General features: G+C 29.5%; 52 protein-coding genes (2 of these 52 cut by a window edge). 42 read left to right on the top strand and 10 right to left on the bottom strand.

Going from position 1 to position 57,671, the window contains the following annotated elements; genetic code table 11:
- The 3 genes from QML81_RS00575 to QML81_RS00565 form a co-directional block, all read right to left on the bottom strand.
- Nucleotides 1-453: the 5' portion of a ketopantoate reductase family protein gene (locus tag QML81_RS00575; RefSeq protein ID WP_281951250.1), read on the bottom strand. It extends 387 nt beyond the left edge of the window; 453 of the gene's 840 nt are visible here — the first part of the coding sequence; the start codon lies at nt 451-453; its stop codon lies beyond the left edge, outside the window.
- Between the two features lie 185 nt (nt 454-638).
- The gene (locus tag QML81_RS00570) at nt 639-2,195 is read right to left on the bottom strand and encodes a fatty acid--CoA ligase (RefSeq protein ID WP_281951249.1); all 1,557 of its coding nucleotides are present in this window, start codon (nt 2,193-2,195) and stop codon (nt 639-641) included.
- 2 nt (nt 2,196-2,197) lie between these two features.
- Complete coding sequence (locus QML81_RS00565) at nt 2,198-3,475, bottom strand: OmpP1/FadL family transporter (protein ID WP_281951248.1); 1,278 nt, start codon at nt 3,473-3,475, stop codon at nt 2,198-2,200.
- A 111-nt stretch (nt 3,476-3,586) separates the two neighbouring features.
- On the opposite strand from QML81_RS00565, the gene QML81_RS00560 reads away from it, so the two are divergent.
- The 10 genes from QML81_RS00560 to QML81_RS00515 all read left to right on the top strand — a co-directional run bounded on the left by QML81_RS00560 (nt 3,587) and on the right by QML81_RS00515 (nt 15,890).
- The gene (locus tag QML81_RS00560) at nt 3,587-4,102 is read left to right on the top strand and encodes a peptidylprolyl isomerase (protein WP_281951247.1); all 516 of its coding nucleotides are present in this window, start codon (nt 3,587-3,589) and stop codon (nt 4,100-4,102) included.
- A gap of 1 nt (nt 4,103) precedes the next feature.
- Nucleotides 4,104-6,020: an NAD(+) synthase gene (locus QML81_RS00555; RefSeq protein ID WP_345741179.1), complete on the top strand. Its 1,917-nt coding sequence runs from the start codon at nt 4,104-4,106 to the stop codon at nt 6,018-6,020.
- Complete coding sequence (locus QML81_RS00550; protein WP_281951245.1) at nt 6,014-7,096, top strand: epoxyqueuosine reductase QueH; 1,083 nt, start codon at nt 6,014-6,016, stop codon at nt 7,094-7,096. Before QML81_RS00555 ends, QML81_RS00550 begins: the two co-directional genes overlap by 7 nt.
- A 128-nt stretch (nt 7,097-7,224) precedes the next feature.
- On the top strand, nt 7,225-7,671 hold the full coding sequence (gene fabZ / locus QML81_RS00545; protein WP_281951244.1) for a 3-hydroxyacyl-ACP dehydratase FabZ: 447 nt from the start codon (nt 7,225-7,227) through the stop codon (nt 7,669-7,671).
- A 213-nt stretch (nt 7,672-7,884) separates the two neighbouring features.
- A complete protein-coding gene (gene lpxA, locus QML81_RS00540) occupies nt 7,885-8,652 on the top strand; it encodes an acyl-ACP--UDP-N-acetylglucosamine O-acyltransferase (RefSeq protein ID WP_281951243.1) in 768 nt (255 codons plus the stop codon).
- Between the two features lie 196 nt (nt 8,653-8,848).
- Nucleotides 8,849-10,075, top strand: a complete 1,227-nt coding sequence (gene clpX / locus QML81_RS00535) for an ATP-dependent Clp protease ATP-binding subunit ClpX (protein ID WP_281951242.1) — start codon at nt 8,849-8,851, stop codon at nt 10,073-10,075.
- Between the two features lie 9 nt (nt 10,076-10,084).
- Nucleotides 10,085-11,119, top strand: a complete 1,035-nt coding sequence (locus tag QML81_RS00530; RefSeq protein ID WP_281951241.1) for a rod shape-determining protein — start codon at nt 10,085-10,087, stop codon at nt 11,117-11,119.
- Nucleotides 11,112-11,864 carry a rod shape-determining protein MreC gene (gene mreC / locus QML81_RS00525; protein WP_281951240.1) on the top strand — a complete coding sequence of 251 codons (753 nt, stop codon included), beginning with the start codon at nt 11,112-11,114 and terminating at the stop codon, nt 11,862-11,864. Before QML81_RS00530 ends, mreC begins: the two co-directional genes overlap by 8 nt.
- A gap of 231 nt (nt 11,865-12,095) precedes the next feature.
- Nucleotides 12,096-15,368, top strand: a complete 3,273-nt coding sequence (gene carB, locus QML81_RS00520) for a carbamoyl-phosphate synthase large subunit (RefSeq protein WP_281951239.1) — start codon at nt 12,096-12,098, stop codon at nt 15,366-15,368.
- 96 nt (nt 15,369-15,464) lie between these two features.
- On the top strand, nt 15,465-15,890 hold the full coding sequence (locus QML81_RS00515; RefSeq protein WP_345741178.1) for a Sua5/YciO/YrdC/YwlC family protein: 426 nt from the start codon (nt 15,465-15,467) through the stop codon (nt 15,888-15,890).
- A gap of 248 nt (nt 15,891-16,138) precedes the next feature.
- Here the strand turns inward: QML81_RS00515 and QML81_RS00510 are convergent, their stop codons facing one another.
- The 3 genes from QML81_RS00510 to atpD are packed head-to-tail and all read right to left on the bottom strand — an operon-like array spanning nt 16,139 to nt 18,150.
- Nucleotides 16,139-16,411, bottom strand: a complete 273-nt coding sequence (locus QML81_RS00510) for an AtpZ/AtpI family protein (RefSeq protein ID WP_281951237.1) — start codon at nt 16,409-16,411, stop codon at nt 16,139-16,141.
- Nucleotides 16,404-16,805 (bottom strand): F0F1 ATP synthase subunit delta/epsilon, encoded by a 402-nt coding sequence (locus tag QML81_RS00505; protein ID WP_281951236.1) that lies wholly within the window; start codon nt 16,803-16,805, stop codon nt 16,404-16,406. Before QML81_RS00505 ends, QML81_RS00510 begins: the two co-directional genes overlap by 8 nt.
- Complete coding sequence (gene atpD / locus QML81_RS00500) at nt 16,789-18,150, bottom strand: F0F1 ATP synthase subunit beta (RefSeq protein WP_281951235.1); 1,362 nt, start codon at nt 18,148-18,150, stop codon at nt 16,789-16,791. The genes QML81_RS00505 and atpD overlap by 17 nt, the downstream gene beginning before the upstream one ends.
- A gap of 77 nt (nt 18,151-18,227) precedes the next feature.
- Here atpD and QML81_RS00495 point away from each other — a divergent pair, with 77 nt between their 5' ends.
- The 5 genes from QML81_RS00495 to QML81_RS00475 are packed head-to-tail and all read left to right on the top strand — an operon-like array spanning nt 18,228 to nt 22,314.
- Nucleotides 18,228-18,923, top strand: a complete 696-nt coding sequence (locus QML81_RS00495; protein ID WP_281951234.1) for a F0F1 ATP synthase subunit A — start codon at nt 18,228-18,230, stop codon at nt 18,921-18,923.
- Entirely contained in the window at nt 18,924-19,190 is a 267-nt protein-coding gene (gene atpE, locus QML81_RS00490; RefSeq protein ID WP_281951233.1) for an ATP synthase F0 subunit C, read from the top strand.
- Nucleotides 19,191-19,192: 2 nt separating this feature from the next.
- A complete protein-coding gene (locus QML81_RS00485; protein WP_281951232.1) occupies nt 19,193-19,933 on the top strand; it encodes a F0F1 ATP synthase subunit delta in 741 nt (246 codons plus the stop codon).
- Nucleotides 19,917-21,473, top strand: coding sequence for a F0F1 ATP synthase subunit alpha (locus QML81_RS00480; protein ID WP_425596321.1), 1,557 nt, complete (start codon nt 19,917-19,919; stop codon nt 21,471-21,473). Before QML81_RS00485 ends, QML81_RS00480 begins: the two co-directional genes overlap by 17 nt.
- Nucleotides 21,466-22,314 (top strand): F0F1 ATP synthase subunit gamma, encoded by an 849-nt coding sequence (locus QML81_RS00475; protein ID WP_281951230.1) that lies wholly within the window; start codon nt 21,466-21,468, stop codon nt 22,312-22,314. The genes QML81_RS00480 and QML81_RS00475 overlap by 8 nt, the downstream gene beginning before the upstream one ends.
- 4 nt (nt 22,315-22,318) lie before the next feature.
- Here QML81_RS00475 and QML81_RS00470 read toward each other — a convergent pair whose 3' ends face one another.
- Nucleotides 22,319-22,774 (bottom strand): PAS domain-containing protein, encoded by a 456-nt coding sequence (locus tag QML81_RS00470; RefSeq protein ID WP_281951229.1) that lies wholly within the window; start codon nt 22,772-22,774, stop codon nt 22,319-22,321.
- Between the two features lie 90 nt (nt 22,775-22,864).
- Between QML81_RS00470 and metH the strand changes: the two genes are divergently transcribed.
- The 7 genes from metH (at nt 22,865) to QML81_RS00435 (ending at nt 32,459) form a co-directional block, all read left to right on the top strand.
- On the top strand, nt 22,865-26,311 hold the full coding sequence (metH, locus tag QML81_RS00465) for a methionine synthase (RefSeq protein WP_281951228.1): 3,447 nt from the start codon (nt 22,865-22,867) through the stop codon (nt 26,309-26,311).
- Nucleotides 26,312-26,499: 188 nt separating this feature from the next.
- Complete coding sequence (locus QML81_RS00460; protein ID WP_281951227.1) at nt 26,500-27,003, top strand: cob(I)yrinic acid a,c-diamide adenosyltransferase; 504 nt, start codon at nt 26,500-26,502, stop codon at nt 27,001-27,003.
- Between the two features lie 65 nt (nt 27,004-27,068).
- Nucleotides 27,069-29,096, top strand: coding sequence for a TonB-dependent receptor plug domain-containing protein (locus tag QML81_RS00455; protein WP_281951226.1), 2,028 nt, complete (start codon nt 27,069-27,071; stop codon nt 29,094-29,096).
- Nucleotides 29,093-29,656 carry a hypothetical protein gene (locus tag QML81_RS00450; protein ID WP_281951225.1) on the top strand — a complete coding sequence of 188 codons (564 nt, stop codon included), beginning with the start codon at nt 29,093-29,095 and terminating at the stop codon, nt 29,654-29,656. The genes QML81_RS00455 and QML81_RS00450 overlap by 4 nt, the downstream gene beginning before the upstream one ends.
- A complete protein-coding gene (gene galU, locus QML81_RS00445) occupies nt 29,653-30,477 on the top strand; it encodes a UTP--glucose-1-phosphate uridylyltransferase GalU (RefSeq protein WP_281951224.1) in 825 nt (274 codons plus the stop codon). The genes QML81_RS00450 and galU overlap by 4 nt, the downstream gene beginning before the upstream one ends.
- A gap of 37 nt (nt 30,478-30,514) precedes the next feature.
- Entirely contained in the window at nt 30,515-31,015 is a 501-nt protein-coding gene (locus QML81_RS00440) for a host attachment protein (RefSeq protein ID WP_281951223.1), read from the top strand.
- A gap of 172 nt (nt 31,016-31,187) precedes the next feature.
- Nucleotides 31,188-32,459 carry a M20/M25/M40 family metallo-hydrolase gene (locus QML81_RS00435; RefSeq protein ID WP_281951222.1) on the top strand — a complete coding sequence of 424 codons (1,272 nt, stop codon included), beginning with the start codon at nt 31,188-31,190 and terminating at the stop codon, nt 32,457-32,459.
- On the opposite strand, the gene nth is transcribed toward QML81_RS00435, so the two are convergent.
- Nucleotides 32,446-33,096 carry an endonuclease III gene (nth, locus tag QML81_RS00430; protein WP_281951221.1) on the bottom strand — a complete coding sequence of 217 codons (651 nt, stop codon included), beginning with the start codon at nt 33,094-33,096 and terminating at the stop codon, nt 32,446-32,448. The genes QML81_RS00435 and nth overlap by 14 nt on opposite strands.
- Before the next feature lie 83 nt (nt 33,097-33,179).
- Here nth and QML81_RS00425 point away from each other — a divergent pair, with 83 nt between their 5' ends.
- From QML81_RS00425 to QML81_RS00375, 11 genes are all read left to right on the top strand, one after another.
- Nucleotides 33,180-33,893, top strand: coding sequence for a YebC/PmpR family DNA-binding transcriptional regulator (locus QML81_RS00425; protein ID WP_281951220.1), 714 nt, complete (start codon nt 33,180-33,182; stop codon nt 33,891-33,893).
- 46 nt (nt 33,894-33,939) lie between these two features.
- Nucleotides 33,940-34,758, top strand: a complete 819-nt coding sequence (locus QML81_RS00420) for a peptidylprolyl isomerase (RefSeq protein ID WP_281951219.1) — start codon at nt 33,940-33,942, stop codon at nt 34,756-34,758.
- Between the two features lie 12 nt (nt 34,759-34,770).
- Nucleotides 34,771-35,847, top strand: coding sequence for a class II fructose-bisphosphate aldolase (fbaA, locus tag QML81_RS00415; protein WP_281951218.1), 1,077 nt, complete (start codon nt 34,771-34,773; stop codon nt 35,845-35,847).
- A 20-nt stretch (nt 35,848-35,867) separates the two neighbouring features.
- Nucleotides 35,868-36,791 (top strand): 1-aminocyclopropane-1-carboxylate deaminase/D-cysteine desulfhydrase, encoded by a 924-nt coding sequence (locus QML81_RS00410; RefSeq protein WP_281951217.1) that lies wholly within the window; start codon nt 35,868-35,870, stop codon nt 36,789-36,791.
- A 15-nt stretch (nt 36,792-36,806) separates the two neighbouring features.
- Entirely contained in the window at nt 36,807-38,105 is a 1,299-nt protein-coding gene (gene hisD, locus QML81_RS00405; protein WP_281951216.1) for a histidinol dehydrogenase, read from the top strand.
- 78 nt (nt 38,106-38,183) lie between these two features.
- Nucleotides 38,184-39,815 carry an inorganic phosphate transporter gene (locus QML81_RS00400; RefSeq protein WP_281951215.1) on the top strand — a complete coding sequence of 544 codons (1,632 nt, stop codon included), beginning with the start codon at nt 38,184-38,186 and terminating at the stop codon, nt 39,813-39,815.
- A complete protein-coding gene (locus QML81_RS00395) occupies nt 39,812-41,038 on the top strand; it encodes an SPL family radical SAM protein (RefSeq protein WP_281951214.1) in 1,227 nt (408 codons plus the stop codon). The genes QML81_RS00400 and QML81_RS00395 overlap by 4 nt, the downstream gene beginning before the upstream one ends.
- 116 nt (nt 41,039-41,154) lie before the next feature.
- Nucleotides 41,155-42,831, top strand: coding sequence for a GGDEF domain-containing response regulator (locus QML81_RS00390; protein WP_281951213.1), 1,677 nt, complete (start codon nt 41,155-41,157; stop codon nt 42,829-42,831).
- 11 nt (nt 42,832-42,842) lie between these two features.
- Nucleotides 42,843-44,552: a PAS domain S-box protein gene (locus QML81_RS00385; protein ID WP_281951212.1), complete on the top strand. Its 1,710-nt coding sequence runs from the start codon at nt 42,843-42,845 to the stop codon at nt 44,550-44,552.
- Between the two features lie 38 nt (nt 44,553-44,590).
- The gene (locus QML81_RS00380; protein WP_281951211.1) at nt 44,591-45,373 is read left to right on the top strand and encodes an eIF2B alpha/beta/delta subunit family protein; all 783 of its coding nucleotides are present in this window, start codon (nt 44,591-44,593) and stop codon (nt 45,371-45,373) included.
- Nucleotides 45,374-45,429: 56 nt separating this feature from the next.
- A complete protein-coding gene (locus QML81_RS00375) occupies nt 45,430-46,014 on the top strand; it encodes a thermonuclease family protein (RefSeq protein WP_281951210.1) in 585 nt (194 codons plus the stop codon).
- 46 nt (nt 46,015-46,060) lie between these two features.
- Here QML81_RS00375 and QML81_RS00370 read toward each other — a convergent pair whose 3' ends face one another.
- Nucleotides 46,061-47,266: a porin family protein gene (locus QML81_RS00370; RefSeq protein ID WP_281951209.1), complete on the bottom strand. Its 1,206-nt coding sequence runs from the start codon at nt 47,264-47,266 to the stop codon at nt 46,061-46,063.
- A 139-nt stretch (nt 47,267-47,405) separates the two neighbouring features.
- Here QML81_RS00370 and QML81_RS00365 point away from each other — a divergent pair, with 139 nt between their 5' ends.
- The 5 genes from QML81_RS00365 to QML81_RS00345 all read left to right on the top strand — a co-directional run bounded on the left by QML81_RS00365 (nt 47,406) and on the right by QML81_RS00345 (nt 54,609).
- On the top strand, nt 47,406-48,083 hold the full coding sequence (locus tag QML81_RS00365) for a response regulator transcription factor (protein ID WP_281951208.1): 678 nt from the start codon (nt 47,406-47,408) through the stop codon (nt 48,081-48,083).
- A complete protein-coding gene (locus QML81_RS00360) occupies nt 48,077-49,441 on the top strand; it encodes a sensor histidine kinase (RefSeq protein WP_281951207.1) in 1,365 nt (454 codons plus the stop codon). The genes QML81_RS00365 and QML81_RS00360 overlap by 7 nt, the downstream gene beginning before the upstream one ends.
- Before the next feature lie 303 nt (nt 49,442-49,744).
- Nucleotides 49,745-50,389 carry a 4Fe-4S dicluster domain-containing protein gene (locus QML81_RS00355; RefSeq protein WP_281951206.1) on the top strand — a complete coding sequence of 215 codons (645 nt, stop codon included), beginning with the start codon at nt 49,745-49,747 and terminating at the stop codon, nt 50,387-50,389.
- Nucleotides 50,389-51,312, top strand: coding sequence for an NrfD/PsrC family molybdoenzyme membrane anchor subunit (gene nrfD, locus QML81_RS00350; protein WP_281951205.1), 924 nt, complete (start codon nt 50,389-50,391; stop codon nt 51,310-51,312). The genes QML81_RS00355 and nrfD overlap by 1 nt, the downstream gene beginning before the upstream one ends.
- A 9-nt stretch (nt 51,313-51,321) precedes the next feature.
- Nucleotides 51,322-54,609 (top strand): molybdopterin-dependent oxidoreductase, encoded by a 3,288-nt coding sequence (locus QML81_RS00345; RefSeq protein ID WP_281951204.1) that lies wholly within the window; start codon nt 51,322-51,324, stop codon nt 54,607-54,609.
- A gap of 33 nt (nt 54,610-54,642) precedes the next feature.
- Here QML81_RS00345 and QML81_RS00340 read toward each other — a convergent pair whose 3' ends face one another.
- Nucleotides 54,643-54,999, bottom strand: coding sequence for a c-type cytochrome (locus QML81_RS00340; protein WP_281951203.1), 357 nt, complete (start codon nt 54,997-54,999; stop codon nt 54,643-54,645).
- A gap of 79 nt (nt 55,000-55,078) precedes the next feature.
- On the opposite strand from QML81_RS00340, the gene QML81_RS00335 reads away from it, so the two are divergent.
- From QML81_RS00335 to QML81_RS00320, 4 genes are all read left to right on the top strand, one after another.
- A complete protein-coding gene (locus QML81_RS00335) occupies nt 55,079-55,684 on the top strand; it encodes a TorD/DmsD family molecular chaperone (RefSeq protein WP_281951202.1) in 606 nt (201 codons plus the stop codon).
- A 19-nt stretch (nt 55,685-55,703) separates the two neighbouring features.
- Nucleotides 55,704-56,771 (top strand): 4Fe-4S dicluster domain-containing protein, encoded by a 1,068-nt coding sequence (locus QML81_RS00330; RefSeq protein WP_281951201.1) that lies wholly within the window; start codon nt 55,704-55,706, stop codon nt 56,769-56,771.
- A gap of 48 nt (nt 56,772-56,819) precedes the next feature.
- Nucleotides 56,820-57,176, top strand: coding sequence for a hypothetical protein (locus tag QML81_RS00325; RefSeq protein ID WP_281951200.1), 357 nt, complete (start codon nt 56,820-56,822; stop codon nt 57,174-57,176).
- A 180-nt stretch (nt 57,177-57,356) separates the two neighbouring features.
- A protein-coding gene (locus QML81_RS00320; protein WP_281951199.1) for a hypothetical protein crosses the window boundary here: on the top strand, nt 57,357-57,671 show its 5' portion. The gene runs 138 nt beyond the window's last position; 315 of the gene's 453 nt are visible here — the first part of the coding sequence; it begins with the start codon at nt 57,357-57,359; its stop codon lies off the right edge, out of view.

The following is a 57,671-nucleotide window of genomic DNA, read 5'->3' as shown; positions in this document are numbered from 1 at the left end:
AAGCTCTTTTAATTTTTTTGTTTTATCATTAATATCTTCAAAAACAACAAGGGCACCTTTCCCTTTTACTTTTATTGTATCTGTTGATATTTTATTTGATATGATATAGATTGCACCTTTTATAACTTTAGAGTTTTTAAATATCTCTTTTAAAATATAATATGGCTTTATTCCATTTAAGAGAGGTAAAATTATGGTATTTTCATTGACATTTTTTTCTAACTCTTTTGCATGTTTTTCTAAAACATAGCTTTTTGTTGCAAAAATAACAATATCATACAACTTCGAAGTCGGACTTCGAACAATATTTGGATGATAGATTTTTTCTTGATTGTTTTCTATTATTTTTAATTGATGAAGAGATTTAGATATAAGATCAACATCTGCAACTTCACTTAGTTTTGCTGCAATATATCCTCCAACTCCGCCACCGCCAATAACTGCAATTTTCATATTTTTCCTTTATTTCTAAAGCCTGTCGGCTTTATAAAATGACCAAAAATCACGAACTATTTTACAGTTGTGATTTTTTTCAATGTCTACCAGATACTCATATGTTCATCACGAAAAACCTTGTTTTTCGGACTCACATATATTCATATCTTTCGGCTTGGCACGAAAACAAAGCAGTTTGTTTTCTAAAGCCTGTTGGCTTTGCCAAGCCTCTCTTTTAAGACTCTTTTTAATACTTTTCCCGTTGCATTTTTTGGAAGTTCATCCACAATATATATCTCTTTTGGAATTTTAAAATTTGCCAAATTTTCTTTTAAATATTTTTTTATTTCACTCTCTTTTATATTGCTTCCCTCTTCAAGTTCAATATATGCAACAGGTATCTCTCCACTTTTTTCATCTTTTTTCCCTATTACTGCAGCAGCTTTGATAAAAGGGTTGTTAAGTAAAATCTCTTCAATTTCTCTTGGATAGATATTAATTCCTTTTGAAATTATCAAATCTTTTTTTCTATCTACTATGTAAATAAATCCATCTTCATCCATATAGCCAAGGTCACCAGTTTTTAGCCAACCATTTACAATAGTTTGAGCTGTAGCTTCTGGGCGGTTAAGATAACCTTGCATTACATTATCACCTTTTACAATAATCTCTCCTATTTCACCATAAGGCAATTCAACCATATCTTCATCAACAATTTTTACTTCAACTCCTGGAATTGCAGGCCCTACAGATTTTGGTTTTTGCAAGTTTGGAAGGTTAACTGAAACTACAGGTGAACATTCACTAAGCCCATATCCTTCAAGAAGTTTTCCTTTTTTAAATTTTTGATTAAATTTTTTCAAAGTATCCTCTGGAAGTGCAGCAGCTCCACTTACATAAAATTTTACTTTATTAAATAGATGAAAATACCAAGGAAGTTTAGCTTTTGCAAGAGCTTTGTAAACATCTGGAACTCCAGTAAAAATTGTTACCCTTTTTAATAGTACCTGTTTTATTATATTTGAAAATGGCAATATTGACCTTATTATAACTATTGGGCTTGCAAAATATAGAGGCATTAATACTGTTACAGTTAATGTAAAAGAGTGAAACATTGGCAGATATACAATAAATCTATCTTTTGGAGTTATTTTTAAAAGTTTTTCAACACCTAAAATATTTGAGAATATATTTCTATAGCTAAGGAGTGCACCTTTTGGTTTTCCAGTGGTACCAGAAGTATATATAATTGTTGCAATATAATCAATATTTGGTTTAAAATCTATTTTTTCGTGAGATTCAAGATTTGATAATATCTCTTTAAAACTAATATTATTTTCATCTAAATCTTTATAATCACCTTCCCATATTATTTTTTGGATTTTTGTTTTTGAGAATAGATTTTTTGTCTCTTTTGCAAATTTTGCTGAGCTTATTAAAACTTTTGCATCGCAATCATTTAATATAAAAGCAATTTCATCCTCTTTTAAAAATGTATTAATAGGAACAGGAATAGCTCCTAATTTTTGTATAGCTAAGAATGAGACAATAAATTCAGTTGAATTTACAAGAACTAAACCTACTTTATCATTTTCTTTTATATTTATAAATTCTAAAAATCTTGCAAAAGTATCAACTTTGAGTTTTAACCTTTTGTATGTTATTTTTCTGTTTTCATCAAATAGAGCTATACTGTTTCCTCTTTTTTTCGCATGCCCATTTAATATTTCATAAAAACTGTTATATCTGTATTCAAACATGTTTAAAACCTATAATTAAAAGATAGGTTCAAAAGATGTGCTCCACCTTTGCTAAATTCTCCTACAATTCCATTGATATTTTGATCACTTAAGTTTATCTCTCTTTTAAATTTATAATCATACAGATATGCAATTCCTAATGATATATTTTCTTTATATTTATAAAGTGCTCCTAATGATAAAATTAAAGCATCGCTATCTGGAAGTTCATAGCCTAAAGTTTTAGCTGGTATTGGGGTTTGGTCATAGCTTAAGCCATACATTGTTGTTAATTTATCACTATTTTTATAGGTTAATCCAACTCTAAATGTATTTGTGTCATCCCAATCTTTATCTTTTTCTATATTATAATTTTCTGCATCGTCAAACTCTATTTTTAATTTTTTATAACTGCTCCAAAATGTTCTTTCATAAACAATTTCAAATCTTGCTTTTTCATTTAAATCTAAAGAGGTTGCTAAAATAAGTGTTGCTGGAAGTGGTACTGTAACTTTACCCGTTGTATCTACTTCATTTACTTTGTTTCCATTATTATATGTTGTAATTGTGGTATCACCCTTTTCTTTTAGATCTATTTTTGATCTATAAGTTGCTGAAACTATAAAACTTTTATCAAATCTATAACTTAATGCCAAGTTATATCCAAAAACTGTTCTAATGTCACCTTTCATATCATAATCTAAACTTGTTGTACTATTTACAGGTGGATTTAATTTAATTTTTCCATCTGTAAAAAGTGCTCTAACACCTGCGCCAATGGAAAAATTGTCATTTACAAGATAAGAAATTGTTGGATTAAATTCTAATGTTCTTAAAGTAAACTGTTTAGCACTCCATGTTTGAGGTTGCTCTTCCCATCTTTTTGAAAGTCCTGCAGGAGTTGTCAAAGATAGTCCATATCTTACCTTACCAAAAGGTTTTGATATGAAATGTAAATGAGGAATTAAAAAAGATTCACTTTTTGTTTCATTGTCTGCACTTTTCCCATATACATCTTTATAGTAAATAGGTGTATTCCCACTCATTCCAACTATCTGCTTACCGCTGTATTTGATTTTTGGAAGATATATTGCTGTCAATGCAAGCTCAAATCTTTGCTTTTCATTTAGGAAACTCATATTTGCTGGATTAAAATATGCACAATCTGCTTCATCTGCCCCAGCTACATAGGCTCCACCAAGTGCCAAAGATTTTATAGATTGTTCTGGGATTTTATATGCTGCTGCATAAGCTAAAGATAATAGGCCTAAAGTTAAAGAAGATGCAATAATTTTTTTCATAGCAAATCCTTGATGAGATTTTTTCGATTTTAACAAATTAGCTTATAAATCGAGTTTAAATTATTTGGTATAATTAAAAAAAATTTAAAAATGTATAAAAAGGAAAATATTATGTTTAATAGATTTAAAAAAGAACTAAAAATTTACGATATTTCAGATAGCGAATTAAATAGATTAAACTGGGCAAAAATTAAAATAAAAGATAAAGGTGATGTCTGGATAAAGCTTTTTCCAAATGAAGTTCCAAATACTGTAGCAAATTTTGCACATTTAGCAAATGAAGGATTTTATAACGGACTAAAATTTCATAGAGTTATAAAAGGTTTTATGGCTCAAGGTGGCTGTCCAAAGGGTACAGGAACAGGTGGACCTGGATGGGCAATACCTTGTGAATGTGATAAGAATATTCATAAACATGTAAGAGGTGCTATATCAATGGCACATGCAGGACGCGATACAGGAGGCAGCCAATTTTTTATATGTTTTGTTGATTGTCCTCATTTAGATGGGATTCATACAGTTTTTGGGGAAATTCCTGAAGATGATGCCTCATCATTTATGACTCTTGATATGATTGATCAAGGTGATATTATCGAATCGATAGAGATTTTTGAAAAAAGAGATTAAGATGTATGGTTTTACAAGAGTTGCTGCAATTTCTCCTAGGGTTTGGGTTGCAGATATTGAAAAAAATAGCAGCGAAATTATTGATCTGATTTTTAAAGCAGAGGAAAAAAATATTTCTATTGCAGTTTTTCCAGAGCTATCTTTAACTTCTTACAGTGCAGCTGATCTTTTTTTTCAAGATATATTGATTGAAAATGTTTATCAGCATTTAAACAGTATTTTGAAAAAAACAAAAGATTTAAATATAGTATTTATTTTGGGAGCTCCGGCAATTTATAAAAATAGACTTTATAACTGTGCATTTGTTTGTCAAAAAGGAGAAATTTTAGGAGTAGTTCCTAAAAGTTATCTTCCCACATATAAAGAGTTTTATGAAAAAAGATGGTTTGTAAGTGGAAAAAATATAAAAAGCTCTTTTTTGGATTTTTTTGATAAAGAGATACCTTTTGGAGTTGATCTTCTATTTCATTATAAAGATATTCTATTTGGAGTTGAGATTTGTGAAGATTTATGGAGTGTTATTCCGCCATCTTTGCATTATGCTCAAGCTGGGGCAAATCTGATATTTAATCTATCAGCAAGTAATGAGTATGTTGGAAAATATGAATATAGAAGAGAACTTGTAAAAACTCAAAGCGCAAGAATTGTAGGTGGATATATATATGCATCAAGTGGAGTTGGTGAATCTACTACCGATTTAGTATATGGAGGACATTTAATTATTGGTGAAAATGGAACAATATTAAATGAAAATAGCAGATTTCAAAGAGAAAGCCAAATTATAACTGCAGATATTGATATTCAAAAATTAAATTTTATAAGAATTAGTGAGACTTCATATAAAGATAGTGTTATTGAAAATTTTAGAGTTATAAATTTAAACCAATTAAATAAAATTGATACTTTAAATAGATATATAGATCCTCATCCATTTGTTCCTTCAAATCCTAATGTTATAGATAAAAGATGTCAAGAGATATTTAATATTCAATCAGCTGGGCTTGCAAAAAGAGTAGAGCATATTGGAAATCCAAAACTAATCCTAGGAATATCTGGCGGACTTGATTCAACATTGGCGCTATTGGTTTGTATAAAAACTTGTGAATTATTAAATAAAGATTTTAAAGATATTATAGCAATAACTATGCCTGGATTTGGTACAACAAGCAGAACATATGAAAATGCAAAAAAGCTTTGTGAATATTTTAGCGTAGATTTTAGAGAGATAGATATAAAAGATGCAGTTTTAGAGCATTTTAAAGAGATTGGGCATGATCCAAATATTCATGATATAACTTATGAAAATGCACAAGCAAGAGAGAGAACGCAGATTTTAATGGATATTGCTAATAAAGAGGGTGGTATTGTTGTTGGGACAGGAGATTTAAGTGAAATTGCTCTTGGTTTTTCAACATATAACGCTGATCATATCTCTATGTATAATGTAAATGCATCTGTTCCAAAAACATTGATAAGATATGTTATAAATTGGGTAGCTTCAAATATGGAAAAAAAGGTTGCAGATATTTTAATAGATATTATAAATACACCTGTTTCACCGGAGCTTTTGCCTAAAAAAGATGAAGAGATTACTCAAAAAACAGAAAATATAATAGGACCATATGAGCTTCATGACTTTTTTCTTTATCATATGATCAAATATGGAGCAACTCCAATAAAAATAGAGTTTTTAGCAAATATTGCTTTTGAAGATAGATATGATGAAAAAACTATTAGAAAATGGCTCAAAGTTTTTATAAAAAGATTTTTTGTAAATCAATTTAAAAGAAGCTGTATGCCTGATGGTCCAAAAGTTGGCTCAATCTCTCTTAGTCCAAGAGGCGATTGGAGAATGCCAAGTGATGCTGTTGTTTCTGAATGGATAAAAGATTTGGAAGGGAATGGGGAAGAATGTTAGTACATATATGCTGTAGTGTTGATAGTCACTTTTTTTTAGAAAAACTAAAAAAAGATTTTCCAAATGAAAAATTGATAGGTTTTTTTTATGATCCAAATATTCATCCATATAGTGAATACAAATTAAGACTTTTAGATGTAAAAAGAAGTTGCGAAAAATTGGGAATTGAACTTATTGAAGGGGAGTATGATTTTGAAAATTGGTTAAAAGCTGTAGAAGGTCTTGAAAAAGAGCCAGAAAAAGGGAAAAGATGTGAAATATGTTTTGATAAAAGATTAAAAGTTGCTGCGAGAAAAGCAAAAGAGTTAGGAGAAAAAAGATACACAACAACTCTTTTGGTAAGTCCTTTAAAATCTCAAGAGCAGTTAAAAAATAGTGCAAAAGAGATTGATAAAGAGCTGGATACTAAGTTTATATTTGTTGATTATAGAAGCGGTGGCGGTTCACAAGAGCAATCTCGTGTAACAAAAGAGCAAAAGTTATATCGTCAAGATTATTGTGGCTGTCTGTTTGGTTTGATGAATCAAAGAGAGGAACAAAATATTTTTATGGATGAGATGATAAATCCAATAAACAATCAAATATTACCAGCTTCCATAGAAGAGAGACTAAAAATTTATGAAGAGAGAATAAAATTAGAAGAGAAAAATATTGAATATAAAATAATAAGACAAAAATTTTTAAATTATAGATTATTGAGAGCATTTGTAAAAGAGGATAAAAATGTTATTCCATCCTATTTTCTTTATTATTCCACATCAAAAAGAGACTATATTAGAGGCAAAATAGATTTCGAACTTAGCAATGTATATTATTTAAATAGAGAAGAGGTAAGATTTATTGAGCTTAAATTTTTTAATGAGCTAAGTGGGCTTAATTTTAAAAGTGTTAAAGAGATGATATTTAGTGATTTTGATGTTAAACATGAGATAGAGGTAAGAAAACATTTGAGTTTTGAAGATTATGATACATCTGCAATAATTGTAGTTGATAAAATTCCAACAAAAAAAATTGAAATATATTTAAAATATAAACTATATAACGATGTTAGAGAAAATTTAGTAACATTAAGATAAAATATCGAAATTTAATAATATGGTTGATTAGTTGGGTGGCTAAGTAGTTGAGTGGTTAAATTGTAATATAAGAAACTACTCAACCACTCAACTATTTTGACAACTTAAACTTACAATAAAGGATAATAATGATAGATGTTGTAGAAATTCAAAACATATTACCACATAGATATCCTTTTTTACTTGTTGATAGAGTAACAGATTTGAAAGAGGGAGAGAGTGTAGTTGCTTATAAAAATGTAAGTATCAGTGAGCCAGTATTTGAAGGGCATTTTCCTGGTCATCCAATTTATCCGGGTGTTATGATAATAGAAGGAATGGCACAAGCTGGAGGAATTTTGGCTTTTAAAAGCTCATCGAAAGAGGCCCAAGAAGCTGCAAAAGATAAAGTTGTTTATTTTATGAGTATCGATAAAGCCAAATTTAGAAATCCTGTAAAACCTGGTGATAGATTAGAATATAGACTAAATGTCATTAAACATAGAGGAAATATCTGGGTGCTTGAAGGAAAAGCATATGTTGATGAAAATTTAGTTGCAGAAGCAGAATTAAAGGCTATGATTGTTGATAGATAGTGTTTTGGTGAGTAGTTGAGTAAGATGAGTAAGGAAGTGAGAAAGTGAGAAAATGGGGATAAGTAGGGAAGCGGAGAAGGTGTGAAGCTGTGAAGAAGCTAATTTCCAATTACCAATCACGTTTTACGAATTACGAATAACGAAACAAAATGGCCGGTGTCCAATGTCTAAAGACTAAAGGCTGACGACTAATGACTAATTTATGGAGTATTAATGATTTCAGAAAAAGCAATAATTGAAGAAGGCGCAAAAATAGGTAAAAATGTAACCATAGGGCCAAATGTTTATATCTCAAAAGATGCAATAATAGGTGATAATTGCGTTATTATGCAAGGTGCAGTTATTGATGGAAAGACTATAATTGGTGAAGGTACTAAAATTTTTTATAATTCAGTAATTGGGTCTATTCCTCAAGATATGAAATTTAGTGGAGAAGATGTAGAATTAATTATTGGCAAAAATAATGTTATAAGGGAATTTTGTCTATTTAATCCCGGAACAAAAGGTGGTGGAGGAAAAACAGTTATTGGAGATAATAATTTTTTTATGGGATATGTTCATGTAGCTCATGACTGTATTATAGGGAATAACTGTATATTAGCAAATGCTGCCACATTAGCAGGTCATGTTGAACTTGGGGATAATGTGGTAATTGGTGGAATGAGTCCTGTTCATCAATTTGTCAAAATTGGTGATTTTGCTATGATAGCAGGTGCTAGTGCAGTTAATCAAGATATTCCTCCTTATTGTCTTGCTGAAGGCAATAGAGCTGTACTTAGGGGATTAAATATAGTTGGACTTAGAAGAAAACTAGGAAGAGAAGTTGTTGATATTCTTAAAAAAGCATATAAAGAACTTTTTCAAAGTGGAAAACCTTTGCAAGAGACAGCTTTAAGTTTATATGAAAATAGTAATAATGATCATATTAAAAATTTAGCAAAATTTGTTTTAGAAACTAAAAGGGGAATACCTTTTAGATGAGCAAGAAGTCATTAGTCATTAAGTCATTAATCATTGAGTTTTATAGATAGTGTAAGAGTTAAGAATTAAGAATTTATTGATAGTGAATCGTGTTAGTGTTAGTTTAAAAAACTTAACACTAATTACTAATTACGAATAACGAAATAAAGTTACTAAGGACTACCGACTGATGTCTAAATTTAAATAAAGGAAATGGATGCTTAGAAAGTGTAGTTTTTGTGGATCTTATGAAAGTGAAGAAAATCCATTAATTGCAGGAAATGATGTATATATTTGTAAAAATTGTGTAGTATCAGCTTATAAAATTCTTTTTGGTGAAGAGGAAGAAGAGAGTAATGAAATAGAGTTTGATAAAGAGCTTATGACTCCAAAAGAGTTAAAAGCAGTTCTTGATGAATATGTAATAGGGCAAGAAAGAGCAAAAAAAATTTTTGCAGTTGCTGTATATAACCATTACAAAAGAATTTTTAAACAAAAAAATATAGAAGAAGATGATACTGAAATAGCAAAATCTAACATTTTACTTATTGGACCTACAGGAAGTGGAAAAACTTTAATGGCCCAAACTATGGCAAAATTTTTAGATGTACCATTAGCAATTGCTGATGCAACAAGTTTAACAGAAGCTGGTTATGTGGGCGAAGATGTAGAAAATGTGTTGGTTAGACTTTTGCAAGCTGCTGATGGTGATGTTAAAAAAGCTGAGAGAGGAATAATTTTTATAGATGAGATAGATAAAATTTCAAGATTAGGAGAAAATAGGTCTATTACAAGAGATGTTTCAGGTGAAGGAGTTCAGCAGGCTCTTTTGAAAATTATTGAAGGAAGTGTAGTAAATATTCCTCCAAAAGGTGGCAGAAAACATCCAAATCAAGAATTTATTCAAATAGACACATCAAATATTTTATTTATTTGTGGCGGAGCATTTGATGGATTGACTGATATAATAAAAAGAAGACTTGGAGGAAATGTTTTAGGTTTTGGACAGGAGAAAAAAGGGAAAATGGAAGATGAAGAGGTTTTAAATTATGTAGAACCTGATGATCTTGTTCAGTATGGACTGATTCCAGAGCTCATTGGTAGACTTCATATGATTGCAACTTTAAATCAATTAAGCAAAGATGATTTTGTTCGAATATTAACTGAGCCAAAAAATGCTTTAGTTAAACAGTATAAAAAGCTTTTTGCAATTGATGATGTTGAACTTTCTTTTGAAAAAGAGGCATTAGAAGCAATTGCAGATTTAGCTATCAGAAGAAAAACCGGAGCGAGAGGGCTTAGAGCTATTATGGAAGAGATAATGGTTGATATTATGTTTGAACTTCCAGAATATAAAGGTTATGAAATAGTTATAACTAAAGATGTTATTGAAAAAAAAGAAAAACCAATTTTTATTAAAAAAAATATTCAAAAGAGCGCATAAGGAAAAATAATGATATTTGATAAGATTATAGGCTGGTTTTCAAATGATATGGGTATAGATCTTGGAACTGCAAATACTCTAGTTCTTGTAAAAGGACAGGGAATTATTATAAATGAGCCATCTGTAGTGGCAGTAAAAAAAGATAGATTTGGTAGAGAAAAAATCTTAGCTGTTGGAAGAGAAGCTAAAGAGATGGTTGGTAAAACTCCAGGTGATATTAGAGCAGTTAGGCCTATGAAAGATGGAGTAATAGCAGATTTTGATATGACTGAAAAGATGATAAGATATTTCATAGAAAAGGCCCATAGCAGAAAAGCATTTCTAAGACCAAGAGTAATAATCTGTGTACCATATGGTTTAACTCAGGTAGAAAGAAAAGCAGTAAGAGAATCAGCCTTAAGTGCTGGAGCAAGAGAAGTATTTTTAATTGAAGAGCCAATGGCTGCAGCTATTGGCGCAGGTCTTCCTATAAAAGAGCCTCATGGAAATCTTGTTGTTGATATTGGCGGGGGAACAACTGAAATTGGTGTTATCAGCCTTGGGGGTCTTGTAGTTTGTAAGTCTGTAAGAACCGCTGGAGATAAAATTGATAGAGCAATAGCAGATTTTATAAAGAAAAAATATAATCTTTTAATTGGAGATAGAGTTGCAGAAGAGGTTAAAATAAATATAGGAACAGCCCTTCCATTAAAAGAGCCGCTTAAAATGATAGTTAATGGAAGGGATCAATTAACCGGAATGCTCTCTTCAATAGAAATTACAAGTGATGATATTTATGAGGCTATGAGAGCTCCATTGAAAGAGATAGCAGATGCTCTTAAAGAGATACTTGAAAAGATGCCTCCAGAACTTGCTGGAGATATTGTTGAAAATGGAATTGTATTAACTGGTGGAGGTGCATTGATTAGAAATTTAGATAGATACCTTTCAGATATTGTAAAATTGCCTGTATTTGTTAGTGAGGATCCATTATTGGCGGTTGCAAAAGGTACAGGTAAAGCTTTAGAAGAGATAGAAATCCTTCAGCAACTCTCTAATGAATAAAAAATTTATTTTATATTTAACTATTTTACTTCTTTTTATTGGAGGAATTAAATTTAATTTCCTCCAAAAAGAGTTACAAGATTTTACAAATTTTATAAAAATAAAATATCATCAAATAAATGATTATTTAGAAAATATTATATTACTTCATTTAAATCAAGAAGAGACTATAGAAAATCTTCTTTTGCAAAATCGAGAATTGGAAAAATATAAACTGCAGTTTAATGCAATAAAAGATGAACTTCAATCAATAAAAAAAGAGTGTAACTCTTCAATAAAAAATAGTTTTGATATAAAGCTTGTTAGGGCTATTTCATATTCTAAACTTGGTGATTTTTCTTCTGTTTGGATAGATTTTAAGGATTTTAATAAAACAAAAATTTATGGTCTTGTAAAAGATGATTTCGCAGCTGGTATAGTTGTTGAAAAAAATTCAAAACCTCTTGCACTTTTAAATAGTAATAAAAAATGTGCATATGCTGTAGAAATTGGAGATGTTAGAGCCCCAGGTGTTGCTATTGGACATAAAAATGGAATTATGAAAGTAAAATTTATACCAATGCATAAGCAGATTAAAGTTGGGGATGAGGTTGTTACAAGTGGAATGGATAATATATTTTTTTATGGTATAAAAGTTGGAAAAGTAATAAAAATTAAAGAAAGAGGAAGTTATAAAGTAGCAGAAATTAAACCTTATGCAGATATTTCACATCCAAAATATTTTTGGGTCATTATAAATAATTAAAAGTCATTAGACATTAGTCATTAATATGAATTAGTGATAGGTTAGTATAGTGAATGAGAGCTAAGAGTTAATAATTAAATAATTAGTATATAGTAATAATTTAAAAACTTAATACTTATATTAATTCCCAATTCCAAATTACTAATTACCAATGACCAATGTCCAATAACTAATGTCACTTTTATCAACTTTTTTGTAAAATATCTAAATTTAACTTCACAAGGGTTGTAAATGCCAAAAAGAGAAGATATTAATACAATACTTTTAATAGGTTCGGGTCCAATTGTAATAGGACAAGCTTGCGAATTTGACTACTCTGGTACCCAAGCTACAAAAACTCTAAAAGAGCTTGGATATAGAGTTGTTTTAATTAATTCAAATCCTGCAACTATTATGACTGATCCAGAATTTGCAGATAGAACATATATTGAGCCTATAACTGAAGAGATTGTTTATCAAATAATTAAAAAAGAAAATGTTGATGCAATACTTCCTACTATGGGAGGACAAACCGCATTAAATGTTGCTATGAGTATGTATGAAAAAGGAATGCTTGAAAGTGTTAAGTTTTTGGGAGCAGATCCAGAAGCTATTAAAAAAGGTGAAGATAGACAAGCATTTAAAGAAGCAATGCTAAAAATTGGTATGGACCTTCCAAAAAGTAGATATGCATACTCTTTAGAAGAAGCTGTTGAAGCAGCAAAAGAGATAGGGTTTCCTTTAATTATTAGAGCTTCATATACACTTGCTGGTGGAGGAAGCGGAGTTGCATATAATATTGATGAATTTAAAACTTTAGCTGCAAAAGGTTTAGAAGCTAGTCCAATAAATGAGATATTAATCGAAGAGAGCCTCCTTGGATGGAAAGAGTATGAGATGGAGGTTATTAGAGATAAAGAGGATAACTGTATTATAGTTTGTTCTATTGAAAATCTTGATCCTATGGGTGTTCATACTGGAGATTCTATAACTGTTGCACCAGCTCTAACTCTAACAGACAAAGAGTATCAAAGAATGAGAGATGCCTCATTTGCAATTTTAAGAGAGATAGGTGTTGATACTGGGGGAAGTAATGTTCAGTTTGCTGTTCATCCTGAGACTGGTAGAATGACAGTAATTGAGATGAATCCAAGAGTAAGTAGAAGTTCAGCTTTAGCATCTAAAGCAACTGGTTATCCAATAGCTAAAGTAGCTACTCTTTTAGCAGTTGGTTATACGCTTGATGAGATAAAAAATGATATCACAGGAACTCCAGCAAGTTTTGAGCCGGTGATTGATTATATAGTTACAAAAATTCCAAGATTTACTTTTGAAAAATTTCCTCAAGCTGATTCAACACTGACAACATCAATGAAAAGTGTTGGCGAAGTAATGGCAATTGGTAGAACTTTTAAAGAGTCTATTCAAAAAGGCCTTTGTTCACTTGAAACTGGTCTTAGCGGTTTTGAAAAAGTTGAAGCTGATATTGAGACTATAAAAAAAGAGATAAGAAGACCAAATGAAAAAAGACTTCTTTACATTGCAGAAGCTTTTAGAAATGGTTTAACTGTAGAAGATATTTATGAACTTTGTAAAATTGATAGATGGTTTTTATATCAAATTGAAGAGATTGTAGATTTTGAAAAAAGAATTGATTTGGATATTTTGCAAAATGAAAAGCTTTTAAGAGTTGCAAAAACATATGGCTTTAGTGATAAAATGATTGCTAAGCTTATCAATGAAAAAGAGCATACAAATTTAACAGAAAATGATGTTTATAATGCAAGAAAAAATCTAAAAATAGAACATGAATATAATGAAGTTGACACTTGTGCAGCAGAATTTAAAGCATTAACACCATATCTTTACTCAACTACAAATATATCAAAAGAAGTTAGAGAGTTAGAGAGTGAGAAAGTTAGCGAGTTAGAGAGTGAAAAAAAAGTTTTAATTATTGGAGGTGGGCCAAATAGAATAGGTCAGGGGATTGAGTTTGATTACTGCTGTGTTCATGCTGCTTTTGCTCTTGAAGATATGGGAATAAAAACAATTATGTACAACTGTAACCCAGAAACTGTTTCAACTGATTATGATACAAGTGATATTTTATATTTTGAGCCTATCGATTTTGAAAGAGTAAGAAGTGTTATTGAACTTGAAAATCCAGATGGTGTTATTGTTCATTTTGGGGGACAAACTCCATTAAAGCTTGCAAAACCTTTAACTACAATAGGCGCAAAGATTGTAGGAACAAGCGCAAAAGTTATTGATTTGGCAGAAGATAGAGAGAAATTTAGCGATTTTGTAACAAAAAACAATCTATTGCAACCTGAAAATGGAACTGCAACAACAAAAGAAGATGCTCTAAAAATTGCCGAAAATATTGGATATCCGGTTCTTGTTAGACCAAGCTATGTACTTGGTGGTAGAGCTATGAGGATAGTTTACAATGAAAATGAGCTTAAAGAGTATATGGATGAAGCTGTAAGTGTAAGCAATGAATCTCCTGTTTTGATAGATAAATTTTTAGACCATGCTATTGAAATTGATGTTGATGCTATAAGTGATGGAAAGGATGTATATATAGGCGGAGTAATGCAGCATATAGAAGAGGCTGGTATTCACTCTGGCGATAGCGCTTGCTCTTTGCCAACAGTATCTATTAAAGATGAAATTTTAAAAACTATAGAAAAGCAAACAAAGACAATTGCCCTTGGACTTGGAGTAAAAGGACTTTTAAATATTCAATATGCAATTTATAAAGATAAAGTTTATCTAATTGAAGTAAATCCAAGAGCAAGTAGAACTGTTCCTTTTGTTTCTAAAGCTACAGGTCTTCCTTTAGCAAAAGTAGCTACTAGAGTTATGATAAAAGGCGATTTAAAAGAGGCTTTAAAATTTTATGACAAATATAACATTGTAATTGAGCAAAATGGAATATTAAAGCCAAAGCTTAAATCTCATATATCTGTAAAAGAAGCGGTATTTCCATTTAATAAGCTTATAGGTGCTGATTTGATTTTGGGACCAGAGATGAAAAGTACCGGCGAGGTTATGGGAATAAGTGATAATTTTGGTATAAGCTTTGCAAAAGCGCAATTTGCTGCAGGTAACCGTTTGACACTTAATGGAAATCTATTTCTTTCATTAACCGATTATGATAAGCCATTTGCTGTAGATATTGCAAAAATGTATATCGATCTTGGATTTAAAATAGTTGCTACTTCAGGAACCCATCAAGTTTTAAAAGAAAATGGTGTTGAATCTTCAAGAGTTTTAAAAATTAGTGAAGGTAGACCAAATATAGAAGATATGATTAAAAATGGCGAAATTGCCTTAGCTATAAATACTAGTGATAATAAAGCAAGTAAAGATGATGCTAAAAAGATAAGAGAGGCTGTACTTAGATTTAATATACCATATTTTACAACATTAGCAGCTGCAAGAGTTGCCGCTGAGGCTATCAAAAAATTAAAAGAGGAAAAATTAAAACCTAAATCTTTGCAAGATTATTTGAAGGAGTAGAGGTTGAAGGGAGAAGGAAGAAGGGAGAAGGAAGAAGGGAGAAGGAAGAAGGAAAGAATCCTTCAGCCTTCAGCCTTCAACCTTCAACCTGACAAAATCTATCTTGCACAAACTGATACAACTGTGGGATTTTTATCTCAAAATGCAAAAAAACTCTCTAATATTAAAAAAAGAGATCCAAATAAGCCTTTTTTAATCTCTGTAGATAGTTTTAAAACTTTAAAAAATTTCTCAAGAGTCCCAAAAAAATTTAAAAAAGAGATTAGAAGGGCAAAAAAAACGACATTTATTTATCCAAACGCTAAAGCAATAAGAGTTATAAAAGATAAGCATCATCTTGATTTTTTAAAAAAATTTGAGTGGATGTATTCAACTTCTGCAAATGAGTCAGGTAAAAAATTTGATAAAAATTTTGCTATAAAGGTGTGTGATATTATAGTAGAAGATATTAGGGGCTTTTTTGAAGGAAAACCATCAAGATTGATAAAAGTTGGTAAAAAAAGAAAAATAAAAATTAGATAGTTATAAATTTTTAACATATATTGCTAAATATACATATCTTAAAATTAAAAAAGTAATTATTGAAATTAATCCAATATCTTTTAATAAAATTAGTATGGTCGAAAAATATAATGAAGCTAAAAAAAGTCTTGTATAAAAATTGAAAAAAATAGATTTTTTTCTTATTGAGAAAAATTTTAATTCATATTTGATATTAAAAAAATAAAAAACAGTAAAAATTACTCCAAGAATAAAAGCAAAAAATATTTTCATTTTTTATAATAAAAAAATCTCCAAACAGAATATATTCCAACCCCTAATCCTAAAATAAGAAGTGTAATAGTCCAAGAAATATCACCGGGAGAGTTATATTTTTCATCTATATATTTTCCTAAATATCCACCTAATACAGATGGTAAAACAATCATCCATCCAATTGTTCCAATTGCAGCAAGAGTCCCCCAAAATACCCCTTTTTTTCTCCATTTTTCTAAAAAAGAGGCTTTTTTTTCAATCTCTTTTTCAAATTTTTCTTTACTCAAGCTCTTTCTCCATTTTTATCACTTTTTTTATAAACTCTTTTTCCAATTTTTGAATATTATGTCTAAATACCTTTTCTTGTTCTTCAATTTTTTTAAATTTTTTATCTATTATATCTTTTAACATCTCTAATTTATCACTTATAATAAACTCTCTTGTTGTAATAAAAAGTTTATTATCATTAAATCTCAAAATTCCTTTATTTAAAGCAATATATTGTTCTTTTCCATCTTTTTTTATTATGCCAATAGATCTTGTTAAAATTGTTAAAAATTCAATATGGTGAGCTAAAATTCCAAAAGTACCACTCTCATCTTCTCCTCTAAAAAACTCTATGTCTTTTATAATTAACTTTTTTGTTGGAGATATAATAATCAAATCAAATAGTGATTTCATCAATACTTCCAATCATATAAAAAGATTGTTCATCTACATCATCCATTTCACCACTTAATATTTTTTTGCATCCAAGAATAGTATCTTTTAAAGATACATTTTTACCTTTTCTTCCTGTAAACTCTTGGGTTACAAAAAAAGGCTGAGTTAAGAACTTTTCAAGTTTTCTTGCTCTCATAACTATTTTTCTATCTTGAGGACTTAACTGCTCAATACCAAGCATTGCTATGATATCTTGAAGCTCTTTATATTTGCTAAGTGTCTCTTTTACAGCTTTTGCAATCTCATAATGTTCACTTCCAACAATGTATGGATCTAAAAGTTTTGAGTGTGACAATAGAGGGTCCATTGCTGGATAAAATCCTTGAGCTGCTCTTTGGCGTGATAATATTATAGAAGTATCAAGATGTGTAAATACAGATGTAACCCCGGGGTCTGTCATATCATCTGCTGGGACATACACAGCTTGAACTGATGTAATTGAGCCATTCTTTGTTGAAGTTATTCTTTCTTCAATTGATGCAATTTCATTTGATAATGTTGGTTGATATCCAACACGAGAAGGAATTCTTCCAAGCAGAGTTGAAACCTCTTGCCCAGCTTGTATAAATCTATAAATATTATCAATCAATAAAAGGACATTTTTTTTCTCTTTATCTCTAAAATGCTCACAAATTGTTAAAGCTGTTAATGGAGTTAAATATCTAACTCCTGGAGCTTCATTCATCTGGCCAAATACCATAACTGTTTTATCCATTACTTTTGCTTTTATCATTTCATTATATAGCTCGTGACCCTCTCTAACTCTCTCTCCAACTCCTGCAAAAATAGATATACCTTGATATAAAGCTATTGTTTTATAAATAAATTCCATTAAAAGTACAGTTTTGCCAACTCCTGCTCCACCAAAAAGCCCAACTTTACCTCCCATGATAAAAGGGGCTAAAAGATCAATTATTTTTATTCCAGTTTCATAAACTTTTATTTTTTCAGACTGTTTTGAAATAGATGGTGAATTTTTATGAATCTCTTCATATTGATCAAAATCAGCCTCTTTTTCATCTATAGGCTCACCAAATACATTTAATACTCTGCCTAATACTTTTTCGCCTACAGGTGTTTTTAAAGATGAGTATAATCTTTTTACTTTTTGGCCAGGTTTTACATCTTGTAAAAAGCCTAAGGCCAATGCTCTAACTGTATGTTCATCGAGCTGCTTTTGAGTTTCAAGATAGATAGTTTTTTCTTCCAATTCAATTTTTAATGCTTCAAATATTTTTGGTATTTCATCTTCAAAATATATATCACAAACATTTCCAGTTAAAGAAATTACTTTTCCTTCCATAAGTCTCTTTCAAAAAAATTTAATTTCTATTTATATATCATATCATATAGGAGTTTAGATAAAACCTAAGGAAAGAAATGATTGAAAAAACAATAGTTATCCCGCAAGTTGCTTTTAAAATTGAGATATTAAACTATGCAGTACCTGTTACTGATGCAGTTGTTACAAGTTGGGGATTAATATTATTTATATGGTTAATCTCTTATATTATTACTAGAAATTTATCTATAACAAAACCTTCAAAAGTTCAAATTTTTGCTGAAGCAATTGTAATAGCTACATATGATACAATCAAATCAGTATTTAAAAAAGATCCATGGGGACTTGTTCCTTTTATTGGAAGTATTTGGATATATGTAGGGTTTTTAAATTTAGTTGATATAATCCCATATCTTCACAATCCTACAAGAGATTTAAGTGTTACTGCTGCTTTGGCAACGATAGTATTTTTTTCTATACACTATTATGGTATAAAATATAGCGGCTTGAAAAATTATTTAAAAAAATATATTGAACCAATATTTATTTTATTGCCATTAAATATTTTTGGAGATTTTGCAAGAATTTTTGCAATGGCTATTAGACTTTTTGGAAATATGCTAAGCTGGGAGCTTATTGTTGCAATATTAGCTCTTCTTGCTGGATTATTAGTTCCAGTGCCAATGATTATATTAAGTTTAGTTGGAGATGTTATACAAGCTTATCTTTTTGGAATGCTTGCTTTTATATTTATTGTTGGTGGAATTACAGCCCAAACAAAAAAAGGAGTATAAATGGATGGAATAACCATAATTGTAGCAGTTTCAATTATAACTGCAGGTTTAACTATTGCAATAGGAGGATATGCTCCTTCGCGAGGGGAAGGAGAAGCTTTAACTAAAGCAATAGAGACTATCGGAAGACAGCCAGAATCAACAAATGATGTTACAAAGCTATTATTTGTTGGTATGGCAATGGTTGAATCTGTTGCAATATATTCACTTGTTATTGCATTGATTATAATTTTTGCAAATCCTTTGATTAAATATGTGGTGCATTAAAAATGTTTAATTGGTGGACTTTTGCATTTTCAATAATAAACTTTTTAGTTGTTATTTATATTTTATATAAAGTTTTATTTAAACCTATAAAAAGAGTTATACAAGAGAGAGAAGAGATAATAAACAAAAGATTTAAGATTGCTACAGAAAAGGAAAAAGAGGCTCTTGATTTAAAAAATGAATATGAAAAAGAGCTAAAAAACATAAAAATATTAAAACAAAAGATAGTAAATGAAGCAAATGCTGAGGCTTTAAAAGTTAGAGAAAAAATTATAGAAGATGCTAAAAGAGAGGCTAAAGAGATTTTAGAAAAAGAAAAAGCCATAATAGAAGAGGAAAAACAAAAAATCTATAAATATATCTTAGATAAAAGTAAGGAGTTTTCCAAAGAGTTTGCAAAAGAGTTTTTTGTTCATATCATAGATAAAGATATAAATGAATTATTGATAGAAAAATTTATCAAAAATTTCGAAAAAGATTTCAAAGAGAAACTTGAAAAAATTGAGCCTCAAGAGAGTTGTAAAATATCAATAACGCTATTTGATATTATTGATGAAAGAATTATGAAAGATATTGATTATTTGATTTCAAAATATTTTAAATGCCAAAATGTTCAAAAAGAGATAAAAATTGATAAAAATCTCATAGGTGGTATAAAATTAAGAGTAAATGCATATCTTTTTGATGGCTCTATAAAAGCTCAAATCGATGAAATAGAAAATCTAATTGAACATCAAAAATAGAAGAAAAAATATGGATTCTACAAAATATATTGATAATTTTTTTGAAGATGTTATAAATGATTTAAAAAAGAGTAAATTTAAACCAATTTACAAAGAAGAGGGAATTGTTAGCGACATTGGTGATGGTATTATTGATATTGAAAATCTATCTGATGTTGGATTTTATGAGCTTCTTTATCTTCCAAAAGGTGTATATGCCCTAACGTTAAAAATAGAAAAGAAAAGAGTACAAGCTGTTGTTCTTGGAGACTATAAAAATATTGAAGTAGGTGACGAGGTTTTAAAAACATCAAAAGCAGTTTCAGTTCCTGTAGGGTATGAGCTTTTAGGAAGAGTTATAGATCCTTTGGGAGAGCCTTTAGATGAAAAAGGAAAAATACAAACAGATAAATTTTATCCAATTGAAGCAGAAGCTGTTCCTATGGTAAGAAGAGATTTTGTAAAAAATCCTTTATATACTGGTATAAAAATTATAGATTCTATGATTCCTATTGGTAGAGGGCAAAGAGAGCTTATAATTGGAGATAGTTCTCTTGGCAAAACTTCTATAGCTATAGATACAATTATAAATCAAAAAGACCAAGATATATTTTGTATATATGTAAGTATAGGTCAAAAAAAGTCTCAAATAGCAAAAGTTATAGGTGAGCTTAAAAGAAACAACGCATTAGATTATACTATTGTTGTTGCTGCATCTGCAGATGATGCACCTGGATTAAAATTTATTGCTCCATATGCTGGTTGTGCAATAGCGGAATATTTTAGAGACCAAGGAAAAGATGCTTTAATTATTTATGATGATTTAACAAAACATGCAGATGCTTATAGAATGTTATCGCTATTATTAGAAATACCTCCAGGAAGGGAGGCATATCCTGGTGATATATTTTATATCCATTCAAAACTTCTTGAAAGAGCAGGAAGAAGAAGCGATAGATATGGAGGAGGCTCAATTACAGCTCTTCCTATTATTGAAACCCAATCTGGAAGAATATCTGCATATATTCCTACAAATCTTATATCAATAACTGATGGTCAGATATATTTAGATAGAGAGCTTTTTAATATGGGTTTTTTACCTGCAATTGATATTGGAAAATCAGTATCAAGAATTGGGGGAAAAACTCAAGTTGATGCAATGAAAAAAGTTGCTGCAAAATTAAAACTTGATTATTCTCAATTTTTAGAAGTGGAAGTATTTACAAAATTTGGAGCAAAACTTGAAGAGAAAACCCAAAAACTTTTAATAAGAGGTGAAGCTTTAAGAGAGATTTTAAAACAGCAAAGATTTGAACATTTTGATATGCCTCATCAAGTAGTAATATTTATGCTTCATAATGAGGGGTATTTGGAAAAAATCTCTTTAAAAAAAGTTAGAAATTATGTTGATGAGGTATTGAAAAACATAGATATTAATTATCCAGAAATTTTTATAAATATAAAAGAGAAAAAAGATATTGATGAATCAATTATAAGTAAAATAAAAGAGATTGCAGAAAAAATTTTAGAAAATTACAAAGGCAACTTTAATAATGATTGAATCTCAAAAACTTAAAAAAAAGATTCATACATTAAAGGATTTAAAAGATATTGTCTCTTCTATGAAGGCTTATGCTAATTTTACAATTTTAAAATCAAAAAGAGAACTTCCAAATATAAGAGAATATCAAAACTCTGTTGAAGACTCAATTGCTTATATGATAGAGTATTTTCCATATCTTAAAAGCTCAAAACTGTATCAAGGAAAAACTCTTTATATTCTTTTTGGAGCTCAAGAGGGATTATGCGGGGCATTTAATGAAAAAATTTTAGAATATTTTGAAAATATAGATAAAAAAGATTACTATTTAATATCAGTTGGTAGAAAAATAAATGATGAAATAGGCGAAAAAAAATTAAATGTAATATATCTAATGGATGGTGCTTCAAATATTGATACAATAGAAGAGAAAGTATCAAATTTAGTTGAATATCTTGTAGATTTTTTTGAAAAAAACAGTATAAAAGAGCTCATATTAATCTACTCTAAACTTTTAGATAATTCTGATATAGTAATTAAAAATGAAAAGATTCTTCCTCCAGATTTTGAAAAATTTCAAAAATATATAAAAATAAAAGAGCCACTTTTATATTTGGAAAAAGAGAATATTTTAGATAGTTTAATTGAAGAGTATCTTTTAATATCTTTATATAGAGCATTTATAGAATCAATAAGCAGTGAAAACCAATCAAGACTTAATACTATGATAAATGCTGAAAATCATATTGAAAAAAAGACAAAAGATATAAATGAAAAGCTAAATATTCTAAGACAAGAAGAGATAACAAATGAACTTCTTGAGATTATAAACGGTTATAAATCTATTAAGAGAAAAAAATAGATATCTATTTTTTCTCCTCTTGTTCTTTCATTTTTTTGTATTGCTCTTCTATTCTTTTTACCATATTTCTATCTGGCACTTTTCTACCAGCAATATAACCTATAATTTCACCATTTTCATCAAATTTTGGCTTTATCCAAACAATTACCCAATAATATCTTCCATCTTTTCTAATATTTTTAACATAGCCTTCCCAATATTCGCCTCTTTTGATTGTGTCCCACATCTGTTTAAATGCTGCTTTTGGCATATCAGGATGTCTATTTATATTGTGAGGTGAGCCTATGAGCTCTTCTTTTGTAAATCCAGTCATCTCTCTAAATTTTCTATTTGCATAAGTAATAATTCCAGCAGGATCAGTTTCAGTAATCATAACTCCACCATCAAATGGAACTTCAATATCAACTGGATCAGCTCTTTCTATCTCTTTTCCTGTTTTGATATTTTTAATCTTTTTCATTAAATCTCCTAAAAATATTTCAAGGTATAATATTATAATAAAAAATATGAATATATAAAATAAAAATATGTAAATATTAAGAGAGGATTTATGTTAAAAAAATTAATAAAAGAAAAAATATTAATAATTGATGGTGCTATGGGCACTCAACTACAAGCCAAAGCAAAGGAGATACCAGAGTCTGCTTGGCAGGGAAAAGAGGGGTGTAATGAACTTTTAAATAAAACAGCTCCTAATATCATAAAATCCATCCATGAGGCATATGCTAAAGTCGGTGCTGATATAATCAAAACTAATACTTTTGGTTCAATGCCCTGGGTATTGGATGAGTATGGCTTGGCAGATGAGGCATATGAAATTACAAAAAAAGGATGTGAGCTTGTAAAAGAGGTTTGTGAGGCTTATAGTACTTCTGAGAAGCCACGATTTGTTGCATGTTCATTAGGTCCTGGAACAAAGCTCCCAAGTCTTGGACATATTGATTATGATGAAATGTATGAAGGCTACTCTAAGGCTGCAAAAGGAGCAAAAGATGGTGGAGCAGATCTATTTTTACTTGAGACTTGTCAAGATCCACTTCAGATAAAAGCAGCTATCCATGCTTGCCAAGACAGTGTTCCTGATATTCCTATAATGGTTAGTGTTACTATTGAGCAAAATGGAACTATGCTAATTGGAACTGATGCTACAACTATTGCTACTATATTAGAGCCATTTGACATTATTTCACTTGGGTTTAATTGCGGTACAGGTCCTGATATGATTGAAAAGCATGTAAGGGTGCTTAGTGAAGTTTGGGATAGACCAATAAGTATCCATGCAAATGCAGGGCTTCCTCAAAACAGAGGTGGTTATACCTTCTATCCAATGGGCCCAAAAGAGTTTACAGAGCTTGAAGCCAAATTTACCTCAATTGATGGTGTAGCCTTGCTTGGCGGATGTTGTGGAACAACTCCTCAACATATTAAAGCTTTGGTAGATGCAGTTGAAGGCAAAAAACCGCTTCCTCCAAAGGGAAAACAGCCAAGATCTATTGCAAGTCTTTTTGAATCTCGCACACTTATGCAAGATCCGCCTCCATTTTTAATGGGTGAGCGAAGTAACGCAACAGGAAGCAAAGCTTTTAGAGAACTTTTATTAAAGAGTGATTACGAAGGGACATTGAGTGTAGCTCAGCAGCAAGTTAGAAGCGGAGCACATGGTATAGATGTGAGTGTTGGATTTGCAGGGCGTGATGAAACAACAGATATGAAAGAGGTTATAAAACTTTACAACGAAAAGATTCCAATCCCTCTTATGCCAGACTCTACCCAGGTTCCTGCCATTGAAGTAGCATTAAAACATATTGGCGGACGTCCAATTATAAATTCAGCCAATCTTGAAGATGGGATAGAAAAATTTGACAAAATTTGTGCATTGGCTAAACGTTATGGAGCAGCTTTGGTTCTTTTGACTATTGATGAAGAGGGAATGGCCAAAACAAAAGAGAAAAAGCTTGCAGTTGCAGAGCGTATGTATGAAAGGGCAGTAAATAAACATGGTTTAAATCCTGGTGATCTAGTTTTTGATCTTTTGACCTTTACAGTTGGAAGTGGGGATGAAGAGTATCAGACAGCAGCCATTGAAACTATTGAAGCGATTAGAGAATTAAGAATACGTCATCCAGAAGTTGGAGCAGTTTTAGGGGTTTCTAATATTAGCTTTGGTCTTGAAAAACATGCTAGAGAGTATCTCAATAGCGTCTTTTTACACCACTGCGTTCAAGCTGGTCTTACGATGGCAATTGTGAATGTAAAAAATCTCATTCCTTATCATAAAATAAGCGATGAAGATAGAAAAGTTTGTGAAGATCTACTCTTTAATAGAAGAGAAAATGGCGATCCTCTTTTTGCGTTTATAGAACACTTTAGTAAAGCAGAGAAAAAAGAGGCATCTAGCGATGATGAACTAAGTAAACTTCCATTGGAAGAGCAGATTCATAAGCTCTTAATTGATGGTGATAAAGAGCGGATAATGCCACTTCTTGAAAAAGCCAAAGATGTAATTGATCCAGAAAAGATCATTAATGAGATTTTAATCGGGGCTATGAAAGAGGTAGGAGATCTTTTTGGTAGCGGACAGATGCAGTTGCCTTTCGTACTTCAAAGTGCAGAGGTCATGAAAGCAGCAGTTGATTATCTCAATCAGTTCTTGCCTAAGAAAGAAAAGCAGTCTCAAACTACTCTTGTTTTAGGCACTGTCAAAGGTGATGTGCATGATGTTGGTAAAAACTTGGTAGATATTTTACTAACAAACAATGGCTTTAAAGTAATAAATCTTGGTATCAAAGTGGAACTTGAAGAGTTTATCAAAGCCTACAAAGAGCATAATGCTCAAGCAATTGGAATGAGTGGTCTTTTGGTTAAATCAACCCAAGTAATGCTTGAAAATCTAAAAGAGATGAAGCAAAAAGGTATAGATGTTCCAGTACTTTTAGGTGGTGCAGCACTTACTAAAAAGTTTGTTGATGAGTTTTGTAGGAAAGAGTATGATGGACCTATATTTTATTGCCGTGACGCTTTTGATGGTATTGTTGCAATGAGTAGAATAGAAGAGGGTAATTTTGATACAAAACTTGGAAGTGATAAAGATGAAGAGGAGATTGTTGAGGTAAAACCTAAAGAAGAAGTAAGAATTGATCCAGCAAACATTATCTTGCCAAAACCAGCTCCTGTGCCAATACCGCCATTTTGGGGAAGAAGGACTCTTGATATTGATCCAGATATAGCATATGAATGGATAAATAAAAGGCTTCTTTTTAAACAGCGTTGGGGTTATAAATCAAAAGGTATAAGCAAAGAGGAGTATCAAAAGCAATTGGATGAAAAGGTGATTCCATCTTTTAATAGACTAAGAAATGAGCTCAAAAATATATTCAAACCAACAATCCTTTATGGATATTGGCCAGCTAGGCGTGTGGATAATGAGCTCTATGTTTTTGGAACAGAGTTTGGCTGGCAAAAAGATGAGGATGCAAATCGTGAGCCAATAGAGAATATAGTTGGTGATGCGATAGAAATTTTTACTTTTCCAAGACAATCAAAACCACCTCATAGATGCATAGCTGATTATTTTCATAGTGAACGTATGGATGTTAGTGCTTTTACCTGTGTAAGTGCAGGAAGCAGATTTAGCGAATATGAAGGAGAGCTTTTTAAATCAGGAAAATATCATGAATATCATCTTGTTCATGGATTAAGTGTTGAACTTGCAGAGGCTTTAGCTGAGATTGCACACAAACAGATACGCATAGAGCTTGGAATTTTACGCAATGAAAAGCCAGATTTGCATGATGTTAAGATGGTAGGGTATCAGGGGGCCAGATATTCACCAGGTTATCCAGCATGTCCAGATTTAGAACTAAACAGACATATTTTTAATCTTTTAAAACCTGAAGAGTTTGGAATTATATTAAGTGAAACTTTTCAGATTCATCCAGAACAATCTACCTGTGCTATAGTTGTTCACCATCCAGAGGCGAAATATTTTAATATTTAATTTTTTTGCCTCTTTTTATAAACTCTTATAATATTTAATATCATCAAAACTGCAAAAAATAGCGATATAGAGAAATAGAGTATCGCACCTTTTATATTGCTTTCAATTAAAGCTTGAATTGCTAAGAGTAAAAATATTATTGTTATAATTAAACACATAAAGATATTTTATCAAAATTTGGAGATTTTATGGGATTTGTTCATATTTATACTGGAGACGGGAAAGGAAAAACTACTGCTGCTATTGGGTTAGCCCTTAGAGCTGTTGGGGCAAAAAAAAGAGTTTTTATTTTTCAATTTATGAAAGCATGGATTTCACATGAGATAGAGATATTAAAAAGTCTTGGTGTTATAGTAGATAGAGAATGGGATGGAAATTTTATAAAAACTCATCCTTCAAAAAAACAGTTTCAGATGGTAAAAAATCAGTATGAAAGAGTCTTTAATGCATTTGAGAAAAGTTTTGATCTAATAATTTTAGATGAAATATTAGTTGCTTTTTTGTATGGTCTTTTGAGCGAAGAGGAGATTATAAAAGTTATTGATGAAAAACCAAAAAATGTTGAGCTTATATTAACTGGCAGAGGTGCAACTGAAAAAATGATAAAAAAGGCTGATCTTGTAACATATATGAAAAAAATAAAGCACTATTTTGATAAAGGGGTAAATGCAAGAGAGGGGATTGAATATTAATAGTAAATAAAAATTTTTGGTAGAATTTTGTTTTTTTAAAATTCCCAAATAAAAAAGGAGACAAAATGATTGCAAAGGGATTTAAAGGGAAATATTTTTCTCTTGCTGCTATTGTAGCAACTGTTTCGATGGCAAATCTTCAAGCTACTGCATCTACAGTTATGCAAAAAGAGCATGAACTTGCAAAAGAAAAATCAAAAGAAAAAACAGCTAAAGATGAAAGCTCCACAATAGAGCTGGATAATATTGTTGTTGAAGCAGAAGGTATAAAAAGTTATGAGTTAAGAGCAGGTTCTAATTATGAAGTTTATACTTCAAAAGATATTGAAAACTCAAAATCTATTGATCTTATAGATTTTTTAAACAGATATACTTCTGTTAATATCTCTTCAACTTATGGAAATATATTCACACCTAAAATTGATATCCACGGATTTGGTTTAAGTAGCGGATTTGAAAATGTTGTTATTTTGATAGATGGAAAAAGAATAAATAATATCGATCTATTACCTCCTCTTTTATCTTCTATTCCTTTAGAGAGTGTTGAAAAAATAGAGATTTTAAAAGGTTCTGGTTCTGTAATTTATGGTGATGGATCAACTGCTGGTGTTATTAATATAAAAACTAAACCATCTGAGGGATTTAACTATAAAATATTTAAAGGAAACTATAAAACTTTAGGCACAACTTTTAGTGGCGGTATTAGCGGTGAGGGTGCTTTTGGATATTTTTATATAGACTCTTATAGATCAAAAGGTTTTAGAGAAATTACTGCAGATATACCCGAATCAAGAGAGAAAAAAATCTCATCTTTATTTGATATAACTTTTTTCCCTAATGATGATATTGATTTTACTATTCAAGCTACAAATTCAAAAATTAAAAACTATTATGCCAATTCATTAACAAAAGATCAGTTTGAAGATGATCCAAAACAAGAAGGTAATCCTAACTGGGCGGGATATACATACAATTATCAAATAATAAAAGATAGAACTGTTAGTTTTGATCTAAATTATAAAATCAATAGTAATTTTAAAATAAATTTATCACATTCAAAAACAGATAGATTTTCAGAATATGTGCTTTCAAACTATATTTCAAGGTATGATTATAAGCAGTATGATTTAAAATTGAATTATGAAAATGGTGGATTTGATTGGATATTTGGAGTTTCAAAATTTGATGGAGATAGAGAAAATATATCAAACACAACATCAAAAAATAGTTATGATTATTATATGAATCTTTCAAATATATTTGAAAAACATAAATTATCTTTAGGATATAGAAGAGGTAAGGTAGAATATAAATATGATCCAAATAATGGCAATGATTTAAGCGATTCTAATAGTAATCATTCAATTACATTAGGATATAACTATCAAATATCAAATAATAGCTCTTTTTATGCAAATTTTACAAGAGCATATCAGTTTCCAGATATCGATAGATTTTTTAGTTATGATTTTTTTACAAACAGCTTTGTTTTTAATAATTTTATAGATACAATGATTACAAAAACCTATACAATTGGTTTTAATAAAATTACAAAGGATCAAAAACTCAAAATTTCTGCTTTTTATATAGATGTAAAAAATGAGATCTATTATAATCCTGCAACTTATACAAATACAAATCTTGATAAAACAGAGAAAAAAGGAATCGATTTAGAATATAGGAAAAAAATAAATGGATATTTAACTGGCAATCTTTTTTATACATATCTAATTGCAAAAACAAAAGAGGATGATATAAAAGATTATGAAGATAAAAATTTGCCAGGTGTTGCAAAACATAATATCACTTTATCACTGAATTTTAAATACAATAGATTTTATACAAATATCTCTCATATATATAGATCAAGTATGTATGCACTGGATGATTTTAAAAATAGTTTTAAACAGAAACAAAAACCATACAATTCTACAGATATATCTTTAGGATATGAATTAAAGAAAAATTTTGAAATTTTTGCGAAAATGGATAATATTTTTAATTATAAAAATGGAGTTTGGATAAAAGATGATGTTATATATCCAGAAAATTGCGTAAGAAGATATTATATTGGTATTAAAGGCAATTTTTGAAATTAATACCTAGAAATTATTTAAAATATAAATTTTTCAATTCACTATTTACAGGATTATCAGTTGGCTCAATTTTTGTAATATATGAGCCTTTAAATCCCTCTCTTTTCTCTTTGGGAGGGATTATTTTAGCAATTGGTATGATAATCATTGCTAAATTTTATGAGGTTTTATTAAATATAAAAAAATATTTTTTAATAGGTTTATTTGTAGAATTTATTATGCTTTTGCTTGTTATTATCTTTTTAATATCTCCATATAATTATATGAGTGCTCTCTTTGTTTATGCTGGATATCAACTTACTTTCATGTTTGGAGCTTACCTTGTTAGAGCAGAAACATTGATAGTGCATAAAAAAAGACTACTAACTTTAGTTGATATAAGTAAACAAGTTGGATATTTATTTGGTATGGCTTTTTCTTTTCTATTTTATAAAATATTAGAAAATTTATACAATTTAGATAAAAAAGAGCAAGTATATGATTTGCACTTTTTGCTTTTTTTTATAGAAATTATCATAATATATTTTTTTATAAAGTCATTTAAAGGAAGAAAATGATTAAAAAGTGTCTTTTCCCTGCAGCCGGATATGGTACAAGATTTTTGCCTGCAACTAAAGCAATTCCTAAAGAGATGCTTCCAGTTGTAAATAAACCTTTAATTCAATATGGTGTTGAAGAGGCGATTGAAGCGGGAATTTATACCATGGCTGTTATAACTGGTCGTGGCAAAAGAGCAATAGAGGATCATTTTGATATAAGTTATGAACTAGAACATCAAATAAAAGGGACATCAAAAGAGTACCTATTAACTGATATCAGAGAACTTGTTAATAAATGTACTTTTACATATACAAGACAAAAAGAGATGAAAGGTCTTGGACATGCGGTATTGACAGGAGAGCCTTTAATAGGAAATGAGCCATTTGCTGTAGTTTTAGCTGATGATTTGTGTGAGGGTGAAAATCATGGAGTATTAAAACAGATGATAGAATTGTATAAAAAATATAGATGTTCTATTGTAGCAGTTATGGAAGTAGAAAAAGAAAATATTCATAAATATGGAGTTGTTGAGGCAAAAGAGCTTGAAAAAGATGTTTTTGTTGTTTCAAATATGGTTGAAAAGCCTAGGGCCGAAGAAGCTCCAAGTAATTTAGCTGTAATTGGAAGATATATATTAACTCCTGATATTTTTGAGATATTAAAAAATACTAAACCTGGAAAAAATGGTGAAATTCAACTAACTGATGCTTTAATGACACAAGCTAAAACCAATATGGTAATTGCATATAAATTTAAAGGGAAAAGATTTGATTGTGGAAGTGTTGAAGGATTTGTTGAAGCAACTAACTACTTTTACAACAAATTTTTAGGTAAATAGTGTTAAAATTATAAAAACTAATAAAGAAAGGATGAGAATGAAAGTTGGAGATATTGTTATAGTTACAAATCTTGGTGAAATGAAAGTTTATAAAGCAAGTCCAAGGGATTTAGAGGCTGAAGCTGGTTTGAAGCCAGAAAATATTAAACTTGATTTAATAAATTCTATAGATTATGTTGAATCTCACTGGAGACTGCAAGATGTTGTTACTGATGAGGCTGGAAGATTTAAAGCTGATGTAGGTAAAATGGGTGGAAATATAGGTGAAAGACATGAACTTGAAAAAAAACTTGAAGAGGATGTAATCAAAGCTATAGCAGAAGATATTGCAAAAATCGTTGAAGAAAATAATCCAGAAAAATATTTTTTAGCAGCTCCACAAAATATTTTTAAAAGAGTTTGGGAAAATGTAGAATCTTTAAGCTCAAAATATCCTACTGTAAAAGATAAGCTTTTTAGATATATTGAAGAGGATTTAACAAAAACAGATAAAAACAGATTGCCAGAAATTTTTAAAGAAAAAGGGAAACATTTTTAGTTTTTGGTTAGATTTAGTTAAGTAGAGTAAGAAGTTATTAGTCATTAAGTCATTGGTCATTAGTCATTGGTAAGATAAATCTGATGACTAATGACAATAATCACTAATTATGATTTACGAATCACGAGAAGAAAGAAACTAATGTCTAATATATCAACATACAAGGGTATTAGTGGAGATTTTAGATATCTTTAAAAAAATTACTTCTATTCCTCACTGCTCTAAAAATACTAAAAAATTACAAAATTTTATAGAAGATTTTGCTAAAAAATACAAATTTAATGTGGAAGTCGATAAATCAGGCAATATTTTATGTTATAAAGAAAAAAGAAAAATCTGCCTACAATCTCATTATGATATGGTTTGTGTTGGGAAAGCTCCCGATATTGAAATAATAAAGAAAGATGATTTTTTGATGGCAAAAGATTCTTCATTGGGGGCAGATAATGGCATAGGTGTTGCATTGATGCTTCATTTAATAAGTAAAAATATTAAAGCAGAATATCTATTTACAAATGATGAAGAGATTGGTCTAATTGGCGCAAAAAACTTAGAACTTTCTATAAAATCAAAATATATGGTAAATCTTGATAGTGAAGAGCTTGGTTCAATCTTTATAGGTTGTGCTGGTGGAGTTGATATATTTGCATCTAAAAAAAGTGATTTAGAAAAGATAAAATTTTATCAATTTTACAAAATTGAAACGATAAATTTTCCAGGGGGGCATTCTGGAGTTGATATTGATAAAGATATTCCAAATGCAATAAAAGAGCTTTCAAAATATTTATCAAATTTAAGAGATTTTCAGCTTATTTTGTTAAAAGGTGGAGAGAGAATCAACTCTATTCCATCAAAAGCATATGCAATTATAGCTACAAATGAAAATTTAAAAAATTGTGAAAATTTTATAATATCTAAAATTGATAAATTATATGAATTAGGTATAAAAAATGCAGATAAATATATAAATTTTATCGCAGGTTTTGCCCATGGAGTTAGAGGATGCGATTTTGATTTAAAGATTCCAAAAACCAGTATAAATCTGGCAATTGCAGATATTAATATTAAAGAAATTAAAATATCTTTTTCTGCAAGAAGTATGAAAAATGAATTGTTAAATGAAATAGAGAATGAAACTAAAAATTTATTAAACTCTTTTGGTTTTGATGTAATATCTAAAGGAAAATATCCTGCTTGGAATCCTCAAATAAAAAATCTTGCAAAAATTGTAAAAAATATTTATGAAAAATATATCAATAATGTAAAATATAAAGCTATTCATGCTGGGTTAGAGAGTGCAATAATTGGTGAAAAATTTCCAAATCTTGAAATTGTATCAATTGGGCCAAATATTTATAATCCCCACTCTACTAGAGAGAGGGTTGAGATAAAATCTATTGAAATCTTTCAAGAAGTTGTAGAAGAGTTGGTTAACTCTTTTTAATCTCTTTTTTATCTTTACTATCACATAAATCATATAAAAAACATTCTTCACATTTTGGATTTTTAGCCTTGCATATATATCTTCCAAATAAAACCAGAGCTTGATGAATATCATTTAAATCAGTTTTAAAAGCTTCAACAAGATCTTTTTCTGTTCCTTCTCTTGTTTTCGCATCACTTAGTTTTAGTCTGTGAGCAACTCTAAAAACATGTGTATCAACTGCCATAAGATTTTTTTTGAAATACTCTATCATTATAACATGAGCAGTTTTTCTACCAACACCTGGAAGTTTTACTAACTCTTTTTCATCTTCAGGAATTTTTCCGTTATACTTTTCCATAACCATTTTTGCCATAGCTACTAGATTTTTTGCTTTATTGTTATAAAAGGAGCATGTTTTGATAAGCTCTCTTACATCATCAACATTTGCTTTTGCGAGAGTTTTTATATCGGGATATTTTTTAAAAAGGGCGGGAGTTATTTGATTTACTCTTTTATCTGTACATTGTGCTGATAAAATTACATCAACTAATAGTTCATAAAGGTTATGATATATAAGTTCAGTATGAGCAGCAGGATAATGCTTTAATAGTCTCTTTCTTATCTCTTCTATCTCTTTTTTATTTCTTAGAACCATTTTAAATCCTTTTATTTTGTAGAGGTATTCTCAACATTTATATATGATATAATTTTACCTAAATTTTATCTTTAGGAGAATGAATGGCAGGACACAATAAATGGTCAAAAGTTAAACATATTAAAGCAAAAGAGGATGCTAAAAAAGGAAAAATTTTTACAAAAGCAGTTAAAGATATTATGACAGCAGTCCGTGACGGAGGTCCAAATCCTGAAACAAATGCCGCTTTAAGACTAGCGATTGAGAGAGCAAAAGCTGTTTCTATGCCACAGGACAATATAAAAAGAGCAATTGATAAAGCAAGCGGAAATCTTCCGGGTGTAAAATATGAAGAGATTACTTATGAAGGATATGGACCTGGTGGAGTTGCTATTATGGTTGAATGTTTGACAGATAATAAAAATAGAACGGTTGCTGAAGTTAGACACGCATTTAATAAAATGGGCGGAAGTTTAGGAACTAGCGGAAGTGTTGCTTGGATGTTTGATAAAAAAGGTGTTATTTCAGTTGAGAGAAGCGACAAAGATGATGAGATTATGGAAGCAGCACTTGAAGCTGGAGCAAGCGATATACTTGAATTTGATGAAGTCTTAGTTATAGAAACTGAGCCTGCAGATTTTAATAATGTATTGCAAGCTATTGAAAAAACGGGAGCAAAAATTTTAGAAAGTAGTGTGGGCTTAGTTGCAAACAATGAAACAGATGTAAGTGATGAAACTGCTGAAAAAGTTGAAAAATTAATAGATATGCTTGAAGAAAATGATGATGTGCAAAATGTTTATCATAATATGAAGTAAATTTAGCTATAATCGATACTTAACAAAATTTATTTAAAGGATTGGTATGAAAAATGTCTTAGTAAAGGGTTTAGTTGCATTATCTTTGACTGCAACATTGATGATGGGTGCTGAAATTTTAGCAACAGTAAATGGTAAACAGATAACAAAAGCAGATGTTAACTCTATTTTAAAATCTGCTGGAATTACTTTTGATCAATTAAGACCAGATTTAAAGAAAAAAGTTGTAGAACAAGCAATTGAAAGAGAGCTTTTAAAAGAGTATGCTATAAAAAGCGGCATAGAAAAAGATCCAGAGTATAAAAAGGCTCTCGAAAAAATTAAAAAAGATCTTGCTATGGAAATATGGATGAAAAAGCAGTTTGATTCCATAAAAGTCACAGATAAAGAAGCTGAAGATTTTTATAAGAAAAATATCACAAAATTTAAAAAACCAGAAACTGTCCACGCAAGACATATCTTAGTAAAAAGTGAAGAGGAAGCGAAAAAAATAATTCAAGAGTTAGAAAAAACTCCAAAAGATAAATTGAAAGAGAAATTTATCGAACTTGCTAAAACAAAATCTGTTGGGCCAAGTGGAAAAAATGGTGGAGATTTAGGATATTTTGGTCCTAAACAGATGGTAAAACCTTTTAGCGAAGCAGCTTTTAAATTAAACGTTGGAGAATTTACAAAAACTCCTGTTAGAACACAATTTGGATATCATATAATTTATGTTGAAGATAAAAAACCTTCTTCTACTATTCCTTTTGCTGATATCAAAGATAAAATTAAACAGCAAATAAAAATGCAAAAATTTCAAGAAATTGTTTCTAAAAAAGCTCAAGAACTTAAAAAAAGTGCAGAAATTAAGACAAATATATAATCAGGAGCTAAAATGGGTGTTATGAGCTTTTTAAAGCCTGGCGTAGTTTGGGGTGATGATCTTTTAAAGCTTTATGAATATGCAAAAGAGCACTCTTTTGCACTGCCTGCAATAAATGTTGTAGGAACAGATTCAATAAATGCAGTTATGGAAGCAGCACGTGAGGCTAATTCTCCTATAATTATTCAACTTAGCAATGGTGGTGCTCATTTTTGGGCTGGAAAAGGATTGAGTAATGATGGACAAAAAGCAGCAATTTTAGGGGCAATTAGCGCAGCAAAACATGTACATATTTTAGCTGAGCACTATGGAGTTTCAGTGGTACTACATACAGATCATGCAGCAAGAAAGCTTCTCCCTTGGATTGATGGACTTTTAGCTGCAGGAGAAGAGTATTATAAAACACATGGTAAACCTCTTTTTAGCTCACATATGCTTGATTTGAGTGAAGAGCCTCTTGAAGATAATATTTCAACTTGCGAAGAGTATCTAAAAAGAATGGCACCACTTGGAATGAGTTTAGAAATTGAACTTGGTGTTACTGGTGGTGAAGAGGATGGTGTGGATAATACAGGAATAGAAAACTCAAGATTATATACACAACCAAGTGAAGTAGCTGAAGCTTATGAGAGACTTAGCAAAATCAGTCCATATTTTACAATAGCAGCATCTTTTGGAAATGTTCATGGAGTTTATAAACCTGGACATGTAAAATTGGAGCCGATTATTTTGAAAAATTCTCAAGAATACATAAAAGAGAAATTTAATATAGAAAAAGATAAGCCTGTAAGTTTTGTATTTCATGGTGGTAGTGGAAGTGAATTATCTAAAATTCATGAAGCAATAGATTATGGTGTTGTAAAAATGAATATTGATACAGATACTCAATGGGCGTTTTGGGAAGGTGTTAAAAATTATATAGAAAAATATAGAGACTATCTTCAATCGCAAATAGGAAATCCTGAAGGTGAAGATAAGCCTAATAAAAAATATTATGATCCAAGAAAATGGCTAAGAGAAGGTGAAATATCTATGAAGCAAAGAGTACTAAAAGCTTATGAAGATCTTCGTAGTTTAAATGTTAACTAATCAAAAGGCAAGGATGCCTTTTGATTTTGAATAACTCTCCTATACAAAAACTCTCATTTAAAAACTACAATTTTTATATAAAAAGAGATGATTTAATCGATGTAGATTTTAGTGGAAATAAAGCAAGAAAATTTTATTTTTTTCTAAAAAAAAGTTTTCCTAAAGTAAAAAAAGTTATATCTTATGGTTCAATGCAATCCAATGCTATGTATTCACTTTCAGTTTTAGCAAAAATGAAAAAGTGGGAGTTTGAATATTATACAAGGATAAATGAAAAACTTTTAGAAAATCCCTCTGGAAACTTAAAGGCAGCTCTTGAGAATGGGATGAAAATTTTAGACATTAGACATTGGATATTGGACATTGGGAATAAGAATCTATTAAGTGAGTGTAAAATAAAAGATGATACTTTAATAATTCCAGAAGGGGGAAGATGTAAAGAAGCAGAGTTTGGAATTGCTTTACTGGCAGAAGAGATTATTGAATGGGCAAATGAAAAAAATATAAAAAAATTAAATATATTTTTACCATCTGGAACTGGCACAACTGCACTTTTTTTGCAAAAAAATCTATTCCAATTTCAAATTCCTAATTCCCAATTACAAGTTTTTACAGTCCCTTGCGTAGGAGACAAAGAGTATCTCAAAAAGCAATTCTTTGCTCTTGAAAAAAATGAAAAATTTCATCCTGTTATAATTGAGCCTCCAAGAAAATATAAATTTGGCAAACTTTATAAAGAGTTATATGAGATTTGGTTAGAGTTAAAAGAAAAAACAGGTATTGAATTTGATCTTTTGTATGATCCAACAGGTTTTATCACTCTTATGAACTCATCACTAATTACTAAAAATTCTCCACTTTTATATATTCATCAGGGTGGATTAAAAGGAAATGAAACAATGATAGAAAGATACAAGTCAAAGTTTGGTAAAATCATAAAATAAAAAAGAGAGGCTATTATGAAGATATTATATTCAACAGATAAAAATTTTAAAGAAGAGTTTGAAACTATACTAAAAAGAGCTGAAGTAGATATTGAAAATGTGACTCCTATTGTGATGCAAATAATTAAAGAGATTAAAAATGAAGGCAATAGTGCACTTTTTAGACATATTGCAAAATTTGATAGATGGGAGCCAAAAAATAGTAAAGATTTAATGATAGATCCAAATCTTATGAAAAAAGCTTATGAAAATCTAGATAGTAAATTAAAAGCGGCTTTGCATCTAGCATATGATAGAATTAAATCATATCATGAAAAACAGCTTCCTAAATCGTGGATAGATTTTGAAGAAAATGGCACAATTCTAGGACAAAAAGTAACTCCTGTTGATAGAGCAGGACTTTATATCCCTGGAGGAAAAGCTGCATATCCAAGTAGTTTACTTATGAATGCAATACCAGCAATTGTTGCTGGTGTAAAAGATATTGTAGTAACAACTCCAACTCCAGATAATGAGCCAAATGAACTTCTTTTAGCGGCATGTTATCTTTGTAATATCCAAAAAGTTTATAAAGTGGGTGGAGCAAGTGCAATTGCTGCTATGGCTTATGGGACTGAGACTATTCCTAAAGTTGATGTAATTACTGGTCCTGGAAATATTTTTGTTGCAACCGCTAAAAAGTTTGTTTTTGGTGAAGTAAATATAGATATGGTAGCTGGGCCAAGTGAGATAGGAATATTAGCAGATGAGAGCGCAAATGCCAAATATGTAGCAATTGATCTTTTAAGTCAAGCTGAACATGATGAGATGGCTAGTTCTATATTAATAACAACTTCAAAAGAGTTAGCTAATAAGGTATCTTATGAGGTAGATGGATTTTTAAAAGTTTTAAAAAGAAAAGAGATAGTGCAAAAATCTATAGATGAAAGGGGAGCAATAATTGTTGCAGAGTGCATGAAAGAAGCTATTGATTTAATGAACCAAATTGCACCAGAACATCTTGAAATTATGACGAAAAATCCTTTTGAGCAACTTCCAAAAATAAAACATGCTGGAGCAATATTTTTAGGAGAAAATACACCTGAACCAATTGGAGACTATATTGCAGGACCAAATCATACCCTTCCTACTGGAAATAGTGCAAGATTTTTTAGTCCATTAAATGTTGAACATTTCATGAAAAAAAGTTCAATTATTTCTTTTTCTTGTCAGGCTATTCACGATATTGGAGAGGCTGCAGCACTTCTTGCTCATACTGAAGGATTAGAAGCTCATGCAAAATCTGTTGAGATAAGATTGGAGAATAAAAAATAGTTTTGTTACCTAACTGTTACCAAAAAGTTTTATTATTTTTATTAGATTTATAAAAGTTCATAATAAAAAGGAGTAAATTTGGAACTCAAATACATTCCAGAGGTCAAAAGAGCCAAAAAGTTTGATATAAGGGATGCTGCAAGGATTGCTATTGCATTTGTTTTTATACTTGGAGTAATGTGGTATGTTTCTGTATATGCAAGTGGGATAGAAAATAAAACATTGTTAATTGTAGCTGCTATATTTGGCGGCTATATGGCAATGAATATTGGTGCAAATGATGTTGCAAATAATGTTGGTCCTGCAGTTGGAAGTGGAGCTTTGACAATGATGGGAGCAATAATAGTTGCTGCAATTTTTGAAGCAGCTGGAGCTTTGATAGCAGGAGCAGATGTTGTTGGTACAATTAGAAAAGGAATTATTGATCCAAATTTAATAGCAAATACTAGGGTATTTATTTGGATAATGCTTGCTGCATTGCTTGCTGGAGCTATTTGGTTAAATCTTGCTACCGCTATGGGTGCTCCAGTTTCAACTACCCACTCAATTGTTGGTGGGGTAATGGGCGCTGGAATTGCAGCAGCTGGTTTTGGAATGGTTAATTGGCCTACAATGGGGAAAATTGCAGCTTCTTGGGTTATATCACCTGTCCTTGGCGGATTAATTGCTGCTCTATTTTTATATATCATAAAGAAAAATGTTATTTTTCAAGAGAAAAAAATTGAAGCTGCTAAAAAATGGGTTCCAATCTATATATCTATAATGAGTTGGGCTTTTGCAAGCTATTTGATTGTAAAAGGTTTAAAGCATATTGTAAAAGTTCCTCTTCCTTTAGCTATTATTATAGGATTTGGTATAGCAGTTTTGATTTTCTTTTTTGTAAAACCTTTGATAGCTAAAAAAGCACAATCTTTAGCAAATGAAAGAGAATCTATAAATATATTATTTACTATTCCATTAATTTTTAGTGCAGCTTTACTTAGTTTTGCTCACGGTGCAAATGACGTAGCAAATGCTGTTGGGCCACTAGCTGGAATTAGTGATGCTATAATGAGTGGAGAATTTGCAAAAAAAGCTCCTATTCCTTTTTGGGTTATGCTTGTTGGAGCTCTTGGTATCTCAATTGGTCTTGCACTATATGGTCCAAAGCTTATTAGAAAAGTTGGTAGCGAGATAACTGAACTTGATCAAATAAGAGCTTTTTGTATAGCTCTTGCAGCTGCAATTACTGTTATAGTTGCTTCAGCTTTAGGACTTCCAGTTAGTTCAACCCATATTGCTGTTGGTGGTGTATTTGGAGTAGGATTTTTAAGAGAATATCTTTTAAGACTTGAAGAGAAAGAGAAAAAAACTGAAGAGGAGCTTGTAGAGGAGTTTAAAGAGGCTCATCTTGAAAAAGAGATGGAAAAACTACAGGAGTATGAAAGAGCATTGGAATCTTTAGGAGATCTTAAAAAAGCAGATCCTTTTGTTGTAAAAGCTTTAATAGAAAAAATAAATAGAGAAAAAGAGGTTATAGCAAAACTAGAGCATGGAGAGATCAAGCTTACAAAAATAGAGAAAAAAGCTTTAAAAGCAGTTAAAAAATATGAACTTGTTAAAAGAAGTGCTTTAAAAATGATAGTTGCTGCATGGCTCATCACCGTTCCTGCTGCGGCAATTTTAGCAGCTATGATATATTTTATGATAAGGGGGATACTACTTCCTTGATATATGATTTTGAAAACAAAATAAAAAACACTCTTTTTTTTAATCTACCAAAGAATAGTAGAGAATTTTTAAAAAATAAAGCCTATGAATATAGGCTAACTTTTAATGAATTAAAACAGCTTATAGAAATTGCAATAGATTTAAATATGTGGGATGAGGGGGACTTAAAAGATTTATGGATTGATGGAGATAAAAAGAAGATATTAAAAGAGATAAAAGAAAAATATGAAATAATTAGATCAAAACTAAAAAGCTATAAAAATTTTGAAATAGATAAGGAAAAAACTCATAAAATTAAATTCCAAAATATTGATAAAAAGCTCGGGTTTGGTATGTGTCCAGTGGCATCTCCCAAGACTAGATGCTGCAATCTTTGGACACTTGATATGGTTGAATCTTGTGGATTTGATTGTAGCTACTGCTCAATTCAAAGTTTTTATAACGAAGATACAATAACTTTCAATACAAACTTAAAAGAAAAACTACTAAGTTTAAAACTTGATAAAGATGAGATTTATCATATAGGAACTGGTCAAAGCAGCGATAGTTTAATGTGGGGAAATAGAGGGGGTGTATTAGAGGCACTGATTGAGTTTGCCAAAAAAAATCCAAATGTTATATTGGAGCTTAAAACAAAAAGTGATAATGTAAAATACTTATTAGAAAATGATTATCCACCAAATATTATAACTACATGGAGTTTAAATCCAGAGTCAATTATAGAAAAAGAAGAAAGACTCACTTCTTCACTTAATGATAGATTGGAAGCTGCAAAAAAAATCCATGATAAAAATAGACTTGTAGGATTTCATTTCCATCCAATGATATGGTATGAGAATTGGCAAAAAGAGTATGGTGAAATTTTTGATAGATTATTAAAAGATTTTGATCCAAATAGAATTGCTATGGTTAGCCTTGGAACTTTAACTTTTATAAAACCTGTGATAAAAAAACTTAGAAAAAGAGCTTTTAAATCAAAAATTTTACAGATGCCACTTGTTGATGCTGCAGGAAAACTCTCTTATCCTTTAGAGATAAAAGAAAAACTTTTTAAATTTGCATATGAATCTTTAAAACCTTGGCATAAAAAAGTATTTTTTTATATGTGCATGGAAGATCACTCTTTATGGAAGAAAGTTTTTGGATATGAGTATCCAACAAATGAGAGTTTTGAACTTGATATGAAATATAGCTATCTATCAAAAATAAAAAATCTTGGATAAAATATATTAAAATATTTTTGATTAAAAAAAATTATAAAATCTATATAAAAAACTTATAAGAAAAAATTTATTTATTTTAAAATACAATAAATTATCAAATATAAATAGGTTCTAATATGAAATATGAAAGTTTTAAAAATTTAACATTTTTATTTGTAGAAGATGAAGAATCTATAAGAGAAAATATTTATGAAATATTATCCCCTCTGTTTAAAAAAATATATTTAGCCAAAGATGGAAAAGAGGGGCTTGAGATTTATGAAAATCATCAAGAAATCGATCTTATAATTACAGATATTATGATGCCAAATTTAGATGGAATTTCAATGGTAGAAAAGATTCGAGAGATTAATAAAGAAATTCCAATAATTTATGTTACTGCTTTTAGCGAGTCAGATCTTCTTTTAAAAACGATAAAACAAAAAATTAGCGGCTATATTTTAAAACCAATCGATATAGAAGAGTTATTAGAAGCAATTTCAAGAGCCAATGAAGTTATAGAAGCTAAAAGACTAAGAGAAAAATTAAAAGATATTAATAGATTTTTAAAAAGAGAAATTGAGAAAAAAACAGAAGAGTTAAAAAGAATAGCTTTTTATGATAAGTTAACTGCTCTTCCAAATAGAAATTCTCTAATTAGAGATTTGAAAAATATAAAAGAACCAATTGTTTTGATTTTGGATATTGATAATTTTAAAACCATAAATGATATCTATGGCATAGAGAATGGGAATTATGTTTTAAAAGAATTTTCTCAATTTTTAAAAATTTTTGAAAAAAAATATGATGGAAAATTTTATCGCTCAGGTTCAGATGAGTTTGTATTTTTGCAAGATCAACTTTTTGATGAAAAAAAATTTAAAAAATTTGTTGAAGAGATTTTAGAGTATATATCCTCGCAAAAAATATATATAAAAAATTATGATTTAGACATATATTTAGATGTAACTATTGGTATTGGATATGGGAAAGATAATCCTTTAGAAAAAGCTGATATGGCTTTAAGTAAAGCTATAAAACATAACCAAAGATTTAATATATTTAAAGAGGATGATAAATTAAGAAAAGAGTATGAACATTATATGGATATTTTAAAAATAATTAAAATAGCTATAAAGAATAATAGAGTCATTCCATTTTTTCAATCAATAGTAGATAAAGATGGAAAAATCATATATTATGAAGCTTTAATGAGACTTGAAAATAGTGGTGATTATTTGATTCCTTCTCAGTTTTTAGAAATTTCAAAAAAGGCAAAATTGTATAATCAACTATCAAATATTATGATAGAAAAATCTATGCAAGTTGCTAAGGATTTAAATAAAGTTATAAGCATAAATCTCTCATATCAAGATTTAGATAATAAAAAAAATATTGAATTTATTCTAGAAAAATTAAATTATTATGATATAGGTAGGAATATAATTTTTGAGATAACGGAAAATGAGGCAATAAAAGATTTTAATAATATTTTGCTATTTATTAAAAAAATTAAAAAGATAAATGCTAAAGTTGCTATTGATGATTTTGGTAGCGGTTATTCCAATTTTGAATATCTATTAAAAATGAAGCCAGATATGATAAAAATTGATGGTTCTTTAATTCAAGAAATTGTATTAAATAAAGAAGCAGAATATATAGTTGAGACAATATCTCACTTTTCTAAACAGTTAAATACTCAAACTATAGCTGAATTTGTATCTTCAAAAGAGATTTTTGAAAAATTAAAAAAATTAAATATTGATAAATTTCAAGGATTTTATTTTGATAAACCTAAAAATTTTTTAAGTTGAGATGATTTGTAATGCTTAAGAAATATAATATAGCAAATCTATCTTTAAGATATAAGATTGCTTTAACTTTAATTGCTATCTTATCGATCCTTGCCTATTTAAATTTAACAAATCTTATAAAAAAACAGTCTAAATATGCCAAAATCATAAATATAAGTGGTAGACAAAGAATGTTGTCTCAACAAATTGCTCTTTTTGCTATATATTATAAAACCAAAAATTTAAAGCAGAAAATTGAGTTAATGGAAAAATCACATAATTATTTAATATCTTTAAAAAATATGCCAAAAAGTGTGGAAAAAATTTTTTTCAAAAAACCGGTTTTTTTAGATAAAAGGGTAAAAAAATATATCAAAGAAGCAAAAAATTTTTATAAAACAAGAAGTGGAAAAAGTTTATCATATATATTAAATCATTCTCAAGTTTTATTGAAAGATTTAGATAAAGTAGTATATGAATATCAAAAAGAGAGTGAAAGGCAAACTAGTGAGCTTGTACAAAAAGAGCAGTTTATTTTAATTTTAACTCTATTTACGTTATTGATTGAAGCCTTATTTATTTTTAGACCAGCTATAAAGAAAATAGAAGAATATATGAAAAAACTAATTAATGAGAAGATATTTGAAGAAGCTATAGTAAATTCTAGTCCAGTAGCAATAATTGCAGTTGATGATGAGATGAAGGTAAATGTTTTCAATAAAAATGCCGAGAAAATTTTTGGTTTTAAAAAAGAGGAAATGATAGATAATGAAGACACTTTAGAAAAAATAATTCCAGAAAATTATTATGAAGCTCATTTGAAGGGATTTAAAAATTTCATAAATAATGGTGTTTTAAAAAATAATAATGTACCATTAGAGTTTGAAGGTAAAAGAAAAAATGGAGAAATTTTTCCAATAAGAGTCTCTTTTGGAACAACAAATTTAAATAATAAAAAAATTGTTATAGCTAATATTGAAGATATTAAAAAAGAAAAAGAGAAAGATAAAATTTTACTTCAGCAATCAAGAATAGCTGCATTAGGAGAAATGATAGGCAATATTGCTCATCAATGGAGACAACCTTTAAATGCTATTAAAATTGTTGCAAGCGGTATAAAAATGAGAAAAAATGCTGGAATTTTAAAAATAGAGGATATTGAGAAAGATATAGAAAAAATTATTAACTATACAGATTATCTTTCACAAACTATTGACGATTTTAGAAATTTTTTTAAGCAGGAAAAAAGAAAAGAGGAGTTTAATGTTTTAGATATTGTTAAAAGAGCCCTTTCTTTAGTAGAAGCATCTTATAAACATAATAATATAAGAGCAATATTTGAATATGACAAAAAAATAAAATATTTTTATGTAGGATATCCAAATGAGCTTGCTCAAGTTTTTTTAAATATTTTAAATAATGCAAAAGATGTTTTAATTGAAAGAGAAATAAAAGAAAAAATTGTAAAAGTATCATTATTAAAAACTGAAGAAAGGCTAATTATAGAAATTTGTGATAATGGTGGAGGAGTTAAAGATAATGTTATTGTTAAAATTTTTGATCCATACTTTACAACAAAGCATAAAGCTCAAGGAACCGGAATGGGGCTATATATGAGCAAACAGATAATAGAAAAACATTTTAATGGTTTTTTAAATGTTACAAACAAGGAGTTTATAGTTGACAACGAAAAATTTTATGGTGCTTGTTTTAAAATAGAACTAATTTTACAAAAAGATTAAATTTTAAAAATTAACAAATTTGTTGTATTGGATTTTTAATGAAATGGTGGGAAGAGGAGATAAAATCTATAAAAAATGACAATATTAATGGGGCCTCTTTTTTAACAAAAAAGAGTATTGACATTATAAAAAATATGGTTTTAAAAAAAGAAAATATAGATGAGATTTATAAAGCACTGAATTTATTAGAAAAAGTTCAGCCCTATATGGCTTCTATATACAATTTTGCAAAATCCATTAAATCTAAAAATCATGAAAATATTTTTAGAGAGTGTGATAATTTTTTGTTAAAGATTCAAAATGAAGAAAAGGAGATAATAGATAAATCAATAGAAATTTTTAATGATAATAAAATTTTTATGACTCACTCTTTTAGTTCTCTTGTATATAAAGTTTTTTTAGAAGCTAAAAAAAGAGGAAAAAATTTTAAAGTAATCTGTACAAAATCTGAACCTAAAAATGAGGGGATAAAACTTGCTCAAAATCTTTGCGAAAATGGTATAGAAACTGAGCTTATTATTGATGCTGCTGCTTGCTATTTTATAGAAAAAATTGATTGCGTTTTATTAGGTGCTGATGGAGTTGGAGGTTTTGGTTTAATCCATAAAATAGGCACAATCCCTATTGCTTTAACAGCAAAAGAGAAAAATAAAAAGGTTTTTTCATTAGCTCCAAAATATAAATTTTGGCCTAATGATTTTGTCATTCCTCCGCAAGAGTTTAAAGATCCAAATGAGGTAGCAAAAAAGAGTTGCTATAAAATAAAAAATCTCTATTTTGATATTACTCCGTTAGAAAACATCCAATTTATAACCAATTAACATAAAATTAACTTATAATTGATACAATATTTGAAAATCTTATTTTAGGAGAGGATATGAAAAAAATAGTGCTATTTATTTTTGCTTTTTGTTTTACAATATATGCAAGAGAGGCAATTATCAAAGATATTATTAATGAAAATACAATAATAATAGAGCAAAATGGAATAGAAAAAAGAGCAAAATTGGCTGGAATTATATCTTTTTTGAAAGCAAATCAAAAAAACAGAGATGTTTCTTATAAAAAAAGAGAAAATCTACAATCAAAAGCGATAGATTTTTTAAAAGAAAATCTTAGAGTTGGTGAAAAAATAGATTTTATTAAGATAGATTATGAAAATGATAAATCTTTACATATATGGGCTTCTTATAAAGATGGAAGAGAGATAAATTATCAAATGATAAAAGATGGGTATGCTCTTTTGGATGCAAATGATCCATATCTTTTAGGCTCATTTTATATGAGATTATATAGGGCTCAAAAATATGCTAAAGATAAAAGATTTGGATTATGGAAAAATGAATTTAAAAATATGAAAAAATTAGCAGAAGTTAGAGATTTTTATGGCTCTTCTAATAAAAATGTTAAAAAAATAGATATTCTTGAATATTTTAAACAAAAAGCTATGAAAAAGTATTGAAAATCTGATTAAAAGTTTGCAGTTTTAAACTGCAAACTTTAAAAAATCACCATTTAACTTCAGTAGTTAACATATACTTGCTCTCTTTGTCATCGCTTTGGGTATTATCTGGGTCAATAACAAAAGTGTTTGCTATAAATTTTACATTTTTATTATATTTATATGCAATACCCGCAATCCACTCTTTTCTGTCTGTATCATTATTGCCTGATTCATCTGTCCATTTGTCATATCTTGCTAAAATTGACCATTTATTAACTGGTCTGAACTCTCCATTTATACTCCATCCATGACCATCATAGATTTTATCGCTTGGTTTTGAAGTTGCATACATTCCTGCAAGTAAAAACATTGGTTGGTTATAAACTGCATGTATAGCATACCATTTAAAATCATCAGTTTTATAATCTGAACTAGATTTGTCATTTGTACTATTTTTAAAGTCTGGATTTATTTGGCCTAAAAATGATATATCTGCATATGTATCGCTTGTTGTATGAACATGCTTTTTGCCAGTGCCAAGAAGGTGTGCTGTTAATCTCCACTCAAAAGATAGTTTTGTATTTTCTTTATCTTTTCCATGATACCCTTCGCCATTAAATAAACCAATTTCACTTGTAAAATAGTCTGTTTTTGTTTTAAAGTTAATTCCTTGGTCTGCTGAATTTGTTAAATGTGCTCCTTCATGCTCTTCAACAAAAGTTTTTGCAATACTTCTATAAAGCCATCCATGATGCTCTTCCCAGTCTATCCAAGGCCTATGTACTTGACCAAATTCAACTCCAGTGTATGGTAAAACATTATCAAGATATAAATATGCATATTTTAATCTTACTTTCCAATCACCTGTATCATCTTGATGTGTATCAAGTGTAATTCTTGCATAATCTTTTTTATTCCAATATGCTTTAAGTTGTAGATAGTTTCTTCTTGTTTCAAATCTATTGATATCAGCTTTATTATCATCTTCATAGTTAATATGTGTAAAACCAAGATAATGAACACCGTTAATTTTTAGTTTTGGAACTTTACTAAAAACCTCTGTTGCTTTTGTCTCTTTTTTCATCTTTTGTGTAATTTCTTGAGTTGTTTTATAAACTTCATCTTTTGAGATAAATTCTCCAAGTTTTACTCTGTTAGGACCAGGTTTTGTATATATTGCACCACTGTCTTTATCTTGATAAAGAGTTATAGTTGTTGCCATTGCTGATGTTGCTAAAAAAGCCATAAGCGATAGAGTTATCTTTTTCATAAAATTATCTCCTGATAAATTTAATATAAAACTATTTTGAAATAGTATAATTCTTAAATTACAAATTGATTACATATTATATATTATTTGTAACTATTGTGTTATCTGTTTTGATTAAAATTTTCATATGGGAAAGATTATGGAGAAATTTTTAATAGCAGTTATAGAAGATGAAGTTGATCTACTTGAACTTCTTGAATATAGATTGGAAAAAGAGGGATTTGAAGTTGAAGGATTTTTATCAGCAAAAAATGTTGAAAAGTTTTTAAATGAAGCTGATGTTGATTTGATGATTATTGATAGAAATTTACCAGGACTTGAAGGAAGTGAATTTGTAAAAAAAATAAGAGATAAAGGTATAGATGTTCCAGTTATTTTTTTGAGTGCAAAAGATGCTGATATAGATATTGAGACAGGATTTTTAAGAGGCGGTGATGATTATATTACAAAACCGTTTAATATGAATGAGTTGATTTTAAGAGTAAAAGCTATGCTCAAAAGAACAAAACCGCAAAAATTTGAAAATACTCTTCTATTTAGAGATATAAAAGTAGATTTGAAATCAAGAGAAGTATTTATTGATAATAAAAAAGTAGAGCTAACAAAATTGGAATTTGACCTATTATATACTTTAATAAAAAATAAAAATGTTGTTTTGACAAGAGATTATCTATTAGAGCATGTATGGGATAAAAATGAGATTCATCAGGATAAAACTGTCAATGTTGCTATTAAAAGATTAAAAGAGAAAATTGATCCAAATAAAGATAAAAATTATATAAAAGCTATTAGAGGAATAGGTTATAAAATATGCTAAAACTAAATCAAATTTTTTTATATCATCTTTTTTTATTGCTTATTTTACTTTTTTTTCTCATTTCTGGTGTTAGTTATTATACTTTGAAAAATGTAGAAATAAATCATTACAAAAGTAGACTAAAAAATACAATTTTACTAATTGAGCCTTTAATTGCAAATACAAAAAATTTAGATGATTTAACAAAAAAAATTAAAAAACTCACTAATCAAAGAATAACTATCATAAATAGAGATGGTGTAGTTATTGGTGAGAGTGATTATGATAAAACAAAAATGGAAAATCATAAAAATAGGCCAGAAATTATAGAAGCAGATAAAAAAGGATGGGGTGAAAAAATAAGATATTCAAAGACATTAAAAGAGTATCTATTGTATGTGGCAAAAAGAGAGGGCAATATATTTATAAGGGCAGCCATATCATTAAAACAGATAAATAACAACTTTCTTGCATTATGGTTAAAATTTTTAGCTATTTTTGCAATTTTTATATTTTTTGCTCTTATTATCTCTTATTTTTTAAGTAAAAAAATAAATAATGAAATAACAAAACTTTTAGATTATTTAAATGCAATTGCAAATAAAAATTATAGTAAAAGTTTGAGTGTGAATTTTGCAAAAGAGTTTGAAGAGATAGGAGACTATCTTAAAAAATTAACAAAAAAATTGAAAAAAAGAGAAGAGAAAAAAGATAAAATTAACAAAAAACTCAAACAAATCAACAAGCAAAGAAGCGAATTAATATCTGCAATAAGTCATGAATTTAAAAATCCTGTTGCTGTAATAAATGGCTATGTTCAAACTCTTATGGAAGAGGAAGATTTAGATAAACAGATGCAAAAAAAATTTTTGGAAAAAATATACAATGCAAGCAGTAAAATATCTAATATGATAGATAGATTAAGAGTTGCAATCCAGTTTGAAAATAATGACTTAGTTCCTAAAAAAAGCAGATTTGATATATGTATTGTTGCTAAAGAGGCTGTAAAACTATTGAGAGATAAATATAAAAATAGAGAAATTATATTTGAATGCGAATCAACAGAAGTTTATGCTGATAAAACTATGATAGAGATGGTTTTAATAAATTTAATAGATAATGCATTAAAATATTCTGAATCAGAAGTTAAGGTTTTGATAAAAAACAAAGAGATAAAAGTTATAGATAAAGGTATTGGAATTAAAGATGAAGAGATTGAAAAAATTACAAAGAAATTTTATAGAGCACGAAGAAACAGTTGGGATAATTCAATGGGTTTAGGTCTTTATTTGGTAAATTATATATTAAATCTTCATAATTCAAAACTTGTAATCTCTTCACAATATAAAAAAGGCTCAACTTTCTCATTTAAATTATAGATAATTCTTCAATTTTTTTTATCTTGCATTTAAATATGTTTTATTAATCTAGCAGATATTTCTCAAAAATAGAAAAAATAGATATTAATTTACAAAAAATTTATTAATTTTAGTTATAGTTAAGTTTGTAATGTTAATCTATTAATAGCTACAAAGTAGCGGTAAAATCGTTATTTTAGTTAAAGTTATGCTTGTTAGAAGCTAAACTTATATTTAGGTGAGTGGTTGAGTAAGTAAAATAATAAAAGCTTACTCACATTACTAAACTCACTTACCTTACTCACCTACAAAAAAGGAGTGCATATGAAATTGGGTTTTTTGGTTGACCTAGACCTTTGTATGGGTTGCAAAGGGTGTGAGGTTGCTTGTAAAGTGGAAAATCAGGTTCCACTGCATAGTTGGAGGCTTAGAGTTAAATATGTTGATGTAGGAGAATATCCTGAAACAAGAAGAACATATACACCTCTTAGGTGTAATCACTGTGAAGATGCACCATGCGAGAGAATATGTCCTGTTAGTGCTTTGCACTATCTTGATAATGGGATAGTTAATATCGATAAAGAGAGATGTATTGGATGTGCTGGATGTATGATGGCGTGTCCATATGGTGCAATATATATGGATCCTGTTACAAATACAGCTGATAAATGTACATATTGTGCTCATAGAGTTGCAAGTGAGATGATGCCAGCCTGTGTTGTAGCATGTCCCGTAGAAGCAAATATTTTTGGAGATCTTGATGATCCTACAAGTCATATTTCAAGATATATTATGGAACATCAAAAAGATGGAGGAGTAAGAGTTAGAAAACCAGAAAAAAATACACATCCTAAACATTTTTACGTTGGAGGTGGTGAAGTTCATCTTAATCCTCTTGCAAGTAAAAGAGAAGAGGGATATAGTCTTTTTAATAATATAACTCATTTAGACCATATAGGAGGTCACTAATGGTTGAACATACAGTTGCAGCAACAAATGCTATAGTAACATTGGATGTGCCTATTCCTCAAGTTATTTGGGGTTGGATGATTACTTTAAATATGTGGGCAAAAAGTATAGGAACTGGAGTTGTTTTTGTAGGTGCTTATCTTTTAGCAAGATATTCAAAAGAGACTGGCGATAAAGTAAAAGTTTTAATGCCAATTATCTCATTTATATTTTTAAATATATTTTTACTATTTACACTGTTAGATCTTCATCAACCATTTAGAATGTGGCATATATTTTTCTATCCACATTTTACAAGTGCTATAACAGTTGGTGCTTGGATGGCTACAGTATTTACGGGTATAATATTTATTTTAGCAGTAATAGCTGTTAAAAAATATCTTTTGAAAAAAGAGTGTAAATTAGAAAATTTATATTCTCCATTATTAAAATTAGCTGTTATATTAGCAATCCCTGTAACTATGTATACTGCTACAATTATGGGAGAAGCAACAGCAAGAGAGCTTTGGCAAACGCCAACTGAACTTGCACAGATGTTGCTTGCAGCACTACTTTGCGGAAGTGCAGTGTTTTTGTTAATAGGTGGAAATTGGAGTTATGAAGTTAAAAGAGATTTGGCAATCATTCTTGGAGCAAGTGCATTTTTAAGCTTTACAATATACATGGGCGAATACTACTTTGGACATATGAAAGCTGAAGAGGTTGCAGCAATAATTGCATATGTAAAAGAGCATGGTGTAATGCATGAGTTGTTTTGGGCAGGTCAATGGCTGGCTTTTATAATTCCAATGATTCTTGTTTATTTTAGTTTAAAAAGTAAAAGTGGATCGCTTTTATATCTTGCAAGTTTTTCGGCTATTGTGGGTTTATATATAGCAAAACATGTATGGCTAATAATTCCACAATTACTACCTCTTAGTTAAGGAGAAGAAATGAGTTTTTTAGAGAGTAGAAGAAATTTCTTAAAAGGTACAGCAGCAACAATAACAGGGGCTGTAGTAGCTAAAGGTGTTTTTAGTACAATTGTTGAAACACCAGCATTAGCAAATGAAACAACATTTACAAATACACCAAAAACATTGCAATTTTATCCTCCTCTTGAACAGTGGGATGATTTTAAAGAGCTTGATGGTGAAGATTGGAAAAGAGGTGGTATAGATAGAAAAGGTGTTCAAAGCAAAGATAATCCAGATGGAATCTATGTTAATGAATATATTATAGTCCCAACAGTATGTAGTAACTGTGAAGCTGGATGTGGTTTAACTGCTTGGGTTGATAAAAAGAGTTTAACAGTTAAAAAATATATGGGAAATCCACTTCATACAGGAAGTAGAGGTAGAAACTGTGCTAAAGGTTATGGTACTTGGTCACAAATGTATGACCCAGATAGAATACCATTTCCACTAAAAAGAGCTCCAGGTAGCAAAAGAGGTGAAGGAAAATGGGTAAGAGTTACCTGGGATGAGGCAATGAAAGATATCGGCAAAAAAATTGCTGAACTTCTTGAAAAAGGTGATGAAGTAAGCAGAAAAATGTTTATCTATCATGTTGGTAGACCAAATGAGAACGGTTTTAGTGGAAAAGTTCCTCATACTTTAGGATTTGATGGATTTGATTCTCATACAAATATATGTAGTGCAGGTGCTAGACAAGGATCTATTCAGTGGGCAAATGATGATAGAAACTCACCAGACTGGGCAAATAGTCGTCTTATTTTCTTACAATCATCTCACGCAGCAGATGCCGGGCACTATTTTCAACAAAGTGCAGGTTTAATCGCAGATGCAAGAAAAAAAGGTGCAAAACTTGTAGTAATTGATCCAAGACTTTCAAATAGTGCAGGTATGGCTGATCTATGGCTACCAGTATGGCCAGGTACCGAAGCAGCTCTATATTTATATTTAGCAAATAGAGTATTAAATGAAAAAAACAGAAATGGTGAAGATTTGGTTGATCATGAGTTTATGAAAAATTGGATCAACTGGAAGAAACTCATGAAAGATAAAGATTATCTAAATTTCATAAAAGATAAAGGTTATATCTCAAAACTTCCAAATGATGAGAGTTATGAGAGCTTTATCGAGCTTTTAAAAGATCTTTACTCTCCTTATACTTTAGAATTTGTTGTAAAAGAGTGTAAATTGGAGGGTCAAGAGTATAAGCTTGAAAAACTTTGGGAAATGATAGTAGATGCAGAAGATAAAATATCTACATATTTATGGAGAGCTGGAACTATTGGACACCGTGGTGGATGGATGAATACAAGAAGTGGATTTTTGCTTCTTGCATTAACAGGTTCACTTAAAGGTGATATTGGTGGTGTTAGTTGGCACCATTGGCATGAGGTAAGTGTAAATGGTAAATTTTTCAAAGCTACAGTTGCAGGAAAACAGCCTGAACGTGTAGATACTTGGAATGATTACTCTTGGCCACCTGAATATCCACTTTCTACATATGAGATGAGCTTTTTACTTCCTCATCTAATTATGGATGATGAGTGGAGAGAAAAGTGGAATAAAAAAGGTTTTAAAGTTGCTGATAAAATTGCAGTATGGGTTCCAAGAATGTACAATCCAGTATGGATAAATCCAGATGGATTTAGATGGATTGAAGCACTAAAAAGAGAAGATAAATTTGAATTAACTTTTAATCTTTCTCCAACTTGGAGTGAAACTAACTGGTATTGTGATTATGTATTGCCTGTTGGACTTGCAGGTGAGAGACATGATCAGCAATCAGCTCCAACTAAGCCTGAGCAATGGACTGCTTTTAGACAGCCAGCACTAAGAGTTGCACTTGAAAAAATGGGATGGAAACCAAAAGATCCAACAAGAGCAACACTTGAAGCTCATATGAAAGCTGGTCTTGGAGAAGTTTGGGAGGAGAATGAGTTTTGGGCAAATCTTTTTGTGCATTATGTTGACCCAGATGGAAAATATGGCGTTAAAAAATATTGGGCAAGTAAAGAGGATCCAAATAGAGCAATTACTATAGCTGAACTTTATGATGCAGCATTTAGTAATTTACCAAAATTGAAAAAAGCAGCAAAAGCGGCATATCCAAATAGTAAATATCCTTGCTATGAATTTATGAGAGATAGAGGTGCGTGGACAGAAGAGACTGATGTTTATAAGCCTCAAGAGGAAGAGATCCCTTTTGATGGTGAATATTATACAATTCATGGTAAAAAAATACATAAAGACCATGTAGAAAAAGATGAGTATGATGTATTACATCATGATGGAAAGCCTTTTGGTATCGAGATAAATGGTAAAGCATATCATGGATTTCATACTCTTGATAAGAGACTCGATTTCTATGTTGATTGGTTGGCAAAAGATTATCAATGGCCAGAATATGCTATTCCTATCTATCCAAGAGATGATAAAGAGAAAAAAGAGATGATACACTTAGTTACTCAAGTTCATCATGATTATATTAAAAAAGAGAATCAATTTGCTCTTAATACAATTTATAGATTGCCATACAATATCCATACAAGAAGTGTTAACTCTAAACATTTAATGGAGATAAGCCAAAACCACAATCCTGTTTGGATTCATACTAGTGATGCTAAAAAACTTGGAATTAAAAAAGGCGATAAGATTAGAGTAAAAATAGTTGATACTGTAAGTGGACTTGAGAGTGGATATTTTGTTGGAATGGCAGTGCCTACTGAAGCTACAAGACCTGGAGTTTTAGCATGTTCACACCATGCAGGAAGATGGAAACTTAAAAATGCAGTAGAAATCCCAGGTTTTGAGCACAGACTAGGTGTTATGGGTGTTGGTGCTCCGCTTTATAAAATGGAGATGGATGGTAAAATTGGCAAGATGAGAGCAAAAGAGGGAATTGATGCAGGTGTTAAGAAAAGAGAAGATAGCTGGCAATTTAAAGAGATAAATAAGGATCTTGATAATATCTGGTGGGATGGGCTAACTGGTGCATGGCAAAATGCAGTTGCTCCTGTTCATCCAGACCCAATTGCAGGAAATCATGCTTGGCATCAAATGGTTTACATTGAAAAAGCAAAACCAGAGGATAAATTTGGTGATGTTTATGTAAATTATGAAAATAACTTCAAAACATATCAAGCATGGAGAGATAAATTAACAAGACCAGTTAATGAAAAGATGAAGTTTAGAAGACCACCTTGGATAAAAAGACCAGCAACGCCTCTTACTCTTAGAGCTTATAAAAACCCAATGCATAATGCATAAAGCATAATTTTCCTCCGCATATGCGGAGGAAAATTAACTACCACTACTATCGCCTATTATAAACTCTTCATAATATCTCTCTTCATCAGATTTTTTATTTTTTAATGATTCAAGATATTTTGCAAGTAGTTCAATCTCCTTTTGAGATAAATTTTTGGCAAATGGTTTCATCATATCTGCTCGATTTGAGTTAATTTTTTCATATTTGTAGCCTTGAAGTTTTTTTATTAGATAACTGCTACTTTTTCCAGCAAGTTTTGGAAAACCATTGCCACCTTGAGCATTTGACCCATGACAGCCATAACATCCATGTTTTGTATATAATTTTTCTCCTAAATCTGCATATGAAAAAAGAGATAATAAAAATAAAACAATAAAAATTTTTTTCATTTAATCACTCCAATTAAGAGGTTTAAAGATATCTTTTGGTATTATAAATATATATTATACTAAATTAATGAGGTTGTTTATGAGTATTACAAAGCAAAGAAGTTCAATCTATTCTCTTGCATCTAGAATTTTTATAACAGAGATGGATGAAGATACACTATCAAAAATTGAAAAACTTCCAAATTTTAATAAGCTATTTCCAAACTATTATGAGTGGGATAAAAGACAAAAAACCAGTAGATATAAAATGATAAATGAGGTTTTAAATGTGGATTTTACAGATATTTCAATTTTACATCTAATTCCATATGAAACATTTTATATTCGTGAAGATGCAATGATTGAAAGTGGTGGGGCAAATCCAGTTATACAAATCTATAATGATTATGGCTATAGAGTAGATTTAGATAGAGCAAGAGCAGTGAGCCCTGACCATATTGGTATAGAATTAGAATTTATGAAAATGTTAATAGATGCCCAACAAAGAGCAGAAGAAAACAAAGATTTAGAAGCTGTAAAAGAGTTAAAAGAGGCTCAAAAAAAATTTTTAAAAGAGCATATTTTAGAGTTTGCTCCAATGTATCTCATAAATGTTGCTGAGCAAGCAAGAACTCCTTTTTATAAAGATGCAGCAAAGATGGTTTTAGAGTTTTTACTTGAAGATTATGAATATTTAAATAGTTAATGGATTTAAGGAAATATTTGTGAAGATAAAATTAAATCCAAGTAGCTGTGTTAGGTATTACTCTAAATTTAGCGAATGTAAAGCTTGTGAGGAAATATGCCCAAAAGATGCTATCAAAACTGAAGAGTCTTCTTTAAATATTTACCAAGATGAGTGCATTAGTTGTGGAGCATGTATTGGAGTGTGTCCTACTGAGGCTTTGAATTTAAGTGGTTTAAATATGACAAACTTTTTCTTTGATTTTTTAAAAAGTGAAGAAGAAACTATTAGCTGTAAAACAAATTTTGTCTGTTTAGCAGGTTTGAATGTTGAATATTTAGTATCTTTAGGATTATTAAAAGAAGTTGTTTTAGATATTGGACATTGCGAAAATTGTGAAATAAAAGATAGCTGTTATAATAAGATTTTACAAAATATAGAAGAGGCAAATTATATATTATCAACAATAAGTGATAAAAAAATAAAAAAAGAAAAACTCTCTCTTACAAAAGAGGAGATTGAAAATAGAAGAGAGTTTTTTAATATTTTTACTCTTAAGGGTGTTGCCAATACTATAAAAGAGGTAAATGAAGATATAGAAGCTTTAGATAATCCAAAAGTTAAACTTCCTACACATCTAATAAAAGCGATAAAAGAGAAAAATATTCCAGATAAAAGAAAGATTTTCTTTACTGTTTTGAAAAAGATAGAAAAACCAAAAGAGTACAAATATCTTGAAAATGAGTATCTAACTTTTATTTCTCAAAAAGAGATTGATAGTAGCTGTGATAACTGTTCAATCTGTTATAGAATATGTCCAACTGGGGCTTTGTCTTCAGATAAAAAGGGTTCAAAAATATTTTTTGATTCACTTTTATGTGTTAGATGCCATTTATGTCATGATGTGTGTGAAAAAAATAGTATAAAACTTTCACAATATTTTGATACAAAAGAGTTTTTTGAGCCTGAAGAGAAAATTTTGGCTAAATTTAATATTGTTAAATGCGAAGATTGTGGTATGCCATTTTCCTATTTTGGTGGTGAAAAACTTTGTCAAAGATGTAAAATTGAAGAAGAAGAAGCAAAAGATTTATGGGGAATATCTTAATTAGGTGGGAAGGAGATAATGTGGTAAGAATACCAAAAAGGAGAGTTTTTGAAGCCTGAAGAGATTCATGGAAAAAAGCTTATTGCTGTAGCTGGGAAAGATGTTTTTGGAAAATCTTTTATAAATGTTGTCAATAAAGAGATAGCACCAAAAAATCTTTTAATGATTGGAATAAATATAAATGAGGATGATTTTGGATTTTTTATACATAATTTAGAAAATTCTAAAGTTGAAATTACAATTTTTATGCCAGAATATCAAAAAAAGGCTGCTGATTTTTTTAAAGTTGATGGATATTTATTGGTTTGCTATAAAAAAGATGGAAAATTAAAATTTATTACAAATGATAAAGAGACAATGATTGATGATAGAAAACTTTTAGAATTAACAAATAGGTTGAGATAGGTGAGTATGGTGAATGGTTATTGGTATATTGGTTATTAGTTATTGGAGTTAAGGTTGAAGGTTAAAGGATTTAGTGATAGTAATGGTGTGTTACTAACACTAATTCCAAATTCCAAGTTACTAATAACTAATAACCAATGTCTAATGTCCAATGTCAAAAATATAAAATAAAGGAAAAAAATGGATATAAATTTTGATGATTTAAAAAAAGAGTTTGATGCTTTAAAAAATGTAAAAGAAGAGAGTTGCGAAATAAGTTGCGAAGAGCCAGAAGAAGAGGGTGGATTTATAGAGATAGTTCAAAAATATCTTCTTGCTCCTGCAAAATGTGGAGTATATTTAAGTAGATTAGATATAAAAGTAATAGGATTAAAATTTGGCGAAGATGTTCAAATTAGAGAGAGAAGAAGAATGCTAAGAGATATTTTAAAAGCAGTAACTTCAAAAGATGATTTAAAAAAACTTTTTGATATTATAAAAGAGAGTGTTGATGAA

It is taken from the genome of Nitrosophilus kaiyonis (assembly GCF_027943725.1).
Lineage (GTDB): Bacteria > Campylobacterota > Campylobacteria > Campylobacterales > Nitratiruptoraceae > Nitrosophilus_A > Nitrosophilus_A kaiyonis.
Note: the sequence above shows the minus strand (reverse complement) of the source record. Positions and strands in the feature narration are given on the sequence as shown.

What these genes read in the sequence shown, in the direction of transcription:
- QML81_RS00570 (WP_281951249.1), bottom strand. Translation starts at nt 2,195, where the DNA reads ATGTTTGAATACAGATATAACAGTTTTTATGAAATATTAAATGGGCAT.
- QML81_RS00565 (WP_281951248.1), bottom strand. Translation starts at nt 3,475, where the DNA reads ATGAAAAAAATTATTGCATCTTCTTTAACTTTAGGCCTATTATCTTTA.
- QML81_RS00560 (WP_281951247.1), top strand. Translation starts at nt 3,587, where the DNA reads ATGTTTAATAGATTTAAAAAAGAACTAAAAATTTACGATATTTCAGAT.
- QML81_RS00555 (WP_345741179.1), top strand. Translation starts at nt 4,104, where the DNA reads ATGTATGGTTTTACAAGAGTTGCTGCAATTTCTCCTAGGGTTTGGGTT.
- QML81_RS00550 (WP_281951245.1), top strand. Translation starts at nt 6,014, where the DNA reads ATGTTAGTACATATATGCTGTAGTGTTGATAGTCACTTTTTTTTAGAA.
- fabZ (WP_281951244.1), top strand. Translation starts at nt 7,225, where the DNA reads ATGATAGATGTTGTAGAAATTCAAAACATATTACCACATAGATATCCT.
- lpxA (WP_281951243.1), top strand. Translation starts at nt 7,885, where the DNA reads ATGATTTCAGAAAAAGCAATAATTGAAGAAGGCGCAAAAATAGGTAAA.
- clpX (WP_281951242.1), top strand. Translation starts at nt 8,849, where the DNA reads ATGCTTAGAAAGTGTAGTTTTTGTGGATCTTATGAAAGTGAAGAAAAT.
- QML81_RS00530 (WP_281951241.1), top strand. Translation starts at nt 10,085, where the DNA reads ATGATATTTGATAAGATTATAGGCTGGTTTTCAAATGATATGGGTATA.
- mreC (WP_281951240.1), top strand. Translation starts at nt 11,112, where the DNA reads ATGAATAAAAAATTTATTTTATATTTAACTATTTTACTTCTTTTTATT.
- carB (WP_281951239.1), top strand. Translation starts at nt 12,096, where the DNA reads ATGCCAAAAAGAGAAGATATTAATACAATACTTTTAATAGGTTCGGGT.
- QML81_RS00505 (WP_281951236.1), bottom strand. Translation starts at nt 16,805, where the DNA reads ATGAAATCACTATTTGATTTGATTATTATATCTCCAACAAAAAAGTTA.
- atpD (WP_281951235.1), bottom strand. Translation starts at nt 18,150, where the DNA reads ATGGAAGGAAAAGTAATTTCTTTAACTGGAAATGTTTGTGATATATAT.
- QML81_RS00495 (WP_281951234.1), top strand. Translation starts at nt 18,228, where the DNA reads ATGATTGAAAAAACAATAGTTATCCCGCAAGTTGCTTTTAAAATTGAG.
- atpE (WP_281951233.1), top strand. Translation starts at nt 18,924, where the DNA reads ATGGATGGAATAACCATAATTGTAGCAGTTTCAATTATAACTGCAGGT.
- QML81_RS00485 (WP_281951232.1), top strand. Translation starts at nt 19,193, where the DNA reads ATGTTTAATTGGTGGACTTTTGCATTTTCAATAATAAACTTTTTAGTT.
- QML81_RS00475 (WP_281951230.1), top strand. Translation starts at nt 21,466, where the DNA reads ATGATTGAATCTCAAAAACTTAAAAAAAAGATTCATACATTAAAGGAT.
- QML81_RS00470 (WP_281951229.1), bottom strand. Translation starts at nt 22,774, where the DNA reads ATGAAAAAGATTAAAAATATCAAAACAGGAAAAGAGATAGAAAGAGCT.
- metH (WP_281951228.1), top strand. Translation starts at nt 22,865, where the DNA reads ATGTTAAAAAAATTAATAAAAGAAAAAATATTAATAATTGATGGTGCT.
- QML81_RS00460 (WP_281951227.1), top strand. Translation starts at nt 26,500, where the DNA reads ATGGGATTTGTTCATATTTATACTGGAGACGGGAAAGGAAAAACTACT.
- QML81_RS00455 (WP_281951226.1), top strand. Translation starts at nt 27,069, where the DNA reads ATGATTGCAAAGGGATTTAAAGGGAAATATTTTTCTCTTGCTGCTATT.
- galU (WP_281951224.1), top strand. Translation starts at nt 29,653, where the DNA reads ATGATTAAAAAGTGTCTTTTCCCTGCAGCCGGATATGGTACAAGATTT.
- QML81_RS00440 (WP_281951223.1), top strand. Translation starts at nt 30,515, where the DNA reads ATGAAAGTTGGAGATATTGTTATAGTTACAAATCTTGGTGAAATGAAA.
- nth (WP_281951221.1), bottom strand. Translation starts at nt 33,096, where the DNA reads ATGGTTCTAAGAAATAAAAAAGAGATAGAAGAGATAAGAAAGAGACTA.
- QML81_RS00425 (WP_281951220.1), top strand. Translation starts at nt 33,180, where the DNA reads ATGGCAGGACACAATAAATGGTCAAAAGTTAAACATATTAAAGCAAAA.
- QML81_RS00420 (WP_281951219.1), top strand. Translation starts at nt 33,940, where the DNA reads ATGAAAAATGTCTTAGTAAAGGGTTTAGTTGCATTATCTTTGACTGCA.
- fbaA (WP_281951218.1), top strand. Translation starts at nt 34,771, where the DNA reads ATGGGTGTTATGAGCTTTTTAAAGCCTGGCGTAGTTTGGGGTGATGAT.
- hisD (WP_281951216.1), top strand. Translation starts at nt 36,807, where the DNA reads ATGAAGATATTATATTCAACAGATAAAAATTTTAAAGAAGAGTTTGAA.
- QML81_RS00390 (WP_281951213.1), top strand. Translation starts at nt 41,155, where the DNA reads ATGAAATATGAAAGTTTTAAAAATTTAACATTTTTATTTGTAGAAGAT.
- QML81_RS00385 (WP_281951212.1), top strand. Translation starts at nt 42,843, where the DNA reads ATGCTTAAGAAATATAATATAGCAAATCTATCTTTAAGATATAAGATT.
- QML81_RS00380 (WP_281951211.1), top strand. Translation starts at nt 44,591, where the DNA reads ATGAAATGGTGGGAAGAGGAGATAAAATCTATAAAAAATGACAATATT.
- QML81_RS00375 (WP_281951210.1), top strand. Translation starts at nt 45,430, where the DNA reads ATGAAAAAAATAGTGCTATTTATTTTTGCTTTTTGTTTTACAATATAT.
- QML81_RS00370 (WP_281951209.1), bottom strand. Translation starts at nt 47,266, where the DNA reads ATGAAAAAGATAACTCTATCGCTTATGGCTTTTTTAGCAACATCAGCA.
- QML81_RS00365 (WP_281951208.1), top strand. Translation starts at nt 47,406, where the DNA reads ATGGAGAAATTTTTAATAGCAGTTATAGAAGATGAAGTTGATCTACTT.
- QML81_RS00360 (WP_281951207.1), top strand. Translation starts at nt 48,077, where the DNA reads ATGCTAAAACTAAATCAAATTTTTTTATATCATCTTTTTTTATTGCTT.
- QML81_RS00355 (WP_281951206.1), top strand. Translation starts at nt 49,745, where the DNA reads ATGAAATTGGGTTTTTTGGTTGACCTAGACCTTTGTATGGGTTGCAAA.
- nrfD (WP_281951205.1), top strand. Translation starts at nt 50,389, where the DNA reads ATGGTTGAACATACAGTTGCAGCAACAAATGCTATAGTAACATTGGAT.
- QML81_RS00345 (WP_281951204.1), top strand. Translation starts at nt 51,322, where the DNA reads ATGAGTTTTTTAGAGAGTAGAAGAAATTTCTTAAAAGGTACAGCAGCA.
- QML81_RS00340 (WP_281951203.1), bottom strand. Translation starts at nt 54,999, where the DNA reads ATGAAAAAAATTTTTATTGTTTTATTTTTATTATCTCTTTTTTCATAT.
- QML81_RS00335 (WP_281951202.1), top strand. Translation starts at nt 55,079, where the DNA reads ATGAGTATTACAAAGCAAAGAAGTTCAATCTATTCTCTTGCATCTAGA.